Raw genomic sequence first — 57,671 nt, 5'->3', positions numbered from 1 at the left:
GATGGCTGTCTGATGGAAGGTATCTCTCACGAAGCATGTTCTCTAGCAGGTACGCTAGGTCTTGGTAAGCTGGTTGCTTTCTGGGATGACAACGGCATCTCTATCGATGGTGAAGTTGAAGGTTGGTTCTCTGACGATACACCTAAGCGTTTTGAAGCATACGGTTGGCACGTAATCCCAGCAGTAGATGGTCACGACTCTGATGCTATCAACGCAGCGATTGAAGCGGCTAAAGCGGATCCTCGTCCAACGCTTATCTGTACTAAAACTATCATCGGTTTTGGTTCTCCAAACAAAGCGGGTACGCATGACTGTCACGGTGCTCCACTAGGCGCTGATGAAATCACAGCAACTAAAGCAGCATTGGGTTGGGAACATGGTCCTTTCGAAATCCCAGCAGATATCGCAGCTGAGTGGAATGCGAAAGAAGCAGGCGCAGCGAAAGAAGCAGCGTGGAACGCGAAGTTTGACGCATACGCAGCGGCTTACCCAGAGCTAGCAGCTGAATTCAAACGTCGTACTAACGGCGAGCTACCCGCTGAGTGGGAAGAGAAAGCAAACGCAATCATTGCTGATCTTCAAGCTAACCCAGCAAACATCGCTTCACGTAAAGCATCTCAAAACGCACTAGAAGCGTTTGGTCAAATGCTTCCAGAATTCATGGGCGGCTCTGCTGACCTTGCGCCTTCTAACCTGACTATGTGGTCTGGTTCTAAGTCTCTTGAAGCAACTGACTTTTCTGGTAACTACATCCATTACGGTGTACGTGAATTCGGTATGACGGCTATCATGAACGGTATCGCTCTGCACGGTGGTTTCGTGCCATACGGCGCAACGTTCCTAATGTTCATGGAATACGCGCGTAACGCAATGCGTATGGCTGCTCTGATGAAAGTTCAGAACATCCAAGTTTACACGCACGATTCTATCGGCTTAGGCGAAGATGGCCCTACTCACCAACCGGTTGAGCAGATCGCTTCTCTACGTCTGACTCCAAACATGAGCACATGGCGTCCATGTGACCAAGTTGAATCTGCAGTGGCTTGGAAACTGGCTATTGAGCGTAAAGATGGTCCTTCATCTCTAATCTTCTCTCGTCAAAACCTTGCACAACAAGATCGTAATGCTGAGCAAGTTGCTAACATCGCTAAGGGTGGTTACATCCTGAAAGATTGTGAAGGCAAGCCAGAGCTAATCATCATTGCAACTGGTTCTGAAGTTGAGCTTGCAGTTGAAGCTGCTGCACAACTAACCGCTGAAGGTAAAGCTGTACGCGTAGTATCTATGCCTGCAACTGACGCATTCGACAAGCAAGACGCTGAATACCGTGAGTCTGTACTTCCATCTGATGTTACAGCGCGTATCGCAGTAGAAGCTGGCATCGCTGACTTCTGGTACAAATACGTTGGCTTCGGTGGCAAGATCATCGGTATGACAACGTTCGGCGAATCTGCACCAGCAGGTGAGCTATTCAAGATGTTCGGTTTCACTACTGAAAACGTAGTAAACACAGCGAAAGAGCTTCTTGCTTAATCATTGACTGATGGCCTGTGCTAACAGTTAAATGAAGGAAAAACCGAGCGCTGAGCTCGGTTTTTTGTATCTGGGATTTGTTTCTTCTAGGCTTATCTCTACAAGCAACAGATTAACCTGTCCTAACTAAACGGGGTTATTCAAGTAATGCCTTTTGGGTAGGATTCAGTTATCATCTGTTGCACGAAATTTTGGTTAGATGTACGGAAATATGCTAAAAGTCGCGATAAACGGATTTGGAAGAATAGGGCGTAATGTATTACGCGCTGTCTATGAAAGTGGCAAAAGCCAACAAATCAAAGTAGTAGCTGTTAATGAGCTTGCTCAGCCTGACGCTATGGCTCATCTATTGCAGTACGACACTAGTCACGGCCGCTTCGGCAAGAAAATCTCCAACGATCAAGAGCACATCTATGTCCATCACGGCATTGGTGCGGAAGATAAAGGTGAGTTCGATACCATTCGTATCTTACATCTTGCTGATATTGAGCTGTTGCCTTGGCGTGACCTAGAAGTGGATATTGTTCTCGACTGCACCGGTGTTTATGGTTGCCGAGATGACGGCCTAGCGCACATTGCTGCTGGGGCAAAAAAGGTACTGTTTTCTCACCCTGGTGCCAATGACCTCGATAACACCATTATCTATGGTGTGAATCACGATACCATTGAAGCGGGCCACCGAATCGTTTCCAATGGTTCATGCACCACCAACTGTATTGTTCCTATCATTAAGGTTCTTGATGACGCCTTTGGCATTGAGTCCGGTACTATTACAACTATTCACTCTTCAATGAATGATCAACAAGTTATCGATGCGTACCACAGCGATTTGCGTCGTACTCGAGCGGCAAGCCAATCGATCATTCCTGTCGATACCAAGTTGCATAAAGGTATTGAAAGAATCTTCCCGAAATTTTCCAACAAATTTGAAGCTATATCTGTGCGTGTGCCGACGGTAAACGTAACAGCGATGGATTTAAGTGTCACAATTAATGCAAATGTGAAAGTTAATGACGTAAATCAAACCATTGTTAATGCATCCCAGTGTACATTACACAATATAGTTGACTATACTGAAGCGCCGCTCGTTTCCATCGACTTTAATCACGATCCCCATAGCGCAATCGTTGATGGTTCACAAACTCGAGTGAGCAACGGCCACTTAGTTAAAATGCTAGTGTGGTGTGACAATGAATGGGGCTTTGCGAACCGAATGCTGGATACGGTTCTTGCAATGCAAGCTTCTGAAGGCAAGAAGTAAGACCTAGAAGCAAATGTGCGGATTATTTATTTTTTAGCTTGAAATAAATACTAAGAGTCCACATATTATTGGTAGTGAAAGAATTACCAGTTGAATAATTTATAGGCTTAGCAGGGTTGCTGAGTTTCCAAAACTTTATATTTATTTAAATTTGAGAGGACAAATCATGTCTGTGATCAAGATGACTGACCTGGAACTTGCAGGTAAACGCGTATTTATCCGTGCTGACCTAAACGTACCAGTAAAAGACGGTAAAGTAACTTCAGATGCACGTATCCTTGCATCTCTACCAACTATCAAACTTTGCCTAGAAGCTGGCGCAAAGGTAATGGTTACTTCTCACCTTGGTCGTCCTACTGAAGGCGAATACAACGAAGAGTTCTCTCTAGCTCCTGTAGTTAACTACCTAAACGACGCACTAGACTGCGAAGTTAAACTAGCTAAAGATTACGTAAACGGCCTAGAGCTAAACGCTGGTGAACTTGTTGTTCTTGAAAACGTTCGTTTCAACAAAGGCGAGAAGAAGAACGAAGAAGCACTTTCTAAGCAATACGCTGCACTATGTGACATCTTTGTAATGGATGCATTCGGTACAGCTCACCGTGCTCAAGCTTCTACACACGGCGTTGGTACTTACGCTCCTGTAGCATGTGCTGGCCCTCTTCTAGCTGCTGAGCTTGAAGCGCTTGGTAAAGCAATGGACAACCCAGCTCGCCCACTAGTGGCTATTGTTGGTGGTTCTAAAGTTTCTACTAAACTAACCGTTCTAGAATCTCTTTCTAAAATTGCTGACCAGCTTGTTGTTGGTGGTGGTATCGCGAACACATTCATCGCTGCTGAAGGCCACAACGTAGGTAAGTCTCTATACGAAGCTGACCTAGTTGAAACGGCTCAAAAGCTAATGAAAGAGTGTGCTATCCCAGTAGCAACTGACGTTGCATGTGCTAAAGCATTCGACGAAAACGCAGAAGCTGAAATCAAGCACGTTTCTGAAGTTCAAGACGACGACATGATCTTCGACCTTGGTCCAGATTCAACTGCGGCACTAGCTGAAATCATCGGCAACGCGAAAACAATTCTTTGGAACGGCCCTGTAGGCGTATTCGAATTCAAGAACTTCGAAGCGGGTACAGCTGGTATCTCTAAAGCAATCGCTGAGTCTGCAGGTTTCTCTGTAGCAGGTGGTGGTGACACGCTAGCAGCTATCGATAAGTTCGGTATCAAAGCTGACGTTTCTTACATCTCTACTGGCGGTGGCGCTTTCCTTGAATTCGTTGAAGGTAAAGTACTTCCTGCAGTAGCAATGCTTGAAGAGCGTGCTAAAGCATAATTGATTTAGAAAGGCGAGATGTGAATCTCGCCTTTTAACGTTTGCTGCATATCACACTTTTTTGCTAGAATGGCATAAGTTGTGAGCAAACGATTGCAAGTTTTTAAACTTAAGTTTTTTAATCTTAAAACGATAGAATAAATAGGACTATTTCCATGTCTAAGATCTTCGATTTTGTAAAACCTGGTGTGATTTCTGGCGATGACGTACAGAAAGTATTTGAAGTAGCAAAAGAAAACAAATTTGCTCTTCCTGCTGTAAACGTTGTTGGTACTGACTCTGTAAACGCAGTACTAGAAGCAGCTGCTAAAGTTAAAGCTCCAGTAGTTGTTCAGTTCTCTAACGGCGGCGCTGCATTCTTCGCAGGTAAAGGCGTTAAACTTGAAGGTCAAGGCGCACAAGTTCTTGGCGCTGTAGCTGGTGCAAAATACGTACACGCTGTAGCTGAAGCTTACGGTGTTCCAGTTATCCTGCACACTGACCACGCTGCTAAGAAACTTCTTCCATGGATCGACGGTCTACTAGACGCTGGTGAAGAGTTCTTCGCACAAACTGGTAAGCCTCTATTCTCTTCTCACATGCTAGACCTTTCTGAAGAGTCTCTAGAAGAGAACATCGAAACATGTGCTAAGTACCTAGAGCGCATGGCTAAAATGAACATGACAATCGAGATCGAACTTGGTTGTACTGGTGGTGAAGAAGACGGCGTTGATAACTCTGATATGGACGCATCTGAGCTTTACACTTCTCCAGAAGACGTAGCATACGCTTACGAGAAACTAATGGCTGTTAGCCCACGTTTCACTATCGCTGCATCTTTCGGTAACGTACACGGTGTTTACCAAGCTGGTAACGTTGTACTTACTCCAACTATCCTACGTGACTCTCAAGCATACTGTGCAGAGAAGTTCGGTATCGCACCTAACGCTCTAAACTTCGTATTCCACGGTGGTTCTGGTTCTTCTGAAGCAGAAATCCAAGAGTCTATCGGCTACGGTGTTATCAAAATGAACATCGATACTGATACACAGTGGGCAACTTGGGACGGTATCCGTCAGTACTCTGCTGACAACTTCGATTTCCTACAAGGTCAAATCGGCAACCCAACTGGCGAAGCTGCTCCAAACAAGAAGTACTACGATCCACGCGTATGGCTACGTGCTGGTCAAGCTTCAATGGTTGCTCGTCTAGAGAAAGCATTTGCTGACCTTAACGCTGTAGACGTACTATAATTCTTTGAATTAAGTACTCTTTAAGTTTTAAAAACCCGCTCATTGAGCGGGTTTTTTTATATCTGATAAAAACTTGTACTAAATATGTGAAAAACCTAGCGTGCGGTGAATAAATTTCGTAGTCTTTTAGTTATCGGTATTTGTGTTTATCGGTAAGTTTTAATAATTCAAAAGCTTACATAAATATGACTTTGCAATCTGTCAAAGATAGGATATCGTGCCGAAAAACTGAACTTGGTTCAGTTTATAAAAAGGACTTGGCTTTAATTTACTTTTAACACAATGACTTAACGGTAATTACACTGTTTATTATATTGCAGAGTAAATGAGGCTTAAGGCAGTTTAGCCCATAGCATATTATATAGAGGATGCACATTATGGCTGATAGTTCGACAGCGATTGAGACTCCACTTGTGGATGGTTTGTCTCAAGCAGAGCAGTGGTTAACAAATAATTCAGATTTATTTATCCAATATGGCGTAAATATCATTTCAGCACTGATAATTCTATTTATTGGTAACCTTATTGTTAAAGCAGTAGCGAATAGCGTGTCTAAGGTTCTTCAGAAGAAGAAAATGGACCGAGCAGTTGTGGAGTTCGTCCATGGTTTAGTTCGTTACTTGTTGTTTGTGATTGTTTTAATTGCTGCACTTGGTCGTTTAGGTGTTCAAACGGCATCTGTAGTTGCTGTTATTGGTGCGGCTGGTTTAGCCGTTGGTCTTGCACTACAAGGCTCACTATCTAACTTTGCTGCTGGTGTACTTATCGTTGCATTCCGTCCATTTAAGTCTGGTGACTATGTGGAAATTGGTGGTGTGGCAGGTTCAGTTGATTCTATTCAAATCTTCCAAACGGTTCTAACAACGCCAGACAACAAAATGGTTGTAGTACCTAACGGTAGCGTTATCGGCAGCCCAATCACAAACTATTCTCGTCATGCGACGCGCCGTATTGATCTAATGATTGGTGTTTCTTACAACGCTGATCTTCAGAAGACAAAAGCGCTACTGACTAAGATCTGTGAATCTGATGAGCGTGTACTGAAAGAACCTGGCGTTCAAGTTGGTGTTCATACGCTTGCTGATTCTTCAGTTAACTTCGTTGTTCGTCCATGGGTTAGCACTGCTGACTACTGGAATGTTTATTTCGACCTGATGCAAGCAATCAAAGAAGGCTTGGATAACGAGGGTATCGAAATTCCATTCCCGCAAATGGATGTACACATGAATAAAGTAGAAGCTTAATTCCTAGTTAGTTTTTATAACTATAAGCTTTTATAAGGAAAGGCGGATAACTTAGGTTATCCGCCTTTTTTGTTGGTTTCATGAAGCTAAATAGATTTACCAGTATTGCTCAATAAGTCCATCGGTAAGCACCGTTGCTATGGCGAACATCATGGTTGCGACTGCGATATCAATGCCTTTCTTAACCTTAGGTTTAGATAGCGTCGGGCCTAGTTTTGCAGCGCCTAATGACAAAGAATAGAACCAGACGAACGAAGCCAATATAGTCCCCATAGCAAATGCAATTCTGTCGTTGCCTTCAAATTGCCCACCAATGGATCCAAGAATTACCACGGTATCCAAATAGAGATGTGGGTTTAATACTGTTACTGCCAATGCCCCTAAAATAACGGTGCGCTTGCCACGCGCTAATATCTCACCTTTCGACTCATCACTGGTGCGCACTTTGAATGCACTGCGTAGTGAGAGCAAACCATACACAGTCAGAAAAGCGATGCCACCTAGTGTCACTGAGGTAAGCAGTAATTCATTTTGCGACAAGATCGCTCCGCCGCCAAAAATGCCTAATGAGATAAACAGAGTATCGAGCAGGCTACAAATCGTTGCTGTCGTTAAATGATGATTGCGTTTTATCCCTTGATTTAGGACGTACGCATTCTGAGCGCCAATAGGGATAATCATACTTGCCCCTAGACCAAAACCTTGTAATAAAACCCAAAAACTCATTTTAACCTCCACTTATTTAACGATATTTACGTGCTATATGGCGAAGATACTCTGACCCTTTAAATAAGTATAATTAATGATTTTAATCCATTATTAGAGTTGCTAATGTGGTGATGAGTTAGCTTAAAAAGGAAGCAAATTGATGCGCGGATTGGATTATAAATGGATTGAAGCACTGGATGCTGTAGTAAAACAACGTAGCTTCGAAAGGGCTGCTGAGCAGTTATATATCTCCCAGTCGGCGGTATCTCAACGCATCAAACAGCTGGAAAAGTGGTTGGCTCAGCCAGCCTTGGTGAGAGAAAGCCCGCCTAGGCCAACGCCTGCGGGTAAAAAACTACTGGGCTTATATCGCCGTGTTCGTTTGTTAGAGCACGAGCTTGTGCCTGAGTTGATGAATGAAGAGGGTAATCAACCACTATCGATATCCATAGCCACCAACGCTGATAGTTTGGCGACATGGTTGCTACCAGCTTTGTCGGATGTGATTAAGTCTCGCCAAGTCGAGTTGAACCTCGCGATTCATGGTGAGTCGAGAACCATTGAAAAGATTAAAAGTGGCGAGGTGGCCGGTGCAATCAGTTTGGAGTCTCAAGCGATTCCTGGCTGCAGTGCTGACTATCTCGGTAGGATGGATTATGTGTGCGTGGCTAGCCCTGACTTTCATCAGCGTTACTTTGCAGAGGGCGTAAACTACGCCACCTTAAGCAAAGCACCTGCGGTTTCCTATGATCAATACGATGATCTGCATAAGAAGTTTCTGCATGATCATTTTAACGTCCCGAGAGACAGTGTGATCAATCATACAGTCGGCAGTTCAGAAGCATTTGTGCGCTTGGCATTATCGGGTGTAGCCTATTGCTTGATCCCCCGATTACAGATTATCGATGAGCTCGAGTCTGGTGCTCTGATTGATATTACCCCTGGCTTTCTGCTCTCTTATCGCATCTATTGGCACCATTGGCAGCTTGAGAGCGGAGTATTAAAAGAGGTATCCCAAGCAATATTGAGTTTTGCTCACAATCACTTACCTCAGTAAACTGTTGGTTTTTTCAGCGTCAAAGTTCTGTTAGAAGTGTGTGCTCTGGATTGGCTAAACGATAAATTGCTCTATGATGAAAGGACATTTGTTTAGCATAGGTCATACCTAATGAAGCTTGTACCAAAGATGTTAGCAACGTCTCTTACTCTTACTGCGGCGTTGAGTGCTGTGAGTTTTCCATCATTGGCTGACTCTCCATCCTTTCCTCATATTTCAACGACAGGCTATGGTGAAGTGATCGCTACACCTGATATGGCGACATTCTCTGTGAGAGTCGTGGAATCGACGATGACTGCTGAACAGGCTAAAAATACCGTTGATAAAGTCGTGACAGGCTTTCTAAACAAGCTACATCAAGCTGGTGTTGATGAGGCGAGTGTACACAGCTCTAACCTGTATTTATCTCCTCAATATCATTACCCGAAAGATGGCAAACCGGAACTGGTTGGCTACCGCGCCTCACGTAATGTGACCGTTCAAGTGACTGAGCTAGCTAATCTTAATGAGTACATGGATATTGCGATTGGAGAAGGCATTAATCAGATCGACAACATCCAACTGCAAGTTCGCGACCAAGCTAAGTATCAAGAGCAAGCGCGCTTAGAAGCCATTAAAGATGCGACATCAAAAGCTAAATCATTGGCGAGTGGTTTTGAGCGCGAGTTAGGTGATGTATGGCGCGTGGATTACAACGCCCAATCTTCTCAGCCAGTACTCATGCGTTCAATGGCGATGGATGCAAGAACAGAATCGAACTCTTATGAAGACTCAACGATCACCATTCGTGATCGCGTGAATGTGATCTACCAGATCGAAGAGTAATGACAGTGCTATAGAAGGTTTTGGATCATGACGACCTAATTACCTACGATAGGCCAAATGCTAAAAAGGCTCTCATGATGAGAGCCTTTTTTATGCATTTTGAGTGCGATGATTAGTGAAGAAGACGAGCACGGATTGTGCCTTCGATCTCTTTCAGTTTAAGCAGTGCTTCTTCAGAGCGATCGGCTTCTACATCGATAACGACATAACCCATATCAGCCGCAGTCTGTAGGTATTGACCCGCGATGTTGATCCCTTCCTCAGCGAAGATGGTGTTGATCTGAGTTAGGATGCCTGGGCGGTTTTCGTGAATGTGTAATAAACGAGACGTTCCAGTATGCAGTGGTAGTGATACCTCAGGGAAGTTAACACTTGATAGCGTAGAGCCGTTATCAGAGTATTTCGCTAGCTTACCAGCAACTTCAACACCAATGTTCTCTTGTGCTTCTTGAGTTGAACCACCCACGTGAGGCGTTAGGATCACGTTATCGAACTGCATTAATGGAGACTCAAACGGGTCTGCATTGGTTTTTGGTTCTGTTGGGAAAACATCAATAGCCGCACCTGCAAGGTGTCCAGACTCCAGAGCGCCACACAGAGCAGGAATATCGACTACCGTGCCACGAGCTGCGTTGATAAAGATAGAACCAGGCTTCATGCGCTCGAACTCTTCTTTACCCATCATGTCTTTTGTTTCGTTGGTTTCAGGTACATGCAAAGAGATTACGTCACACTTGTTCAGTAATTCCGTCATGGTATGAACTTGCGTTGCGTTACCCAGAGACAGTTTGTTTTCAATGTCGTAGAAGTAAACACGCATGCCAAGGTTTTCAGCAATAATACCCAGTTGAGTACCGATGTGACCGTAGCCAATAATACCTAAACGCTTACCACGGGCTTCGTAAGAGTTGTCGGCACTCTTTTTCCAGATGCCACGGTGTGCAAGCGCGTTCTTTTCTGGAATGCCACGTAGTAGCAATAGAACCTGACCAAGAACGAGCTCAGCAACGCTTCGAGTGTTTGAGAACGGTGCGTTGAACACAGGGATACCGCGTTTTGCTGCTGCTTGAAGGTTGACTTGGTTAGTACCAATACAGAAACAACCGACGGCAACCAGCTTTTCAGCTGCATCAATAACTTCTTGGGAGATATTAGTGCGAGAACGAATACCAATGAAATGAGCATCTTTTACTGCTTCAAGAAGTTCATCTTCCGGTAGCGAGCCTTTGTGGTACTCAATGTTTGTGTAACCAGCGGCTTGCAGTACTTCTACAGAAGAAGGGTGAAGACCTTCTAGAAGTAGAATTTTAATTTTTTCTTTTTCCAGTGAAACTTTGGCCATTGTTCTCGTCCTTAAAATGGAAAGGTTGGGCAAATGCGGCGCACGTGCTACAAAATGGCTGAAAGGGGAACAAATTCACCACTTTGTTAGGAGACAAACGTTTTCTCTGTGCGTCTTCTGAACAATAAAGTAACAAAAAAAAAATGTTTTGGGTAAGAAAATTACGGAATAAGACATAATTTTACAGCAATAAAGCAAAAAAAACGGCGCCCTAGGGCACCGTATGTAATGAAGTAACAGAAAAACTCAATCTTCTATTATTTATTCTTCGATTTTTGCACCTTCAGGCGTGCCGGTGATAACCACATCAGCACCACGGTGAGCGAACAGACCAACCGTCACCACACCAGCTATACCATTGATGATATCTTCTAGTTGTTTCGGGTTTTCGATCGCCATGCCGTACACATCTAGGATCACGTTGCCGTTATCGGTTGTGCAGCCTTCGCGGTAAACTGGGTCACCACCAAGCTTAACCAACTCACGTGCCACGTATGAACGTGCCATTGGGATTACTTCAACAGGCAGTGGGAATTTACCCAACACATCAACTGCTTTAGTACCGTCAACAATACACACAAACTTATCAGAGATAGCCGCTACGATTTTTTCACGAGTCAAAGCAGCGCCGCCGCCTTTGATCATATCGCGAGTTGGGTTGATTTCATCTGCGCCATCAACATAGATGTCTAGCTTAGCGACATCGTTACACTCATACACTTTGATCTCTAGCTCTTCTAGTCGCTGCGTTGAAGCAACAGAGCTTGAAACCGCACCTTTGATTTTGTCTTTCATTGTGCCTAGTGCGTCGATGAAGTGATTTACTGTAGAGCCAGTACCTACACCTACAATGCTGCCTTCTTCAACATATTGAAGTGCTGCCCAGCCAGCTGCTTTTTTCATTTCATCTTGAGTCATGCCATTCTCCTGAATAAGGTCTTGCGCTTTGAATTGATCGTTTGCGTAATGATGAAGTTAACGTTTAGATATTGAGTTAACGTTTCTATATCGAGGTTAACGTTTGCGGCGCGATTATAGCGCTTTAATGGTTGCTTTCCCATTGCCAAGTTTTACTCGGAGTCACGATTTTAGGTAACGGAATGTCCCATTCTTCAATCGGTAGCGTATCAACATGTTGGCAATCATGAGCCAAACCAATAGGAGCTGCACCTTCGCCCGTCTCGAACCACTTTGCCAAGGTGCGATCGTAATATCCGCCGCCCATACCTAAACGATGGCCATGGGAGTCAAAGCCGACAAGGGGCGTAAGAATAAGGTCGAGTTGCTGACAAGGTTTAACCAGCATTTGATTGAGCTGAGGTTCGACAATACCGTACTTATTCAAGACCGTCGGTGTGGTTGGCGAGTAGTGTAAAAACAGCAGGTGCCCGGCAGAGAAGGGGTGCAATACTGGTAAATAAGTTTGCTTACCTTGCGCCCATAACCATTCGATTAAAGGCTGAGTATCGAGTTCGCCATCGATAGAGATATAGAGGGCAATATGCTGAGCAGACTGAATTTCATCAAGCTGCATGCACTGCTTAACTAAGTCGATACCGGATTGAGTTTGTTGGTCGCCAGATAAGGCATTGCGTTTGATACGGATCTGTTTGCGAAATTCGCTGCGTGTGAGCGTCTTCATAAGAAGGGATACCCCAAAGTGCCGTTGAGAATAGATGGCCCTTGAACCAGCGAGTTCAAGGCGGATCAGCAATGATTACCGTAGGCTTCTCGGTCGGGCCGAGCATGCTCAATAGCACTCAAGTACTAACCCTTAGGGATTGCTTATCGGCTCGGGGACGTGAATCCTCTGACAAACACTCCAGGGTAAATTTTGTGTACGCTATTGCTGTCCGTGCTTAACTTTACTGAGGACATCTGAAAGTGATGTCGTGAGCTGTTCCATTCGCTCGGTCAGTGCGTTTTGTTCATCATTTGCTTCAAACTTCTTGGTTTGTAATTCGTAGCAAATATTCAGAGCTGCGATAGTCAGCAGCTTCACTTCATTGGTTACCTTAGTACGTTCAGCCATCTCTTTCAATCGATTATCAAGATCGGCCGCCGCTGCAATCAATGACTCTTCTTGCCCTGGTGGACAATTCACTCGAGTCAGTTTTCCTAATATTTCAACGTCTACCGCTTGATTACTCATGATGGATGAACTCTTTAACGCGCTATTTTAAGGCTGTTGCCCTTCGCCATTTTTTGAGAAAGAAAAAGTGCAAGTACCGATGAGGAAGCAATCTCCTCTGAGGGAGAAACTATAGGTAAACCGCTATTAAGATTCAAGCTTTTCAGAGTGACTGTTTGTAAATGAGAGCTTGAGCACACAGTAATTCAGCAAATTGAACAATTGGTAGTCAGTCATCCTTCAATTGCTGGGGATCGATGCTTACCAGAATTGGGGTGAAGTGGTACGATTATACTATCGAGATAAAGAATAACTGAGCGAGCTATCTGATGAGCGAAACTACTTTACCTGACTACCTAACGGTTGCGACTGAACTTCAATCGGCAAGTCTAGCCGTAACCCCTGCTGAGATGCACGGTTTATTAACGGGTATGTTAAGCGGAGGCTTAAGCCTTGCAGATAAAAGCTGGCAACCACTGATCTTCGATTACACCAATGAAGGCATGGGTTGGCCAGATCGCGCATTAACGCTAGCGGAAGCGACACTGAAAGTAACGACCAGTGAAATCACAGGTTCGGGTATGGAATTGTCTATGTTGCTGCCTGACGAAGACGCAAGCGCAAGCCTATTTGACTTGGCTGATGGTGTGTCTGATTGGATTAACCATTTCATTACTGGTCTAGGCTTGGTTGGCGCTCAATTGAACAAAGCGTCTGACAGTACAAAAGAAGCATTAGCTGATCTAGAAGAGATGGCTAAGCTAGGCATTGACGAAGAAGATGATCTGGAAGAGCAAGCGCAGCTTCTAGAGCACGTTATTGAGCACGTAAAAGCGTGTGCACTAACGATTCATGCTGAATTTGGTGCTCGCCCATCTGAAGATGCGGCGCCTACCATTCATTAATTCGTTGGCCGGTTTGAGGTTATGATGGCTCAGTATGATGTTGTAATTGCTGGTGGCGCAATGGCAGGGGCAACCTTAGCCCTTGCTTTGAATCACCTAAGCCAAGGTTCACTGTCGATTGCGGTAGTGGAGCCTTATCAGGTTGATCATCAAGCTCACCCTGGGTTTGATTCTCGTTCGATTGCTTTGTCCTATGGCACGGTGCAGATCCTGGATTCTTTGCGCTTATGGCAATCTATCGCTCCGGTCGCGACCCCGATTAAAGATATCCATGTTTCGGATCGCGGGCATGCCGGAATGACAGACATCTACAGTGAAGAGCTTGCTGTAGATGCGCTTGGCTACGTGGTCGAGTTAGCAGATGTGGGTCGAATCTATCAGCAGAAACTTGAATCAGAAGCGGCAATTACCATGCTTTGTCCTGAGTCTGTTAGTAAAGTTGAACGTGAAGAAGCGTTGACGACGATTGAACTGACAAGTGGGCAAACAGTAACCACTAAGTTACTGGTTGCTGCTGACGGTGCAATCTCAACCTGTTGCCAACAGCTCAATATCTCATTGAGTGAGCATGACTTTGAGCAAGTCGCTGTGATTGCCAATATTGTGGCGAGTGAACCTCACCAAGGTCGCGCATTTGAGCGTTTTACCCATCATGGGCCAGTTGCTCTATTACCTATGAGTGACAACCGTTTATCGCTGGTTTGGTGTTTAACACCAGAGCAAGCACAAAAAGTGATGACGCTAAACGACAATGAATTTCTTGAGCAATTGCAGAATGACTTTGGCTGGCGACTTGGCCGATTAGAGAAGGTCGGCAAGCGCGCGAGTTACCCTCTGATTCTTCGTCACCGACAGCAAAATATCTCTCATCGATTTGCCATTGTTGGTAATGCTGCTCAAACGCTTCACCCAATTGCGGGGCAAGGCTTTAACCTAGGCATCCGAGATGTGGCTTCCTTGGCAGAAGAGTTGTGTACCCAGTTAGATGATGTAGGTCGTTACCGTGGTCTTGTTAACTTTAGAAAGCGTAGAGAACAAGACCGAGACGCAACGATCACGTTGACTTCAAGCCTAGTTCACCTGTTCTCAAACGATTATATGACCGCTCGCATTGGGCGTAATCTTGGGTTAGCCGTAATAGATAACCTTCCACCACTTAAAGGTCCACTTTTGCGTCATACGCTTGGCCTAGTAGAAAGATAAGGTAATAAATAATGATGCAAAGTGTTGATATCGCGATTGTTGGTGGTGGCATGGTTGGCCTAGCGCTTGCTGCTGCCCTAAAAGACAGTGACCTAAGAATCGCTGTCATTGAAGGCAGAGCGCCTAGTGAAGGGCTGAGTGAGCTGCCTGATGTGCGTGTATCCGCGTTGAGTCGTTCTAGTGAAGTGATTCTTCGTAACCTAGGTGCATGGCAAGGTATCGAACAAAGACGCGCTGCACCGTATCAAGCGATGGAAGTGTGGGAACAAGACAGTTTCGCTCGTATTGAGTTTGACTCGACACGCTTGGCTCAGCCTAATCTTGGTCATATCGTTGAAAACCGTGTGATTCAATTAGCGCTGCTTGATCAGGTTAAGAAACAAGACAACGTCAGCCTGTATATGCCCGCAACGTGTAAAACGATGGCGATTGGTGAAAGTGAAGCTTGGTTAACATTGGACAATGGTCAAGCACTGACAGCTAAGTTAGTTGTTGGAGCAGACGGCGCAAACTCTTGGGTTCGTAAGCAGCAAGATATCCCATTAACACATTGGGATTACGGACACAGTGCGATTGTCGCGAACATCAAAACCACAGAGCCGCACCACAGCGTTGCTCGTCAAATCTTCACGCCTCAAGGCCCATTGGCATTCCTACCAATGCAACCAAGCAACATGAGCTCGATTGTTTGGTCTACGGAACCAAATCGTGCCGAGAACCTCGTATCAATGTCGGATGCTGAATTCAACAAGCAGTTAACAGCTGAGTTCGATGCAAAGCTGGGCTTATGTGAAGTGGTTGGTGACCGTTTTGCCTTCCCACTGCGCATGCGTTATGCGCGTGACTTTGCGGTAGAGCGTGTGGCTTTGGTTGGTGATGCTGCTCATACCATTCACCCATTAGCAGGGCAGGGCGTGAACCTTGGCCTATTAGACGCAGCAAGCCTAGCGCAAGAGCTGTTAAAGCTATGGTCTGCGGGTGAAGACATTGGCACCAAGCGTAATCTTCGCGGCTACGAGCGCTGGAGAAAAGCAGAGGCGGCGAAAATGATTGCTTCAATGCAGGGCTTTAAAGATCTGTTTGAAGGCGATAACCCAGCTAAGAAGCTGATTCGTGGCATTGGTATGAAGCTTGCGGGCCAATTACCGGGTGCGAAAGATGAGATCATGAAGCGCGCACTGGGTTTGTCTGGCAATCTTCCTGACTTAGCTAAGCGTCCAGTGACTCATCGATAATGACATAGTGTTCTGGTGGTATATCGAATCATCATTGATACGAAAATTGGTACGAAAAAAGGGTTGGCATAATGCCAACCCTTTTTTTTTTAATTCTGTAGATAATCAGGTCATGCGTACGCGCAGCGCAGTTTCATGATTTCACTATTTATTTCTTTCACTGTTTGAAAGTGACGTTTTTCTGCTCGGTCTGGTAGCACTAGCTTACCGTTATCAAACTCAAATTTTCCTACGCCGTAAATGTAGATTCGTCCTTTGAAAAGTCGACTTACATGTTTAGCAATCATACTCGGTGTATAGCGCTTAAACAGTCTCATTCTTAATTATCCTTATATTTACCTAGCCTGCATATTATAGAAAAACTCCGAGATAATAATTGTGATAAGCATGGAGTTATATGCAGTAGCGTTGACGTTAATTAGATATTTGTGCTGTTCTAAGCACTTTCTTCAGTAAATATCTATTTTTACGTGAGCTCCTCCCCAAAATAATACTGAGTAGTGAACTGCCGTGAACTTTTCTGTTCAGTATTAAGCAGTGATAATGTTACAAGTATAAGAATAGGCGGGATTTTTTTGTTTGTGTAATCAAATTGTAAATTTCGGACAAAAAAAAGCCCGTCTAAAACGGGCGAATAGTCACAGATGCATTACACAAAAGTGGATACTGATGTTACTCAGTGGATTCACTTGCACTGATTTGCTTAATAGCTAGTCAGTAAATTTACAATAACGCAAATTTAACTTTGTGACTACTTATGCTTTTATTTTGAGTAACTATTTATTGATGGTGTGTTCTTCTTATGACGAGGTTCACACTAAAAATGTACTCAATGAAATATTAAAATGAAGTTTGCGAAGCATGATCTAAACGATCATTGACTGATGTCCGCGACGGTCGGTGCACATAGCGCCATAAGATCATTGAGATCCAGCGCAACGCCAGCCATTCGGTCGCCGGAGCTAATGGTTACGGTCGAGTTGTTTTGAATGGAAGGATCAAAAATGATCGGCATGTGTCTCTTGAGAGCGAGCGGACCAACACAACCCACTTTAAAACCGGTGATCGCTTCAACATCAGCGAGCGACACGCAGGTCATTCGACGGCAATTCAGTACCGAGCGTACTTTCTTGGGGTCGACAGAGCGATCGCCAGCAGTACAGGCTAACGCATACTGGTTGCCCATATCCTTGAGCAGGATGCACTTCACCATTTGAGAGGCGTCGATGCCTCGCTCTTGTGCAGTTTCTTCAATGCTGGTGGTTGGCTTGCTTTGCATCAGCAGGCGATAATTCACCTGCTGTTGATCCAGCCATTGTGTAATCTGCGTTTCCACGTGGTTACTCGTCGTCAAGGCTGTACGGCAGTGGCAGGATATTCCATGTTTGATCAGGCTGCGCGGTCAGTCGCAGCTGAACATCGTCATCAAGGTTGTTTGGTAGTACCATCAAACCAATCGCTCGGTTATCAGCAAATTGATAGACGTTTAATAGTCGGCCTGCGCCACGCCAGTTCTCACCCACGCTACGCTCTAGTTCAATTGGGTTCTCTAGAGACAATACTTCTGCTGTCGTTCCTGAAACAATGCGCATCTCACGCTTGTTCATGCCACGGTACTTAGCACGAGCAACCGTTTCTTGACCTGTGTAACAGCCTTTTGAAAAGCTGATACCGCCAATCGCTTGCAGGTTAAGCGCTTGAGGGATGTGCTCGTTTTGCTCTGCTTTCGATAGGTTAGGCTGAGCATCAAGAATTTCATGATATTGCCAAAGTGTTTCTGATACTTTCTCCGCAGCGCTGTTTGATACCAAGGCTTCAGCGGCTTCTTCTGTCACAAGTAGAGCCCAGCGGTTATCTGCAACTTGAACCGCTGTACCACCAGAGATAGCACGCACATTACCTTGGCTTTCTGAAATAGAATCAATGTATTGATTAGCTGACGAACCCATCACACCGATAACAACGTCAGACGTTTGCTCGATATCGACCTTAGAGAACACCGCGTACTTCTTGATTTCAACGAGCTCGACTTCAATCGCTGATTTAGGTTGCATGAGTGCGTAGCCACCGTTGTGGTGGAACAAACGAAAGATACTCCATACCTTTCCTTTTGCATCACAGTGCGCGCCTAATGTGGATTCATCATTAGGAAGAGTGACGACATCGCACGTTACTTGACCCTGTAGGTACGACTTTTTGTCATCGCCTATCATGGTAATTGCACTCCAGTCTGATACGTGTGTCATCATCAGTTCTGGAAGCGATTCATTTTGCGTATGAGCGAGTGGCTGAAATGTGTTTTTCCAATCCATTTTATCTTTCCTAAGAATTTTATTTGGCTCTATGTTAATCCGGTTCTGTTTCTTTGTCAGCCTAGGTTTTTTTGTGAGCTTAGATAGGGACTGTGACTCACATAGTAGTTGCAGGGCGTATGACTTGTTACACTCCGAGAAAGAAAAATTATAGGTGAGGATAGCCAATGTACACTGCAGAGCAGAAAGCACGAATTAAATGGGGTTGCCGTCGCGGCATGTTAGAACTTGATGTAGTCATCATGCCATTTTTCGAAGAGTGTTTTGATTCATTGCAAGAGCAGGAACAGCGCGAGTTTGTTTCTCTATTAGAGTGTGATGATCCAGATTTGTTTACTTGGGTAATGGGCCACGGACGCAGTGAAAACCTAGGCCATGCATCAATGGTTGATAAAATTGTCGCACACAACCTCAGCAAGGTTCGTTAAGCTTCAGCTTAACCCTTCGTATTCCGCATTATTTGCAAAAGGCACTATTTTTGGGTGCCTTTTGTTTTTCATCGTCCTGTCTTCTATTCCACTTGCCGCCAGCCTTTATTGCTTAGCTTTAATGATCCGCTTGTTCAGAAACAATCATGTGATTCTAAATAGTGTCTATGGGCGTTTTGATTACAGAGAGGATGGTGATATTCGACTCAATGACCGAACTTACCGACTCAAGTCCGTTGATAAGATCTGGGCGCAGTTCTTCGTTAAATTGCAGTTTGAATGTGGGCACTCGGTACTGCTTTGGCGGGACAGCTGTTGCGAGCGAGAATATCGCCATTTTCTGGCGAACTTACAACGAGCGCGCTAGAGAAGCCAAACTATTCGATGAAAGAAAGTATTAGATAAAAGAAAGCGTTAGACAAAAGAAAAGGGAGCTCTCGGCTCCCTTTCGTTTAATCATTTTCCGCTGACGGCTAATTCGCTAAGCACGTTTAACCAATTATTATGATTGGCGTTTCTCTGGCGTCAGAATCGTTGGGCCACTGTCTTCTGCAAGTTCAGGGTAATCCAACGTGTAGTGGAGGCCGCGGCTCTCTTTACGTTGCATTGCACAACGAACCATTAGCTCTGCCACTTGTAGCAAGTTACGCAGTTCTAATAGGTTATTCGAAACCTTGAAGTAGCTGTAGTACTCATGAGTTTCTTGTTGCAGCATCTGAATGCGACGCAATGCTCGCTCTAGTCGTTTATCCGTTCGAACAATGCCCATGTAATCCCACATGAATAGGCGCAGTTCGTGCCAGTTGTGTTGAATGATAACTTCTTCATCACTGTTGGTGACCTGGCTTTCATCCCATGCTGGCAGTTCAGCGCACAGTTGAGATTGGTCGATGTTCTCAACGATATCTTTTGCTGCTGCCCATGCGTAAACCACACACTCAAGCAGTGAGTTAGAAGCCATTCGGTTTGCACCGTGTAAGCCGGTGTAGCTCACTTCGCCAATCGCATACAAGTTCGTTAGGTCGGTTTGACCCTGCTTATTCACCATGACACCACCACACGTGTAGTGAGCGGCTGGTACGATAGGGATCGGCTCTTTGGTCATGTCGATGCCCAAGTCCATCAAGCGAGTATGGATCATCGGGAAGTGCGCTGTGATGAATTCTTCAGGCTTGTGGCTGATATCAACATACATACAGTCGGCACCTAAGCGCTTCATTTCGAAGTCAATTGCACGAGCAACCACATCACGTGGCGCCAGTTCACCGCGCTCATCGAAGTCCTTCATAAAGCGAGAACCATCTGGACGACGCAAGTAAGCACCTTCACCACGCAGTGCTTCCGTTAGTAGGAAGTTACGCGCTTCTGGGTGGAATAAACAAGTTGGGTGGAACTGGTTGAACTCAAGGTTTGCCACACGACAACCCGCACGCCAAGCGATAGCAATACCATCACCTGAAGAAACATCTGGGTTAGAGGTGTATTGGTAAACCTTTGAAGCGCCGCCTGTTGCTAATACAACAAACTTAGCGCGCACGGTTTCAACATGTTCTTGGTTACGGTTCCAAATGTAGGCACCGATCACCTTGTCTTTTGAACCACCAATCTTATCTTCCGTGATCAAATCCAGCGCATTGTGGCGCTCGAAGATCTCGATATTTGGGTGGTTGTTGACGTTATCTTGTAGTGAGGTTTGCATCGCCATGCCAGTTGCATCGGCAGCGTGCAGAATTCTGCGGTGACTGTGGCCACCCTCACGAGTGAGGTGATATTTTGGTTGGCCTTCTGTGCTGTTCTCATCTTTATCAAATGGAACACCACCATCAATCAGCCATTGCACACACTCTTTCGCATTTTCAGCAATGAATTGAACTGTATCTTCTTCGCATAACCCAGCCCCAGCGATTTGAGTATCCTCTACATGAGACTCAATACTGTCCGACTCATCGAACACCGCGGCGATACCACCTTGTGCGTAATACGTCGATCCTTCGCTGCGTGGTCCTTTGCTTAATACAATTACTTTTGCATGTTCTGCTACGCGTAAGGCTAATGACAAGCCTGCCGCACCACTTCCTACCACTAATACATCACACTGATGTTCACGGTTTGCGTTCATAAAACTTATTAAATCCCGGGCTATAGTCGAGTTGTCCACTCTCAATTGACTTTGTCTTGTTTTAGGAGTTTGGCTAAGACTGTTATAATCTCTCCAGAGTCATCCTTAAACGCTATGCAAAATCAATATATAGACAGCTATCTAGAAATATTTAATTGCTCAATACCATTGCTTTTGCTCAAGTTTCCCCAAATTGATAGGGATAGCTATTTTTATTACATCACATTGTGAAACAATAATGGCAAATAATTTTAAGAAAGTTGGAACTTTCGGTATTTGGCTTAGTCACAATAGTGCTCTTGTAGACGGTGGTGTCAATACTACATTTCGCATAATTAGTACCCATATCTGTGAAGGTGAGGGTTATAACAATAGGAGTACCCGCTCGAATGAACGAGCAGCTAACCGATCAAGTGTTGATTGAGCGAGTTCAGAGTGGAGATAAGCAGGCATTTAACTTACTAGTGGTTAAGTATCAAAACAAAGTTTGTAATCTTATCTCTCGATACGTGAATAATTCCGGTGATGTACCTGATGTAGCACAAGAAGCTTTTATTAAAGCTTACCGCGCGATACCTAACTTTCGTGGCGAGAGTGCCTTCTATACATGGTTATACCGAATTGCCGTGAACACTGCTAAAAATCATATCGTTGCCCAAAGCCGTAGGCCGCCAGCAACCGATGTAGATGCAGAAGATGCAGAATATTACGAAACAGGCAGCGCGTTAAAAGAAATATCGAACCCTGAGAACTTAACGCTGTCTAAAGAATTGAAACAAATTGTTTTTGGAGCGATTGAAGCGCTACCAGAAGACTTAAAAACTGCAATGACGTTGCGAGAGCTCGAAGGTTTGAGCTACGAAGAGATTGCAGAAGTAATGGATTGCCCTGTAGGAACCGTACGTTCGCGTATTTTCCGAGCTCGTGAAGCGGTGGAAAAGAAAATCAAACCTCTTTTGCAACGCTAGAACTTGTAATAATTATGGTGAAAATAATGGCTGATAAAGAAAAGCTTTCGGCACTCATGGATGGTGAAACGATCGTTAAAGCTCTCATTGTAGATCTAGAATCTGATCAAGAAAGCATGGATACTTGGCAGAGTTACCATTTAATTGGTGATGTTATGCGTGGGGATTCGCCAGAAACTCCAGAGTGGAACATTGCTAATAGTGTAGCGGCAGCGCTTGAGAACGAGCCTGCACATGGTTCAATGTCGAACCTGCACCAAGTGAATGTTGAACCTACTGTTGCTCCAATTGAAGAGCAACCTAAACCTCAGCAAGCGAAGCGTCAGCTTCCGGCGTGGTTACAACAGTTTGGACAAGTTGCCGTGGCAGCGTGTGTTTCATTAGCCGTTGTATTAGGTGTTCAACAATATGGTGGTAGCGACCCTGCAGCACCAGAGCAGTTGCCTGTACTCCAGACGATTCCATTTGCCGGTTCTGCGGAACCAGTAAGTTTAACGCGTGACTCTGTTGAGAAACCAGCATCTGAAGCTAACTTGCAAGAGCAGCGCAAACGCGTTCATGCATTGTTAGAAGATTATGAGCTGCAGCTAAGATTAAACAGTGATGCATCGCCAATGCAAGATGCACATCTAGAATCGGACATTGAATGAAGAAAATCCTGGTCAGTGCACTGACACTGTTCAGCTTGATGTCTCCAACAGCCTTTGCAGAGGAAACCACTGCAAAGGCCTTGTTGCATCAAATGAACGAGGCCAGTCAGCATCTAAATTACGAACTCTCCTACATTTTGATAAAGAAGAGCAGTATTGAGCCTCTTGTTTATCGCCATGCGGTTAACGACGACCAACAACTTGCACACCTTGTTTATCTAAGCGGCCCTGTTCGTGAAGTCATTCGACGTGGCAACGAAGTTAGCTACATCGAGCCGGGTACAGAGCCATTTACGATTCAGTCAGGCAGCATGGTTGCGCCTGTTATTCCGATGATTAATCGAGATATCGAATCTCTGAATCAGTACTACGACTTTGTGAAAGTTGGTCGCTCTCGTGAAGCAGGTAGCACCACTCAAGTGCTGCGTGTCGTGCCGAAAGATGGCCTTCGCTACTCTTACGTGGTTTGGGTAGACGAAAAAACGAATCTTCCTTTGCGTGCCGACCTTTTGGATCGTGATGGCGAAGTGCTTGAACAGTACCGCACTATCTCTTACGTGGTGAACGATAAGATTGCTGAGGCTATGGGTGGCTTGAGCCAAGCTCAATTGCCGAAAGTTTTATCATTACCGGAAGGCTTAGTGAGTGAAACTAACTGGCAAGCGTCGTGGATTCCTGAAGGGTTTAAATCAAAAGAGCTTAGCCGCTATCAAATGGCTGCGACCGATAAAATGGTTGAAAGTCAGCTTTTCAGTGATGGACTGTTTAACTTTTCGGTTTATATCGCGGAAAAAGATGAGCATTCATTGAAAGGGCAGCTGGTGCGTCAAGGGCGTAGAACCTTGCACAGCTTAGTGATTGGCGATAAAGAGATCTCTGTGGTTGGTGACATTCCGCCGGCAACTGCAAAACGTATTGCTCAGTCAGTTACATTTAATAAATCGGTACAAGCGCAATGATGACCGCGCTGGCGACCGTTAGCTCGGTTGAACAAAAAGGTAAGCAATACTTTGTTCAATTGAGCTGCGAACAACAAACCAGTTGTAGCAGCTGTTCTTCTCAAAAAAACTGCGGTACGGGTATTGTGACCAAGGCTGTTGGCAATAAATCTTTGTTTTGGCAGCTTAAAACCAAAAGCTTAGTCAAAGCTGGACAAATCGTAGAAATTGGCTTTCCAGAAAAAAGCCTACTTCAGTCGGCGGCGATTGTTTATCTCATCCCACTTTTCATGTTGATGATTGGTGCTGGTTTTGGGCAACTCTTGTTACAACCCTTACTCCAGGGGGGCGAGGGCATTGTTATCTTAAGTGCAGCACTGTTTACTGCTGGTGGGATTGCCTTAGCGAAGCGGTTAGCCAAACCCATGGAAGACAAATCCAAGCAAGAAGTCGTCTTGATTCGAATCCTAGGTGAGTCTCTCGTCTAATTTATGATGCTTCTTGCCCTTAAATTGGGTAGAATCTGCCAACTTGATTGAAATGCCGCCACCAATGCTGACTGTAGATTGGACGCGTCGCGGCTTTCTTATTATCCCTATTCAAAGAGTTTAGTCACACCAAGCCTATGAAGCACATTCGTAATTTTTCGATTATCGCCCACATCGACCACGGTAAGTCGACCCTTTCTGACCGCTTAATCCAAGTTTGTGGAGGATTAAGTGAACGTGAGATGGCAGCTCAAGTCCTCGATTCTATGGATATAGAACGCGAGCGTGGTATTACAATTAAAGCGCAGAGTGTGACTTTAGATTACAAAGCTAAAGATGGTGAAACTTACCAACTTAACTTTATCGACACTCCTGGACACGTAGACTTCTCTTACGAAGTATCTCGTTCTCTAGCGGCTTGTGAAGGCGCACTACTTGTAGTGGATGCTGGCCAAGGTGTTGAAGCACAAACTCTAGCAAACTGTTACACAGCAATCGAAATGGAACTGGAAGTAGTGCCAATCTTGAACAAGATTGACCTACCAGCTGCTGAACCAGAACGTGTTGCTGAAGAAATCGAAGAGATCGTTGGCATCGATGCGATGGAAGCGACTCGCTGTTCTGCGAAAACAGGTTTGGGTGTTGATGATGTTCTAGAAAACATCGTGACGGCAATCCCGCCACCGGAAGGTGATCCTGAAGCGCCTCTACAAGCGTTGATCATTGACTCTTGGTTCGATAACTACCTTGGCGTAGTTTCTTTGGTTCGTATCAAAAACGGTAAGCTGAAGAAGAACGATAAGATCAAAGTAATGTCGACAGACCAAGTATGGGGTGTTGACCGTCTAGGTATCTTCACGCCTAAGCAAATCGATACTACAGAGCTAAATACTGGCGAAGTAGGTTGGGTTGTTTGTGGTATTAAAGACATCCTAGGTGCACCGGTTGGTGATACGTTGACGCTTGCAAAAGGCGGCAGCACTGAACGTCTACCTGGTTTCCAAAAAGTGAAGCCTCAGGTATACGCTGGTCTATTCCCTGTATCATCTGATGACTACGAAAACTTCCGTGACGCGTTAGGCAAATTAAGCCTGAACGATGCATCACTGTTCTTTGAACCAGAAAGTTCAGCAGCACTTGGTTTTGGTTTCCGTTGTGGCTTCTTAGGAATGCTTCACATGGAGATCATCCAAGAGCGTCTAGAGCGTGAATACGACCTAGACCTAATCACAACTGCTCCAACAGTAGTGTATGAAGTTGTAAAAACAGATAAAACGGTTCTTTACGTTGATAGCCCGGCTAAACTGCCAGCGGTTAATGACCTAGAAGAAATTCGTGAGCCAATTGCACGCTGTAATATTCTGGTACCTTCGGATTACCTAGGTAACGTAATCACACTGTGTGTTGAGAAGCGTGGCGTACAAGTAGACATGGTCTACCACGGTAACCAAGTTGCTGTGACGTACGATCTTCCTATGGCAGAAGTAGTTCTAGACTTCTTCGACCGTCTGAAGTCAACGTCTCGCGGCTATGCATCATTGGATTACAACTTCCAACGTTACGAGCCATCAAACATGGTACGTGTAGACGTACTGCTGAATGGCGAAACAGTTGATGCACTAGCTATCATTACGCACAAAGATATTGCTCAGTCTCGTGGTCGTCTACTGGTAGAGAAGATGAAAGAATTCATCCCTCGTCAGATGTTCGATATCGCGATTCAAGCAGCGATTGGTAACCACATCATTGCTCGTTCTACAGTGAAACAACTGCGTAAGAACGTAATCGCAAAATGTTATGGTGGTGATATCAGTCGTAAGAAGAAACTTCTTAAGAAACAAAAAGAAGGTAAGAAGCGTATGAAGCAGATCGGTAACGTTGAACTGCCTCAAGAAGCTTTCCTTGCAATCCTTCATGTTGGAAAAGACTAACTTTATCCAGCATTAAACGAATAATTTAGAGTGAAAGAGTAGCTCGCTACTCTTTCACTTTCGTTATTTTTAAAGAAATGAAATTTAAGGGATATCAATGGCTAACACATTTTCGCTTATCTTAGTGATCGTAACTCTAGTAACCGGCATTGTATGGGCGTTGGAAAAGTTTGTGTGGGCGAAGAAGCGCCAGCAAAAGCTTGCTGACGTTGAAGCACAATCGAATGGCCTAGACGCTGAAATCAGCGCAAAAGTTACGGCTCAGCCTTGGTGGGTTGAGAACAGTGTGTCCATTTTCCCGGTAATTGCATTTGTTTTGATCTTGCGTTCATTCATCTATGAACCGTTTCAAATCCCTTCTGGCTCGATGATGCCAACCCTTTTGGTTGGTGATTTCATCTTGGTAGAGAAGTACGCGTACGGTCTGAAAGACCCAGTATGGCGAACTCAATTGGTAGAAACAGGCAAACCAGAACGCGGTGACTCAATCGTATTTAAGTATCCACCTCAGCCGAACATTGACTACATTAAGCGTGTTGTCGGTATGCCAGGTGATACGATTCGCTACAGCAGTCGTAAAGAGATCTGTATTCAGGCGAAGGGTACAAGTAGCTGTGAACCAGTGAAACTAAGTAACGTTGAAGAAAGTCAATTTATTCAAGATGGTGTGCCTCTGATTCAGCTGAACGAACAGCTTGGAGACGTAGAGCACCAGATTTTAGTTAACCCATTACGTCGTGATCGTGTGCAAGCATATCAGCCTCGCAATGGAGTTAATGAATGGGTCGTTCCAGAAGGCCAGTACTTTGTGATGGGTGATAACCGTGACAACAGTGCCGATAGCCGTTACTGGGGCTTTGTCCCTGAAGCAAACCTTGTTGGTAAGGCTGTTGCTATTTGGATCAGCTTCGAATTCGAACGCGGTTCAGACGGTATACTTCCAACATGGATTCCTACTGGTGTGCGTTTTAATCGCATCGGTGGGATTCATTAATCGATCACATAACACATCGAGAGAGCATGAATTCTCCAATTGATAAACTAGAGAGAAAGATTGGCTATCAGTTTAATGATGCCGATCTTATCCACTTGGCGCTGACTCACCGCAGCGCCGCAGGTAAACATAACGAACGTCTTGAGTTTCTGGGCGATTCAATTTTAAGTTTTGTTATCGCTGATGATCTTTACCACCGTTTTCCTAAGGTAAACGAAGGTGATATGAGCCGCATGCGCGCAACATTAGTACGTGGTCATACATTGGCAGAACTAGGTCGTGAATTCGAACTAGGAGATTACTTAAAATTAGGTCCAGGTGAGTTGAAGAGTGGCGGTTTCCGTCGTGATTCTATTCTAGCGGATGCGGTTGAAGCGGTCATCGGCGCTGTCTATTTAGATAGTGATACCGAGACGGTTCGCGGCATTATTTTAAGCTGGTACCAATCTCGCCTAGATGCTATTCAGCCTGGAGTATCTCAAAAAGATCCGAAAACTCGCCTACAAGAGTTTTTGCAAGGTCGAAGAAATCCTCTACCTGTCTACACAGTGACTAATATTAAAGGTGAAGCACACAACCAAGAGTTTACGGTTGAGTGTGAAGTGGCAGGTGTGGATAAACCTGTTATCGGTAAAGGCACTAGCCGCCGCAAGGCAGAACAAGCGGCTGCTGAAACAGCATTAGAGCAACTAAGCAATGTCTGATAACAACCAAGATTTCGATATCGATGCATTCTTTTCATCTGATAGCAAAAAAACAGGCCTACCGGAAAACCAACACTGTGGCTTCATCGCTATTGTCGGTCGCCCAAATGTAGGTAAGTCGACGCTTCTGAACCATATTCTGGGTCAGAAGATTTCTATTACATCACGTAAACCACAGACGACACGTCACCGTATTATGGGCGTTGAAACTGAGGGTGATTACCAAGCGATCTTTGTTGATACTCCTGGACTTCATATTGAAGAAAAGCGTGCCATCAACCGCTTGATGAACCGTGCGGCGAACAGCTCATTGAGTGATGTAAACCTAGTATTCTTCCTTGTCGATGGTACTCACTGGACTGACGACGATGAGATGGTTCTGAACAAACTGAAGAAGACTGACTTCCCAGTTGTACTTTGCATCAACAAAGTAGATAACGTTCAAGACCGTACTAACGTGATGCAGCACATGATGGAAGTCTCTAAGAAGATGGACTTCATTGATGTAGTGCCAATCTCAGCGAAGCAAGGTAAAAATATTGATGTACTGCGTAAGCACGTACGTGAACATTTACCTAAAGCGACACACCACTTCCCTGAAGAATACGTGACTGATCGCTCGCAACGTTTTATGGCCTCTGAAATTATCCGTGAAAAGCTGATGCGCTTTACGGGTGACGAGCTACCTTACTCGGTAACGGTTGAAATCGAACGTTTCGATTACAACCCAGATAACGATGGCTTCCACATCAATGCACTGATTCTTGTTGAGCGTACAGGCCAGAAGAAAATGGTGATTGGTAAAGCGGGCGAGAAGATCAAAACGATTGGTCGTGAAGCGCGTATCGATATGGAAGAGCTATTCGGCCGTAAGGTTTACCTAGAGACTTGGGTCAAGGTTAAATCTGGCTGGGCTGATGATGAGCGTGCACTTCGCTCGTTAGGCTACATCGACGATCTATAATATATTGAACGTCACTTTCTGAGATTAAGAAAGTTGAACTGAAGATAAACCCAAGAGAGAGTGCGAACTCTCTCTTTTTGTATCTGTAATAAGGGTAAGTGATTGAGCGAAGGGTTACAGCGATGCTTTGTGTTGCACCGTCGACCATACAGTGAGTCGAGCCTGATCTTGGACGTCTTCAGCGAAGAGTTCGGTCGGGTGACGTTGATGTCTAAAGGCGCTCGCAGCAAGCGTTCCAATTTGAAAGGTGCATTACAACCTTTTACGCCGCTATTGCTTAAGTGGTCTGGTAATGGTTCGATGAAAACCTTACGCCAAGCTGAACCCATCAGCTTGGGGCTCCCTCTCGCCGGTATTAATCTGTATTCAGGCATGTACGTGAACGAGCTTATCGGTCGGGTATTGATGGCGGAAGTACCGATGCCTGCACTTTTTCACGACTATCTTCATGCTTTAACAGAGCTGGCGCATAATGATAATCCTGAGCCAGCACTGCGTCGCTTTGAGCTGGCTCTATTATCTGCTATGGGTTACGGCGTCGACTTTTTACACTGCGCGGGCACTGGCGAAGCGATTGATCCGAGCATGACTTATCGCTATCGAGAGCAGAAAGGTTTCATCGCTTCAGTACGTCGAGATAACCTGACTTTTATGGGCGATGAACTTATTGCAATCAGCGAACGTAGGTTTATCACTAAAGAGCAGTTAAAAGCGGCAAAACGCTTTACACGCATAGCCTTAAAGCCGTATCTTGGCGGCAAACCATTAAAAAGTAGAGAGCTATTTATGCCAACAATAGCCCTCTCCAGAGCACGGAGTATTGGAAAATGAGCTCAATCCTTTTAGGCGTTAATATCGACCATATTGCAACACTACGTAATGCACGTGGTACTAAATACCCAGATCCAGTACACGCAGCTGAAATCGCTGAACGTGCTGGTGCAGATGGCATTACTATTCACCTGCGTGAAGACCGTCGTCACATCGTTGATCGCGATGTGCGTATTCTGGCTGAAACACTTCAAACTCGCATGAACTTGGAGATGGCCGTAACGGACGAGATGGTTCAAATTGCACTCGATACTAATCCTGAGTTTGTTTGTCTGGTTCCTGAAAAACGTGAAGAGCTAACCACTGAAGGTGGCTTGGACGTAGTTGGTCAACTAGAGAAGATCAAAGCGGCGACACAAAAACTGTCTGCAGCAGGTATCAAGGTATCTCTGTTTATCGATGCTGACCGTGAGCAAATCGATGCTGCAAAAGCGTGTGGCGCACCGTTCATTGAACTGCACACGGGTCACTATGCTGATGCTAAGACAGAAGAAGATCAACAAGACGAGCTTAAGAAGATCGCAGCAGGCGCAAGCTATGCAGATGACTTAGGTATCACAGTCAATGCGGGTCATGGTCTGACTTACCACAACGTAGCACCGATTGCGGCACTTCCAGAGATCTACGAGCTGAACATCGGTCACTCGATCATGGGACGTGCAGTGTTTGATGGCTTAAACAAAGCCGTTGCAGACATGAAAGCAATCATGGAAACAGCACGTAACAACGCTTAGTTCGGCAAGTCGTCGGCACTAAGCGATGTACAGTTAATCATTAGACAGAAGTTAAGTAGTAGAGGAAACATGGCAGTTGTTGGATTAGGTACAGATATCGCAGAAATCGAACGTGTCGAGAAGGCGCTGTCGCGAAGTGGCGACGCTTTTGCTCAGCGTATTTTGACGGATTCTGAGTTTGAAGTATTCCAACAGTTGAAGCAAAAAGGCCGTTACCTTGCAAAACGTTTTGCTGCTAAAGAAGCTGCATCTAAGGCGTTAGGTACGGGGATTGCGCTGGGTGTTACCTTCCACGACTTTGAGATTTCAAACGATGAGCATGGTAAGCCAGTATTGAGCTTACACAAGAAAGCGCGTGAAATCGCAGAGGCGAATGGCACAACATCGATTCATCTGACTATCTCGGATGAGCGTCACTACGCTGTGGCAACGGTGTTACTCGAATCGTAAACAGATTATCGCGACTTTATATCTAGTGCTCTTGGCTCTAGACAGAAAAAAGCAGAGCTCATGAGCTCTGCTTTTTTATTGGCGGGTAAACCCTCTAAAGAATACTAGTGAGTAACAAGTACCCGCTAGGCCTTCGCCTGTTTCAAGTAGTGAATCGCGGTTGCTTGAACCTTATCTAATTCATCCTGAAGCTCGAAAAGCTCAGGTTCAATGTCTTCAACAGAAGTACCTGAACGCAGCTCTTTCTCTATTGTCGCACATACCGATTTTAGCCTTGGTACGCCGCTGTACGAGCTGCTGCCATGCATCTTGTGAATGATGTGTATCAGCTCTTCAACTGGATAGTCACTGTCTTCTATCGCTTTGTCTGCTGCCTCATACACCTCTGGAATAAAGTCGACGAGCATTTGCAGCATATCGCGTGCGAGGTCTTCTTTATTGGCGGCTTGTTTCATCGCAGCTTGCCAATCAATGATGATGTTTGTGTGCACGCTGGCTTCAGTTTCTGACACCGGACCGTTGTCGACTTCAGCGGAGACCGCTGGGTGGTCTGGATCTATTTTTTCGATGTGCTCAACCTCAGAGGTCGGGCTCCAATGAATCAGAACCTGCTGTAAAACATGCTCTTCAATCGGTTTGGTTAGGTAGTCATCCATGCCCGCTTCAAGCAGTCGATCACGCTCGCCAATCATTGCATGTGCGGTCACGGCAATCACTGGAGTGTTCGCATTGTTCGCCAGTTTTTTGATGTTCTGACAAGCGGTTACACCGTCCATCTGTGGCATTTGAATATCCATGAAGATGATATCAAATGGCGTCTCTGTCGCTTTGTCTATCGCCTGCTGACCACTGGTACAACTGATGACGGTTTCTACACGCTCTTTAAGCAGCGCGGTAATCAACTTAAGGTTGGCTGGGTTGTCGTCTACTGCCATCACAGTAAGCGGTAACTTCTCTTCAGAATGCGTTTCAATCGCTGGTGCAATCAAGGTAGGTGCCTGATTCGATACCAGAGTTTGCAGCAACTTCTTACGAGAAAGAGGCTTGGTGATGCACTGAACATCGACCTCTTTCATTAGTTGCTCACCCAACGCTAGCTCGGTACTTGGTGTACCAATAATCACGTTTTGAGCAATCTTCTTCGCACCGATCGCCCAACCACTCACAGTATCAAATTGATACTCTTGGTTGGCGGCTAGGTTAAGCAGAACGTAGTCATACGAGGTCGTCTCATCTGGCATCACCGAACGATACGTTACCACTAAGCCTTCTTGGGTTAGGATTTGCTGAGTAATCGATGCCGCTTGCATGTTTGGCTCGATAAGCAGCAGTTGTTTGTCTTGCAGACACTGCGTCTCAATCAGCTCTGTCATCGGCATATCAGTCGTTGATAGTCTCAAGGTGAACCAGAAGGTAGAGCCTTGGTGAAGACGACTGGTTAGGCTGATCTCTCCGCCCATTTGGCTGACCAGTTTTTGGGTGATAACCAGACCTAAGCCTGTACCACCATAGCGACGAGAGATACTTGCATCGGCTTGGCTGAAGGCTTGGAACAGCTGAGCTTGTTGACGCTCCGAGATACCAATACCCGTATCGCGAACCATGAACTGCAGCTCGATGTTGTCTTCGCTTTGTGAACGCAGCTCAACGCTGATATCAATATTGCCGCGCTCGGTAAACTTGATTGAGTTACCCACTAGGTTGGTTAGGATCTGCTGAATACGCAGTGGATCGCCCACCACACCTGGCGGTACTTTAGGGTCGATCTTCAGTGTCAGTTCTAGGCCTTTCTCATGAGCGTTGGTTGCTTGAAGGTTTACTACCTCTTCAAGGCTGGCTTGGAATTCAAATGGGATGTTCTCTAGGGCTAATTTACCGGCTTCAAGTTTCGAGAAGTCCAAGATATCGTTGATGATGCTAAGCAGGTTGTTTGCCGAGCGTTCAATGGTTTGCAGGTAATCGGTTTGACTGTTCGATAGGTGAGTCTTGAGCATTTGACGAGTAAAGCCAATCACACCGTTCAGCGGCGTTCTCAATTCGTGAGACATATTCGCTAAGAACTCAGACTTAACACGAGCCGCTTCTTGAGCGCGTTTCTTCGCGATGTCTAACTCAACGTTTTGAATCTCAAGCTGTTCAAGAGTTTCACGCAAATCTGATGTGGCCTGGTCGATACTGTGCTGCATCTCGACGTGATACTCTGATAGCGATACCGCCATCGCATTGATACCGTTTTTCAGCGAGTCTAGCTCACCATGCATCTTACCTTCGATACGCACATCTAGGTGACCTCGACGAATTCGGTCGACCATGTTTTTCATGTGTGTGATCGGTTGAGTGACATCGTGCATTAAGCGGAACGCAAACACACCCGATAAACCAAGCCCGAGAATCAACACTAAGAATGCAGAGAACACTTCTTGATATTGCTGCAATCGAAGTGATGAAAGATCTAATTCAATCGCAATGTAGCCGATCGCTTGATTAGCTTGAGACTGACCGTTGGCTGAATTGATGTACTGGCCTTCGGCGATGATAGGTGTCCGCAGGATCAGCGTATTATCGAGAAGGTTCGATGAGCTTAAATGCGGGATCGGTTTATCTTTGGGGTAGGTCAGGCTTTCAAAATCGGGGTGGAAGTTTGAGGTTACAAACAACTCATGACGCTCATCAAACACCGCGATACTGCGCACTAGCTTAGAATTCTTTCGATGCGCATAGCTAATAAGCTGACGAACAGACTCTCGACTTTCGAGCTTCATGCCTGATTCACTCGCAATCGCAAGTGGCTCAATGATGCTAGTACCAGTGTTAACCACTTGACCTTCAAGGTCTTGATAGCGGTTAAATGAGAAAAATGCACTCAATAGCAACCCAATAATCAGGGTTGGAGCTAGAGTTAAGGTAATTACACGGGCTCTTAAGCCATATCTGGTCATGTTCTTTAATTACATCGAGGTCTGGATATGGGAAAATAACGCACACAATGGCGGTTAAGTGAACGGTAAGCTTAATCAAAGCCGTGACGTTCGACAATGATTCCAAGACATAATAGTGAGTCCTGGATACCAATTACTTATTAAAAGATACATTAGGCACAAGCAATGGCACGTTTTTTCCAACCAAAAAAGAAAACTCAACTCGAGACCAAGCATCAATCGGTTTTGGTTGAACGAATGGATCACAATGGCGCTGGCATCGCTTATCAAAAGAATAAACCGGTTTTCATTGATGGCGCATTGCCCGGTGAGCAGGTGGTTATTCAACTTACTGAGAGCAAAAGTAAGTTTTCGCGAGCTAAACTCATCAAGTTATTGAAGCCGAGCGAGCAGCGTTTAAAGCCGTTTTGTAAGCACTTTAATCAGTGTGGTGGCTGTCACCTTCAACACCTAGGTTACTCTTCTCAGGTTGAGCATAAATCGCAATCTCTGACGCACCTGATGAGCCAATACCAAACGGCGAACACTGAAGTTGCACAACCTATTGTCGGTGATGAAACCGGTTATCGACGTCGCGCACGTATCAGCCTATTTGTTGATAAGAAGACACAACAGCTTCAATTCGGTTTCCGTAAGAAGCAGAGTAAGCAGATTGAAAACATCACCGACTGTGCCGTGCTTGATCCTCGCCTTAATGTGTTGCTGCCAAAACTGAAAAATTTACTGAACACTTTCAACAGCCTTACGTCTTTAGGACACGTTGAATTGGTGTTGGGCGATACTGGCCCTGTTATGGTGCTACGTCACCTTAAGCCTCTGGTTGAAAAAGATGAGCAAGCGCTGATTGCGTTAGCAAAAGAAGAAGGCGCTACGCTGTATTCGATGCCTGAAACCGATAAGTTGGTTCGCTTAGTCGGCGATACACCTTCTTACAGCGAAACTGGCGTGACGTTACCGTTTGAGCCAAACCACTTTATCCAAGTAAACCAGAAAGTGAATCAGCAGATGGTGGCTCAAGCGATTGAGTGGCTAGAGCCTCAAGCGGATGAGCGAGTGCTAGACCTGTTTTGTGGTCTCGGTAACTTTAGTCTGCCTATCGCGCAACAATCGGCGTTTGTGGTTGGTGTAGAAGGCGTTGATGAAATGGTTCAGCAAGCCGCATCTAATGCAGCGTTAAACCAGTTAAGCAATACAGAATTTTACCAAGCTAACCTTGAAGAAGACTTATCTTCACAGCCTTGGGCAAAAGAGAAATTCGATAAAGTATTGCTTGACCCGGCACGTGCGGGAGCGAGTGGGATCGTTGATCAAATTTCAGCGTTAGGAGCGAAGCGTGTGGTTTATGTTTCGTGTAATCCTGCTACTCTAGCTAGAGATTCTGAGAGCTTAGAAAAACAAGGCTATCAATTAGCCAAACTGGGTATGTTGGACATGTTCCCACACACTAGCCATTTAGAATCGATGGCTCTCTTTATCAAGGCTTAAAGGCCCGTAAATAAGGCTTAAAAATGAATGACAAAGGCGCAGGGACACCTGCGCTGATATCAATATGGTCGAACTAACTTGGAACCAGTTAGTCATATTGAATTGGGTATAAAACAGAATAACTAGGAAGGCACGATGGTTGCGGTACGAAGCGCACATTTAAACCCAAGCGAACAGTTTGAGCTAGAAAGTTGGATTGCGTCATTAAAGCAAGACGCAAAAACCTCGAATAAACTGAACAAAGTTTATCGTCACTGTGAAGAGCTATTAAAAGATCACGAGCAAGCATCACTCTTGCTATGGCGTGGACGCGAGATGATTGAAATCTTGGTCACGCTGTCGATGGATCGTGCAACATTAGTCGCAGCACAACTCTTCCCAGTGGTATCAAGTGGCGTTTTTGAACGCGAAGCCTTCGAAGAAAGCTACGGCAAAGAAATCGTTAAGCTGATTGACGGCGTTGAAGAAATGGCGGCCTTGGGCCAGCTAAACGTGACCCTTGAAGGCAGTGCTGCCTCGGGTCAAGTTGATAACGTTCGCCGTATGCTACTGGCGATGGTCGATGATTTCCGCTGCGTAGTCATCAAACTCGCTGAACGAATCTGTAACCTTATTGAGGTGAAAAAGGCACCTGATGCTGTGCGTCGTGCGGCAGCAAAAGAATGTTCTAACATCTATGCACCACTGGCTAACCGTTTAGGTATCGGCCAACTTAAGTGGGAAATCGAAGATTACGCATTCCGCTACCAACAACCAGATACCTACAAGCAGATTGCAAAACAGCTGTCTGAGCGTCGTATCGTTCGTGAACAATACATCACAGATTTCGTTGATGATTTAACCGCAGAAATGCAGCGTTCAAACATCAATGCTGAAGTGAGTGGCCGACCAAAACACATCTACAGTATCTGGCGCAAAATGCAGAAGAAAGGCTTAGCCTTCGATGAGCTTTTTGACGTACGAGCAGTACGTATTATCGCTGACCAGCTGCAAGACTGTTACGCCGGCCTTGGTGTGGTACACACTAAATACAAGCACCTCCCGAGCGAATTTGATGACTATGTGGCGAACCCTAAGCCAAATGGTTACCAGTCGATTCATACCGTAGTACTTGGCCCTGAAGGCAAGACCATTGAGATTCAGATCCGTACTAAGCAAATGCACGAAGACTCTGAGCTTGGTGTGGCGGCGCACTGGAAGTACAAAGAAGGAGCTTCAAGCGGCCGTAGTGGCTACGATGAGAAAATCACTTGGTTGCGTAAACTTATCGACTGGCAAGAAGAGATGTCGGACTCTGGCGAGATGCTGGATGAGGTACGTAGCCAAGTCTTCGATGACCGTGTATACGCATTTACTCCACGTGGTGACGTGGTCGACTTACCAATGGGCGCAACCCCGTTGGATTTCGCCTACCACATCCACTCGATGGTCGGACACCGCTGTATCGGTGCCAAAGTAGCGGGGCGTATCGTACCGTTCACTCATAAACTATCGATGGGCGATCAAGTTGAGATCATCACGCAGAAAGAGCCGAACCCATCTCGTGACTGGTTAAATCCAACCACAGGTTTTGTTCATTCTGGTCGAGCTCGAGCGAAAATCAACGCTTGGTTCCGCGCACAAAGCCGTGAGAAAAACCTAGAAGCGGGTCGTGATATCCTGGAAGTTGAGCTAGCGAAAGTAGGCGCAACCCTAAAAGATGCTGATCAATACGCACTAAAACGCTTTAACGTGAATACGCCAGACGAACTCTATGCAGGTATTGGTAGTGGCGACTTGCGTATTAACCAAGTGGTTAATCACATCAATGCGCTAGTGAATAAGCCAACGGCGGAAGAAGAAGACAAGAAAGCGCTAGAGAAACTGCTTGAGTCGGAAAACAAGCCGGCACAACAGAGTCGTCCGAAGAAAGATGCGGTAGTGGTTGAGGGCGTTGATAACCTAATGACGCACCTAGCGCGTTGCTGTCAGCCAATCCCAGGTGATGTGATTAAAGGTTACATCACTCAAGGTCGTGGTATCTCAGTGCACCGCGCTGACTGTGAACAGCTAGGCGAGCTAAGCGTGCATGCGCCAGAACGTATCATTGATACCGTTTGGGGTAATGGCTTTGTCGGTTCATACATCCTAACGCTGCGTGTTGAAGCGCTAGAACGTAATGGCTTGTTGAAAGACATCACCTCACTGTTCTCGAATGAAAAGATCAGCGTGACCACAATGAAGAGCCGCATCGACTACAAGCGTCAGCTATCGGTAATGGATTTCGATTTGGAAGTGACCAATATTGAAATTCTGAGTCGCGTTACCAGCCGAGTAGAACAAATCAAAGATGTTATGTCAGTCAAAAGGTTGGGGTAGGCCAAAATACTATCCACGTCATTCCCTACAGTGAGGGACGAACGTGATAGGGAATCTCGTAAAGCGATTTGAGATCCCCAACTCGCTCATTCTTCGCTCTTGGGGATGACGGAAAGAATAGAAAGGTGAGTGGTTTTGGCTGCTCGCCTTTTTTAGTTTTAGAAGACGTTATAAATTTAAAAATCAAAGACAGTGAATAGGAAGAAAACGATGAATCACCCGATTGAACAACTTGAACAGATTATGACTAAGCTGCGCGATCCAGAAGGTGGCTGTCCTTGGGATTTGAAACAAAATTTTGAAACAATTGTGCCGCATACTATCGAAGAAACCTACGAGGTGGTGGACGCGATTCACAACAAAGATTGGCCGAACCTACAAGAAGAGTTGGGTGACTTGTTGTTTCAGGTGATCTTCTATAGCCAGTTAGCGAAAGAACAGGGGTTGTTTGAGTTCTCTGATGTGGTTGATGGCATTAACGAAAAGCTAACACGCCGCCATCCGCATGTGTTTTCTGATACCGAGTTTGCGAGCGATGAAGAAATTAATGCCAACTGGGAAGCTGAAAAAGCCAAAGAAAAAGCTCAGGCAGGCAAAACTCAAGAAAGTATTCTAGACTCAATACCAAACTCTCTACCTGCGCTTTCACGTGCTACAAAGATTCAAAAACAGGTAGCGAAATATGGCTTTGATTGGGACTCTATTGGCCCAGTGGCTAATAAGGTTTTAGAGGAAGTCGATGAGGTGCTGGAAGAGGCACTTCAAGTGACGCCAAATGAAGATTTGGTTGAAGAAGAGTTGGGAGACTTGCTGTTTGCGACGGTCAATTTGGTACGACATTTAGGTAAAAACCCAGAATCGGCACTCAATAAAGCCAATCTCAAGTTTTCGCGTCGCTTTAAAGGGGTGGAACAAAAAGTTCGTCAGCAAGATAAAAATTTGACTGACTTTTCACTACAACAGCTTGATTCCATGTGGGATGAAGTCAAAGTGGCGGAGAAAAGATAACCAAAGCTTTTATCATGAATTGATTTGAAGCAAAAAATAAAAAATAGCAGTGTGATAGATTTCACGTTGTGGCGATAAGGGGCTTCTGGTATATTTTCATCCCGTCCAGAAGTAGTCCATTTCCCTCATTCAACCAATTTCAGGTTAAACATGACGACAAATTACATTTTTGTTACTGGCGGGGTTGTATCCTCTCTAGGTAAAGGTATTGCTGCAGCATCTCTTGCAGCTATTTTAGAAGCTCGTGGTCTTAAAGTGACCATGATGAAGCTTGACCCTTACATCAACGTTGATCCAGGCACTATGAGCCCGACTCAGCACGGTGAAGTGTTCGTTACGGAAGATGGCGCTGAAACAGACCTTGACCTTGGTCACTATGAGCGATTCATTCGCACCAAGATGACTAAGCGTAACAACTTCACTGCAGGTCGTGTTTACTCAGACGTACTAGCAAAAGAGCGTCGCGGTGATTACCTAGGTGCAACTATTCAGGTTATCCCACACATCACTAACTCTATCAAAGAGCGTGTAATTTCTGGCGCAGCTGGCCACGATATCGCGATCGTTGAAGTTGGTGGTACGGTTGGTGATATCGAATCTCTACCATTCATGGAAGCGATTCGTCAGCTAGCAGTAGAACTAGGCCGTGAACGCGCAATGTTCATGCACCTTACTCTAGTGCCATACCTAGCAGCTGCGGGCGAAGTGAAAACTAAGCCAACGCAACACTCTGTAAAAGAGCTACTGTCTATTGGTATTCAGCCAGACATCCTAGTTTGTCGTTCAGACCGCAACATTCCTTCGAACGAGCGTAAGAAAATTGCTCTGTTCTGTAATGTGCAAGAAAATGCAGTTATTTCTATGCGCGATGTTGACTCTATCTACAAGATCCCTCAGCTTATTAAAGCTCAAGGTACTGATGAACTTGTATGTAAGCGTTTCGGCATCACAGCTCCAGAAGCAGACCTGTCTGAATGGGAACAAGTAATTTACGAAGAAGCTAACCCAACGGGTGAAGTGACGATTGGTATGGTTGGTAAGTACATTGAACTACCAGACGCATACAAATCAGTAAATGAAGCGCTAAAACACGCGGGCTTGAAAAATCGCCTAAGCGTTAATATTAAATACGTAGATTCACAAGACGTTGAGTCTCGTGGCGTAGAAGTTTTAGAAGGCCTAGATGCAATCCTAGTTCCTGGTGGCTTTGGTGACCGTGGTGTTGAAGGTAAGATTCTTGCTGCTCAATACGCTCGTGAAAACAAAGTACCGTACTTAGGTATCTGTCTAGGTATGCAAGTAGCACTTATCGAGTACGCTCGTAACGTTGCGAAAATGGAAGGGGCACACTCTTCTGAATTCTGTACTGAAACTAAGTACCCAGTTGTTGGTCTTATCACTGAGTGGACTGATGGCGAAGGTAAAGTTGAAGAGCGTACAGAAACATCTGACCTTGGCGGCACAATGCGTCTTGGTTCACAGCTTTGTCACCTAGCGAAAGGGACGAAAGCTTACGAATTATACGGTAGCGCGACGATCCATGAACGTCACCGTCACCGTTACGAAGTGAACAACAATCTTCGTCCACAAATCGAAAAAGCGGGCCTAAAAGTATCGGGTCTATCTGCGGACAAGAAACTGGTTGAAGTTATTGAGAACCCGAACCACCCATGGTTCGTTGCTGCTCAATTCCACCCAGAGTTCACTTCAACACCTCGCGATGGTCACCCATTGTTTGCAGGTTTCGTTAAAGCGGCTGGTGAGTTCCAGCGCGGCGAGTTAGAGAAGTAAAAAGGAATACAGGTAGCTGCGTAAGTTGTGCTGCTACCTTTAAATTTGACATTTATATATTCAACGAGAAGGAAACATTCAATGTCTAAGATCGTTAAAGTTCTAGGTCGTGAAATCATCGATTCACGTGGTAACCCAACTGTAGAAGCTGAAGTACACCTAGAAGGCGGTTTCGTAGGTATGGCTGCTGCTCCATCTGGCGCATCTACTGGTTCTCGCGAAGCTCTTGAGCTACGTGACGGCGACAAATCACGTTTCCTAGGTAAAGGTGTTCTTAAAGCTATTGAAGCTGTAAACGGCCCAATCGCTGAAGCTCTAGTTGGTACTGACGCTAAAGCACAAGCTGACGTTGACCAAATCATGCTTGACCTAGACGGTACTGATAACAAGTCTAAGTTCGGCGCGAACGCTATCCTAGCTGTATCTCTAGCTAACGCAAAAGCTGCTGCTGCTGCGAAAGGCATGCCTCTATACGAGCACATCGCTGAGCTAAACGGTACTGCTGGTCAGTTCTCTATGCCTCTACCAATGATGAACATCATCAACGGTGGTGAGCACGCAGATAACAACGTTGACATCCAAGAGTTCATGATCCAACCAGTTGGCGCTAAAACTCTTAAAGAAGGTCTACGTATCGGCGCTGAAGTATTCCACAACCTAGCTAAAGTTCTTAAGTCTAAAGGCTACAGCACTGCAGTTGGTGATGAAGGTGGTTTCGCTCCTAACCTTAAGTCTAACGCTGAAGCTCTAGAAGTTATCGCAGAAGCTGTTGCAGCTGCTGGTTACGAACTAGGTAAAGACGTTACTCTTGCTATGGACTGTGCAGCATCTGAGTTCTTCGACAAAGAAGCTGGTATCTACAACATGAAGGGCGAAGGTAAAACTTTCACTTCTGAAGAGTTCAACCACTACCTAGCTGAGCTAGCGAACAACTTCCCAATCGTTTCTATTGAAGACGGTCTTGACGAGTCAGATTGGGATGGCTTCAAGCACCAAACTGAACTTCTAGGCAACAAACTTCAAATCGTTGGTGACGATCTGTTCGTTACAAACACTAAGATTCTTGCTGAAGGTATCGAGAAAGGCGTAGCTAACTCTATCCTTATCAAGTTCAACCAAATCGGTTCTCTAACAGAGACTCTAGCTGCTATCAAGATGGCTAAAGACGCTGGCTACACTGCAGTAATCTCTCACCGTTCTGGCGAAACTGAAGATGCAACTATCGCTGATCTAGCGGTAGGTACAGCTGCAGGTCAAATCAAAACTGGTTCTATGAGCCGTTCTGACCGTGTTGCTAAGTACAACCAACTTATCCGTATCGAAGAAGCTCTAGGTTCTAAAGCTCCTTACAACGGTCTTAAAGAAGTTAAAGGTCAATAATTCGTCCTATTTGGCACTGTAGCTGCGTTAACTGCAGAAGATTCACTAAGTCACATAGGAAACTATGCTCCATAGCTGAATCTTCTTTGTTGCCTTGCTACAGCACCAACTAGTTAGAATTATGCACTAATACTTTTGAATGCCTCGCTTATGCGGGGCATTTTTTTGTCTGTAGAAAACTGAATGAAAGAAGCTCTAGGCTCTAAAGCTCCTCCTTGTCACATATAAAGTTCGTCATTCCCTAGACTGACGAAGGAAGGAGTAGGGAATCTCATTGTTTTCCTGACAATGACTCCCCGACTTATTGATTCCCTGACACCACATATCTCGCACCAATAAGCTCATTATGGTATATATGTGCCTTATTCTAGTTCCTTCTTTTTCAACCGGCGAAAGGTGTTATGCGAATTTTTGCTTTAGTACTGCTCATAGTGTTTGGCTGGCTACAACACACACTGTGGCTCGGTAAAAATGGTATCTCTGATTACTACGGTGTGAACAACGAAATCCAAGTTCAACAGCAAGTAAATGAAAAGCTGCATATTCGAAATGCAGAAATGTTTGCTGAAATTGACGATCTACGCCAAGGCTTAGACGCGATAGAAGAACGCGCACGTCATGAACTTGGAATGGTCAAAGAAGGTGAAACGTTTTATCGCATCATTGGTGAGGAATCCCATTAATGTCGACTCAACTTCAAAGCGTGATTGCCGTTGTACCTGCGGCGGGCGTCGGTAGCCGAATGAAGGCAGACCGCCCTAAGCAATATCTCAAGATTCACGGCAAAACAATTTTAGAGCACACCATTGAGAAATTACTGTCTCACCCACAAGTCGCTCAAATTGTCGTTGCGATCAGCGATGATGACCCATACTACCCAGAGCTTGCTCTAAATCAGAACCCACAAGTGATCAGAGTGTCGGGTGGAAGCGAAAGAGCGGACTCCGTACTCTCTGCTTTAGATTACATTGCAGAGCAACAGCTCGGTGAGTGGGTAATGGTTCACGATGCGGCAAGGCCGTGTGTTCAGCTAAGTGATATCGACAAGCTAATTTCCGGCGCGATGAGCCATGATGTGGGCGCTATTTTAGCGGCTCCAGTTCGTGACACGATGAAGCGCGGTGCCCAAGGGCAGATCGAGCATACCGTTGAGCGTGCCGATTTATGGCATGCACTTACGCCGCAAATGTTCAGAGCAAAGCCTCTGTGGAAGGCATTAAGTGAGGCGTTGCAACAAGGCGCTTCAATTACTGATGAAGCCTCAGCCTTTGAATGGAAAGGTTTATCGCCCGCTTTAGTGGCGGGGCGTTCAGATAATTTTAAGATTACTCAGCCTGAAGATTTAGCGCTTGCTGAGTTCTATTTAAGTCAGAATAAGGAATAATGATGATTCGTATTGGCCATGGCTTTGATGTACATAAGTTTGGTGGTGAAGGCCCGGTAATTATTGGTGGCGTGAGCGTCCCTTATGAACAAGGTCTTATTGCACACTCAGACGGTGATGTTGCCCTACATGCGTTATGTGACGCTCTATTGGGTGCGATTGCTGCGGGTGATATTGGTCGTCATTTCCCTGATACCGATGACGAATGGAAAGGTGCGGATAGCCGTGAGCTACTGAAAGATGTTTATCGTCGAGTAAAAGAGCAAGGCTACGTGATTGGTAATGCCGATATTACTATCATGGTGCAAGCACCAAAAATGGCGCCTCATATAGACTCTATGTGCCAAGCTATTGCACAAGACTTAGAAACCAGCATCAGTAATGTGAATGTAAAAGCGACGACCACAGAGCGTTTAGGTTTTACAGGTCGCAAAGAGGGCATCGCATGTGAAGCGGTGGTCCTAATTACCAAAAGTGCGTAAGCACCAACACGAAAAGAACAGCATGTCAGATATTTTATCTTCATTGGCTTATCTAAACGGTAAACCAACTGCGAAAGCAAAACTAAAAGCAAAAGCCGAACACTTTGTCGTTAATGAAGACTTGGGTTTTGAATTTACCGGCGAAGGCGAGCATCTCATGGTTCGCATCCGTAAAACGGGTGAGAACACGAGCTTCGTGGCCAATGAGCTGGCTAAAGCTTGCGGTGTTAAGTCGAAAGACGTGAGCTGGGCGGGTTTGAAAGACCGCCACGCTGTGACAGAGCAGTGGTTGAGTGTACACCTACCAAAAGGTGAGCCTGACTTTTCAGGGTTCTTAGCACAGTACCCAAGCATTGAGATCTTGGCGACAGCAAGACACAACAAAAAGTTACGTCCGGGTGATTTAGTTGGCAACCAATTCGAGCTGACTTTGTCTGAAGTAACAGACTGTGATGATGTCGTAAAACGTTTGGAAAAAGTCGCTCAAGTCGGTGTGCCAAATTACTTCGGTGCTCAGCGTTTTGGTAATGAAGGTAACAACTTATCTGAAGCTCGTCGTTGGGGCCGTGATAACGTTCGTACTCGTAACCAGAATAAGCGCAGCTTGTACCTTTCTGCGGCTCGCTCGTGGATTTACAACCTGATCCTTTCAGACCGTATTGAGCAAGATGCGTTTGCATCAGCATTGGTTGGCGATATCGTGGTGAAAGACGGTGCTCAACTGGCAGTAACAGCAGACAGCATTGAAGCTGTAAACCAAGACATTGCGAACGGTTCTGCTTTGATAACTGTTGCTTTGGCTGGCGATAATGCCTTACCAACGATTGATGAGTCTCAAGCGTTAGAGCAAAAACATCTTGATTCTGAACCTGACCTAATGGCGCTGATTCGCGGTAACCGCATGCGCCATGACCGTCGTGAAGCATCGTTAAAACCAACCGATTTAACTTGGGAAGTGAACGAAGATAATGTCACTCTTAAGTTCTCTCTAGACGCAGGTTGTTTCGCAACCGCTATCGTTCGAGAGTTGGTTGAAGAAGTACACGTAGAGAGAACCTACGAGCAATAACGATTCTGCTTGGAGCTGAGTCACTTGATATTGGAATTTAAGTGACTTGGCTTAGCATGGGAACAAAAGAAAGGATACAAGATGAAGATTTTACTCAGCAATGATGATGGTGTGCACGCTCAAGGTATTCATGAGCTAGCAAATGAATTACGTGATCTTGCTGAAGTTATCATTGTGGCACCTGACCGAAATCGCTCAGGTGCTTCAAATTCATTAACTTTAGAACAACCTTTGCGCGTTCAAGAAATTGCAGAAAATACCTACTCGGTACAAGGCACGCCGACCGACTGTGTGCATTTTGCGTTAAATGAACTGCTCAAGAACGATATGCCCGATCTGGTTTTAACGGGTATTAATCACGGTGCTAACCTTGGTGACGATGTGCTTTATTCAGGCACAGTCGCAGCCGCAATGGAAGGGCATTTCTTAGGCGTTCAATCGGTGGCATTTTCATTGGTGGGTAAAAAACATTTTAAGACAGCGGCAGCGATTGCTCGTCGTATCGTCGAACAACATTTAGTCAACCCAATCCCAACTAATCGCCTGTTAAACGTCAATGTGCCTGATTTGGCTTTAGAACAACTCTCTGGTACTCAAGTTACGCGCCTCGGTGCTCGTCACCATGCCGAAGATATGATTAAGCAAAAAGACCCTCGTGGTCATGATATCTATTGGCTTGGTCCTCCGGGTAAAGAGCAAGATGCTGGCGAAGGTACCGATTTTTACGCAATCGAACATGGCTTTGTATCGGTAACACCGTTACAAGTTGATCTGACGGCGCACGAGTCGTTAGGTGCGATGACAACATGGTTAGGGGAGAAGTAAGTGAGCAATCCACAAGCCGAGCGCTTAGTTACTTTTCTGATTGAAAATGGTATCCGAGACCAAAAGGTTCTTGATGCGATTTACCAACTGCCGAGAGAGAGCTTTTTATCACAGGCGATGTACCATCAAGCTTATGATAATAATGCGCTGCCGATCGGACAGGGGCAAACCATCTCGCAACCATATATTGTTGCTAAAATGACAGAGTTACTTGAGTTACAACAAGATAGCCGCGTTTTGGAGATTGGAACGGGTTCTGGTTACCAAACCGCAGTATTGGCTCAGCTTGTTGATCATGTCTATTCGGTTGAAAGAATAAAGTCGCTACAATGGGATGCTAAGCGTAGGTTGAAGCAACTCGATTTCTACAATATTTCAACTAAGCATGGTGATGGTTGGCAAGGGTGGTCTTCAAAGGCGCCTTTTGATGCGATTATTGTTACCGCTGCTGCAGAGTCGATTCCTCAAGCGCTTCTGCAACAGCTGAAAGATGGTGGTCGTTTACTGATTCCTGTTGGGGATGATGAACAACAACTGTTGAAGATCGTTCGTCACGGCGATGAGTTTTTATCGAGTGTTATCGAGATGGTGAGATTTGTACCTCTTGTTCCTGGTGAGCTAGCTTAATAAAAGACTAATGGTGTAGGTGGATAGAGAGTCGATGCGTTCGAAGTTGTTAAAAGGAAGTACTTTACTGCTTAGCTGTGCCCTTGTTGGGTGTGCAGCGAATTCGCCTGCGCCCGTTTCAAACCTAAACAAGAATTACTCATCGATTGATCGTGGTAGTTATCGTGGCAGTTACTATGAAGTTAAAAAAGGCGACACCCTTTACTTCATTGCTTATGTCACCAATAAAGACGTTAAAGACCTCATCGGTTATAACAAGTTGTCTGCTCCTTACACTATCCACCCAGGGCAGAAGCTTAAGTTATGGCGTCCTAGCTACAACGCGCCAGCGTATGGTAAGTCAACGGTAGCGGCAGCAGCAGTTGCTGCGCCTGTCGCCGCATCCACAACGTCATCTGCGGCAAGTAAACCGAAAACCACACCACAAAAGAGCAAAAACTCTAAACCGGCTCCAGCTCAAACTACCACCAAAGTGGTGAAAAAAGATCCACCAAAGAAGGTTGAACAATCCAAATCAAAGGAGTATGTTGGTTCTAAAGGTAAACAGAATGTTACACCGCCCACCAAACCAACAAGTGATAAAGTATCCAAATGGTTATGGCCAACTAAAGGGAGAGTAATCAAGAGTTTCTCTGTAGGCGAACAAGGAAATAAAGGCATAGACATAGCAGGACAGCGAGGTCAGCCAATAGTATCTACTGCAGGGGGAACGGTTGTTTATTCGGGTAATGCACTACGAGGCTACGGCAATCTAGTGATTGTGAAGCACAATGATAATTACTTAAGTGCATACGCGCACAACGACCGACTATTAGTATCTGAAGGGCAAAGTGTGAAACCAGGGCAGAAGATTGCAACAATGGGAAGCTCTGGAGCCAGCAGTGTTAGGCTGCACTTTGAGATTCGTTACCAAGGTAAGTCCGTTAATCCAAAACGATATTTACCTTAAATACAATATGCAAAAATTACGTATTGTATGGAGTGACATAGTCATTTAGCGACATATGAAGTTGTAATGTCATGCTAATTTCGCCAGGGGGAGGCGTTATGAGTATAAGCAATGCAGTAACCAAAGAAGAGTTCGATCTTGACCAAGCAACCACGGAACCGGAAGCTCTTGGAAAAGCAAAACGAACAGTCACTAAGAAAACCGAAGCGAAAGAAGAAGTTGAAGTTACGTCTAAAAGTTTAGATGCCACTCAACTCTACTTAGGCGAAATTGGTTTCTCACCACTACTAACCGCTGAAGAAGAAGTGCTATATGCACGTCGAGCTCTACGCGGTGATGAAGCAGCACGTAAACGCATGATCGAAAGTAACCTGCGTTTAGTGGTAAAAATTTCACGTCGTTATAGCAACCGCGGCCTTGCACTTCTCGATCTAATCGAAGAAGGCAACCTAGGTTTGATTCGCGCCGTAGAGAAGTTTGATCCAGAGCGTGGCTTCCGCTTCTCAACTTACGCGACATGGTGGATTCGTCAAACCATTGAACGTGCGTTAATGAATCAGACTCGCACTATCCGTTTGCCAATCCATGTTGTGAAAGAGCTGAACATCTACCTACGTACTGCAAGAGAGCTATCACAAAAGCTTGACCATGAACCAACGGCAGAAGAAATTGCTTCTAAGCTAGATAAGCCAGTTGGTGATGTGAGCAAGATGCTTCGTCTAAACGAAAGAGTGAGCTCTGTTGATACGCCAATTGGTGGTGACGGTGAGAAAGCGCTGTTGGATATTATTCCAGACATCAATAATTCAGATCCTGAGGTTTCAACTCAAGATAGCGATATCAAGAACTCGTTGATTTTCTGGCTTGATGAGCTGAATCCTAAGCAGAAAGAGGTGCTTGCGCGTCGCTTTGGACTACTGGGTTATGAACCGTCAACATTAGAAGAAGTGGGCCGCGAAATCAGCCTGACTCGTGAACGTGTTCGTCAAATCCAAGTTGAAGGTCTTCGCCGTCTACGTGAGATTCTTATCAAGCAAGGTCTGAATATGGAAAACCTGTTCAACGTAGAAAACGACTAATTGAACGGATGATGCTTCTCTAAATAGAAGACAAATAAAAACGCTGACTTTAAGTCAGCGTTTTTTTGTTTGTGGCTTTGGTATTTCATGCCGTCTAATCAAAATAGCAGTACGGCCATAACAAGCTACTTGGTAAGAAACTAAAGCAGCTTCTTCAAGCGGTAAAGTTCTTCTAATGCTTGGCGAGGAGTTAGATCATCAGGATCAACATTCGCTAGCGCTTGCTCTACTTCACTCGGTTCTGGGATCAGGCTCAGTTGGTTTGCGATATCGACACCGCTTGGCTTCGATGTTGGCGACTCCATACTTAACGCTTCTAACTGAGTCAGCTTCGCACGAGCATTCTTGATCACTGCTTTCGGTACGCCAGCTAAACCTGCAACCGCTAGACCATAAGATTTACTTGCAGCACCTTCTTGAACTGCGTGCATAAAGGCAATGCTATCACCATGCTCAACCGCATCTAAGTGTACGTTTGCTAAAGTTGGAAGTTGGTTAGGTAGTTCAGTTAGCTCAAAGTAGTGCGTTGCAAACAGTGTCATCGCATTGATTTGATTGGCTAGCCACTCTGCACTTGCCCAAGCCAGAGACAGGCCATCGTAAGTACTGGTACCACGACCGATTTCATCCATTAGCACAAGGCTGTTTGGTGTTGCATTGTGCAGGATATTTGCGGTTTCTGTCATCTCAACCATGAAGGTTGAACGGCCAGAAGCCAAATCATCGGATGCGCCAATACGCGTAAAGATACGGTCGATAGAGCCGATGGTTGCGCTTTCTGCAGGAACATAACAACCGATATGAGCCATCAATGCGATGAGTGCCGTTTGGCGCATGTAGGTCGATTTACCACCCATGTTGGGACCCGTGATGATCAGCATCTTACGTTGATCATTCAGGTCGATAGGGTTAGCAATGAAAGGTTCGTCCATCACTTGTTCAACAACAGGGTGACGACCGGCCTGAATTTGTACGCCAGCAGACTCTGTCATGGTTGGACGACAGTAATCAAGGGTATCTGCACGCTCAGCCAAGTTCTGTAGAACATCAAGCTGAGATACTGAAGAGGCGATATTTTGTAGGCGCTCTAGATACGGCAGTAGTAAGTCAAACAACTCTTCCCACAGCTGTTTCTCGATAGCGAGTGCTTTCGACTTAGAGTTAAGTACTTTGTCTTCGTGCTCTTTTAGCTCAGGAATGATGTAACGCTCAGCATTTTTCAGCGTTTGACGACGAACATAGTGTGGCGGCACAAGATGGCTTTGCCCACGGCTTACTTGAATGAAGAAACCATGTACGTTGTTGTAGCCAACTTTTAGCGTGTCGATGCCATGACGTTCACGCTCTTCTTGCTCAAGCTTATCAAGAAATTCAGTTGCGCCTGCTGCAAGGTCGCGCCATTCGTCTAACTCGGCATTGTAGCCTTCTGCAATCACACCACCGTCACGGATAACCACCGGTGGGTTCTCTTTGATTGCACGTTCAAGCAGCTCAGAAACCTCATCCACAGGAGAAGCATATTGAGCAAGTTGAGTTAGGTATGGGTGCTTCAGTTGCGTCAGTGTTTCAGCAAGCTCTGGCAAATATTCCATTGCTTGGCGAAGACGCGCCATATCGCGAGGGCGAGCAGAGCGAAGTGCTAATCGAGCGAGAATACGTTCGATATCACCAATCTGTTTTAAGGTTGGCTGTAGTTCTGTGAATAGAGCCAAATCTTTCATTTCACCAATTGCATCTAAGCGCTGATCGAGTGCAGATATATTGCGCATTGGTTGATGTAACCAACGCTTAAGCATACGGCTACCCATTGCTGTCGCAGTGTGATCAAGTACTTCGGCAAGGGTGTTATCAGTACCACCCCCAAGATTTTGCGTGATCTCCAAATTACGACGAGTTGCAGCATCAAGGATCACCGAGTGATCTTGTTTATCCATCGTGAGTGAACGGATATGAGGGAGGGCAGTACGTTGGGTATCTTTCACGTATTGGATCAAACAACCAGCCGCACATAGACCCAGTTTCGCGCTTTCTACGCCAAAGCCAACCAGATCGCGAGTACCAAACTGCTTATTCAATTGCTGCTTAGCGGTGTCTAATTCAAATTCCCATACAGGGCGGCGGCGGTTGCCATTACGGCTTGCCATTAAATCGACGGGTTCGAAATCTTCAGGGAACAGCAGCTCACGCGGAGAGGTTCTTTGTAGCTCAGCGGCCATCGCTTCTTCTGTTTCTGGCTCGCAAAGTTGGAATCGGCCAGAGGTAATATCAAGTGTCGCATAACCGAATTTACCGTTGTGGTGATAAATGGCTGCAATTAGGTTATCAACGCGTTCAGAAAGCAAGGCTTCGTCGGTTACGGTACCCGGTGTCACGATACGCACTACTGCGCGCTCAACAGGGCCTTTTGAAAGTGCTGGATTACCAATCTGTTCACAAATTGCTACGGACTCACCAAGTTGCACTAACTTTGCAAGGTATCCTTCAACCGCATGGTATGGAACACCTGCCATCGGAATCGGTTCACCATTTGATGAGCCACGCTTAGTCAGTGAAATATCGAGGAGTTGAGAGGCTTTTTTAGCGTCATCGTAGAAAAGCTCGTAGAAATCGCCCATGCGGTAGAACAGCAGAATTTCTGGGTTTTCTGCTTTCAGTTTTAGATACTGCTGCATCATGGGAGTATGTTTTTGATCGGCTTTCACAGTTAACTTCTTTCGTTTATTTCTATTGCGGCTTAGGATACGTGAAAGCGTTTCGTGCGAAAAGCGGCTGATGCGAAAAGATGCGAATCCAAATGATATGACAGTAAATAAAGGGAAGCAGATGATGCAGATGACTCAAGACCTTAGTGAGCAGCTTGGACATTTACTCGCTAAACACAAACACGTGTTAGTGACGGCTGAATCTTGCACTGGCGGAGGTGTCGCGAGTGCAGTCACCGATATTGCGGGCAGCTCTGGATGGTTTGATCGCGCTTTTGTTACGTACAGCAATGAAGCCAAACAAGAGATGATAGGTGTACAACTTAAAACCTTAATGGAGTTCGGCGCCGTGAGTGAGCCTGTCGTAATAGAAATGGCGAGCGGGGCATTGCAATATTCAAACGGGACGATCTCTGTATCAATCAGTGGCATCGCTGGCCCAGGTGGCGCGACCGAAGATAAGCCTGTTGGTACAGTATGCTTCGCGTGGAAAGCGCTAAATGGCTGGGATAAAGTAGAAACGCATGTATTTACAGGCGACAGATCACAAGTACGCCAACAAGCCACGCACCATGCCCTGCAAGTTATTTATGATTACCTATCAATGGAAGGTAAGTAACATTTGTACAAATTATTTTCATACAGGTATAGACACTGTATGAATCAACAGTATAATAAAAGCCAATTAGTCACCCCTATGTGGGTTAGAAATAGATTCTAGATCGCTTGTTGAGACAACCGATTATGTGGAGATAGAAATGGACGAGAATAAACAAAAAGCGTTAGCCGCAGCCCTTGGTCAGATTGAAAAGCAATTTGGTAAAGGTTCTATCATGCGTCTTGGTGATAACCGCACAATGGACGTAGAAACTATTTCTACAGGTTCTCTATCTCTAGATATCGCACTAGGTGCTGGTGGCCTACCGATGGGACGTATCGTAGAAGTTTACGGTCCAGAATCATCAGGTAAAACAACGCTAACGCTTGAGCTTATTGCTGCAGCACAGAAAGTGGGAAAGACGTGTGCATTCGTTGATGCGGAGCACGCACTAGACCCTATCTACGCTCAAAAGCTTGGTGTTGATATCGATGCACTTCTTGTTTCTCAACCAGATACTGGTGAGCAAGCGCTGGAAATCTGTGATGCACTGGCTCGTTCAGGTGCAATCGACGTTCTTGTTATTGACTCAGTAGCAGCCCTAACACCAAAAGCAGAAATCGAAGGCGAAATGGGCGACAGCCACATGGGTCTTCAGGCTCGTATGCTTTCTCAAGCAATGCGTAAGCTGACGGGTAACCTTAAGCAGTCTAACTGTATGGCTATCTTCATTAACCAAATTCGTATGAAAATTGGTGTGATGTTCGGTAACCCAGAAACAACAACAGGTGGTAACGCACTTAAGTTCTACGCATCTGTTCGTCTTGATATTCGCCGTACTGGTGCGATTAAAGATGGTGATGAAGTTGTTGGTAACGAAACTCGTATCAAGGTCGTTAAGAACAAGATTGCTGCACCATTCAAACAAGCTGAGACTCAAATCCTTTACGGTAAAGGCTTCAACCGCGAAGGTGAGCTTATCGACTTAGGTGTTAAGAATAAGCTAGTAGAAAAAGCAGGCGCTTGGTACAGCTACAAAGGCGATAAGATCGGCCAAGGTAAAGCTAACGCTGGTAAATACCTACGTGAAAACCCAGAAGTTGCTCTAGAGATCGATACTAAACTTCGTGAGTTACTACTGACTCCTGCTGTTCTTGAAGAGAAAGACGTAGAGAAAGAAGAAGAAAACGAAGAGCTATAAGCTCACGTTTTATAGAGTGGATGTTTGAAAGAAGCATCCGCTTTGAAAGAATTTAAAGCCTCGCATATTTTATGCGGGGCTTTTTTATTGGATCTGCTCCGTCGAGCATGTCTTTGGTCAAATCTCTCTCGTTGACTGAGTTTCTTCGGTACTAGGTCGTCAATTTAGTTCTGCTTTTCCACGGCAAGATATAGTGGAATATTCTTCATTTTATCGAATTCCCACTAAAATCCTGCCCAAGGGTGTCTTTTCTACAAGAAAACTAGTCGAAGCCTTAACCATGATCTACAATACGGCAAAATTCTAACTCGACTATTTTCAGGAAGAGCTGCATGTACATGAGCACTGATGAGGTTCGCAACGCGTTCCTTAAGTTCTTTGAGAGCAAAGAACACCAAATCGTAGACAGTTCATCGTTAGTTCCACATAACGATCCAACCCTGCTATTCACTAACGCAGGTATGAACCAATTCAAAGATTGCTTCTTAGGCGCCGAAAAGCGTGCCTACACTCGAGCAACTACGGCTCAGCGTTGTGTACGTGCGGGTGGTAAACACAATGACCTTGAAAACGTAGGTTTCACGGCTCGTCACCACACGTTCTTCGAAATGCTAGGCAACTTCAGCTTTGGCGACTACTTCAAAGAAGAAGCGATTGGATTTGCTTGGGAATTCCTGACTGAAACTCTTCAACTGCCAAAAGATCGTCTACTGGTAACGGTATACGAGACAGATGATGAAGCATTCGATATCTGGAACAAGAAAGTAGGTGTTCCTGCTGACCGTATCGTTCGCATTGGCGACAAAGAAGGCGGTAAACAGTTCGAGTCTGATAACTTCTGGACGATGGGTGACACAGGTCCTTGTGGTCCATGTACTGAAATCTTCTACGATCACGGTGAGCACATCTGGGGCGGCCGTCCTGGTACACCTGAAGAAGATGGTGACCGTTTCATCGAGATCTGGAACAACGTATTCATGCAGTTCAACCGTCACGCTGACGGCACAATGGAACCGCTACCTAAGCCTGCTGTAGATACAGGTATGGGTATTGAGCGTATTTCTGCAATCATGCAGGGCGTTCACTCTAACTACGAAATTGATGTATTCCAAAAGCTAATCAAAGCGACTGCGGAAGTTGTTGGTCATGACGATCTATCTAACCAATCGCTACGCGTTATTGCTGACCACATCCGTTCTTGTTCATTCCTAATTGCTGACGGTGTTATGCCTTCAAACGAAGGTCGTGGCTACGTTCTACGTCGTATCATCCGTCGTGCAGTTCGTCACGGTAACAAGCTTGGCGCACAAGGCGTGTTCTTCCACAAACTTGTGGGCGTACTGGCTGAAGTGATGGGCTCTGCGGCAGATGAACTTAAGAAACAGCAAGAGCTGGTTGAAAAAGTACTTCGCATTGAGGAAGAGAACTTTGGTCGTACGCTAGAGCGCGGCATGGTTATTCTTAATGACGCACTAGATGCACTTGAAGGCAAAGAGCTTGACGGCGAAACAGTTTTCAAACTTTACGATACATACGGCTTCCCAGCTGACCTTACTAACGATGTAGCTCGCGAACGCGATTTTACTATCGATGAAGAAGGCTTTGAGAAGGCGATGGAAGCACAGCGTAAGCGTGCACGTGAAGCAGGCCAATTCGGCACGGATTACAACGCGACAATCAAAGTAGACACCAACACTGAGTTCTGTGGTTACACAGCAACTGAAGGTGCTGGTGAAATCTCTGCGCTATTCGTTGACGGCGAAGAGGTTGCTTCACTATCGGCTGGCGACAAAGCAATCATCATCCTTGAAGAGACACCATTCTACGCTGAGTCAGGCGGTCAATGTGGTGATGCTGGTACACTAAAAACAGCGTCGGGTCTTTTCAAAGTACAAGACACTCAGAAGCTAGGTAACGCATTTGCGCACCACGGTGAGCTAGTTGAAGGTGTATTTGCTAAGGGCGATAAAGTAGAAGCAACGGTTGACGCTGAGCGTCGAGCTGCTATCTCACTAAACCACTCTGCCACTCACTTACTTCACTCTGCATTGCGCGAAGTGCTAGGTGAGCACGTTGCTCAGAAAGGTTCTTTAGTTAAGCCAGACAACCTACGTTTTGACTTCTCTAACCTTGAAGCGGTAACACCAGCACAGATTAAAGAAGTAGAGCGTCTAGTTAACGCACAAGTTCGTAAGAACCATGTGATTGAAACGAACATCATGGACATCGAGTCAGCGAAAGAAAAAGGTGCAATGGCACTGTTTGGCGAGAAGTACGATGATGAAGTTCGCGTTCTATCTATGGGCGACTTCTCTACTGAACTTTGTGGTGGTATCCACGCTTCAAACACAGGTGATATCGGCCTATTCAAGATCACTTCTGAAGGTGGTATTGCTGCGGGTATTCGTCGTATTGAAGCGGTAACAGGTGAAGCTGCACTAGATGCAGTAGAAGCTCAAGCTAACGCTTACGAAGAGAAACTGGCTGAATCAGCTAAGAAAGCGAAATCGCTAGAGAAAGAAATCCAACTGCTTAAAGAAAAGATGGCTGCTGCAGAAAGCGCAAATATCATGGGCAAAGTAGAAGACATCTCTGGTACTAAAGTTTTGGTTGCTGCAATTGAAGGCGCAGACAACAAGAACCTACGTACTATGGTTGATAACGCTAAAAACCAAGTAGGTAGCGGCATCATCCTGATTGCGAATATCGCAGACGGTAAAGTTGGCTTGATTGCTGGCGTAACCAAAGACCTTATCGGCAAAGTAAAAGCGGGTGACCTCGTTAAGATGGTTGCTGAGCAAGTTGGCGGTAAAGGCGGCGGTCGTCCAGATATGGCTCAAGCGGGCGGTACAGACGTTGAAGCACTGCCAGAAGCGCTTAAATCTGTGCGTACTTGGCTAGAAGAGCGTCTTTAAGCTTAAGTAATTGATACAAAGATGCCCAATCAGTTGATTGGGCATCTTTTATTTTGCCTATTGGAAGTGTGTTTAAACAAGGTTTGATTGAGATTAACCAAGAAGTCTAATGGTGGCGTTAGACTCCTTGGTTAATTTTTTATTGCTTCGCCCTGACGCGGAGTATGTGTTTTTTTGTCATATATAGACATTGGTCTTGGGAAGGTGAGGACGGGTGAAAATGCCTCTTATCGTGCAGAAATTTGGTGGAACGTCGGTGGGTTCAATTGAACGAATCCATCATGTAGCAGAAAAAATCATTGAAGCGAAAAATGAAGGGAACCAGATCGTGGTTGTCGTTTCTGCTATGTCTGGTGAAACAAATCGGTTAGTTAATTTAGCCACGCAAGTTGATAGCGTACCAAACGCTAGAGAACTGGATGTGTTGTTAACGGCTGGCGAGCAAGTTTCCATGGCCTTGTTAGCAATGACGTTACACAAGTTAGGTTATGAAGCGACATCGATGACTGGCTATCAAGCCAAGATACACACGGATTCTAATCATAATAATGCAGCGATTGAGCGTATTGATACTGCTCCGATTCAAGCTCTGCTAGATGACAACCAGATTGTTATTGTTGCAGGCTTTCAAGGATTCAATGCGAAAGGTGATATCACGACATTAGGCCGCGGTGGTTCAGATACTACAGCGGTCGCGCTTGCAGGTGCCTTGCAGGCGAAAGAATGCCAGATCTATACTGATGTAGATGGTGTTTACTCTTGTGACCCTAGAGTCGTAAAACAATCTCAGAAATTAGATACTTTAGACTTTCCTTCTATGGAAGAGATGGCTCGCCGAGGCGCTAAGGTATTGCACCTTCCTTGTGTTCAGTATGCATGGCAGCACAACGTGTCATTGCGAGTGCTTTCAAGCTTTGAACAAGGCGAAGGCACATTGATCGCGGGTAATCAGTGTTTGAATGATATTGCTGGCATCGCCATCCAAAGAGATATGGTGCGTATCGAGTGTTTGAATGAAGATTTACCGTCTTTCATTTCACATTGCCAACTGTTGGGGATCGAAGTCTGTAGTGTGATCGAGGAAACAGAACGGGCAGCACTCATTATTAAACAAGACATAAGTGCCAAATTAAAACTAGTTTTTGCTGAGAAAATCCGTAATAGTGAACAGGTTAGTTTGTTAACTGTGGTAGGAAGCCGAACACAAGAAATTGTGGTCAGTTCACATGGATTGTTGTCTGAAGGCGAAATTGATGTACAGCATCACTTATTGCAGCAGCAGTCTTTAACTTTGGTGATATCACCAACGCAAGTCGATATGGCTGCTAACATATTACACAATGCATACATCGTAGCGCGTGAAACACAGGGTTATCCTAAAAAAGAAGTGCATTTTGGTTAAATAAACTCAATCGATAGTTTACGAAAATATAACTTTTGTTGGATAATGCTCTCGTAGCTAGATAAATTTAGAGATTACTCAAGGAGCAAAGAATGCTAATTTTGACTCGCCGCGTTGGCGAAACACTGATGATTGGTGATGAAGTAACAGTTACTGTACTAGGCGTTAAAGGTAACCAAGTACGTATCGGTGTTAACGCACCTAAAGAAGTATCTGTTCACCGTGAAGAGATCTACATGCGCATTCAAGCTGAAAAAGGTAATGGTAACGTTGCATCTGGCAACTACTAATACTTTTGCGTAGAGAAGAGGCTAGCATTGTTGCTAGCCTTTTTTGATCTTGGGGAACCGAAACACTGATTGGGACATAGATGGGTTGGATAACGGATCGGTCTCAAAGTGGTGAAGTGAATGCTTTGTGATGCTGCGAGATACAGACAAGGTTGAACAGAACTGTTGCTCTGTATTTTGTTTGGCAAAACTCAAGATTTATTCGCTTCCCCTATGGCGAAAATACGCATCCCGTAGTATTGTGCCATCAGCGGTAGCACTTGCTTCTGGAGAAATTAGATAATTGTTTTCGGCTGTTTATTATTGCCAATCTTTCACCTTAATTTTTAAGGGAAAAAGCGCGATTTGAATCTTATAAGTTCAATTTGCAAGCGCTTTGATTAAATAGCAAACGGTTGAGTGTTTTTGTCCAATTTTTTTCAATAAAGTGTTTGACATATTTTCGGTAAAACGTAATATGTGCCTCCGCAAGACGGTGAGGTGGCCGAGAGGCCGAAGGCGCTCCCCTGCTAAGGGAGTATGTGGTTTGTAGCTGCATCGAGGGTTCGAATCCCTCCCTCACCGCCATTTCTTGCGAGTCTAAAATTAGCAATTTAGACAATGTAAATGTGCGTCCTTAGCTCAGCTGGATAGAGTACCTGGCTACGAACCAGGCGGTCGGAGGTTCGAA

General features: G+C 45.3%; 52 protein-coding genes, 1 tRNA gene and 1 other RNA gene (1 of these 54 running past the window's edge). 42 read left to right on the top strand and 12 right to left on the bottom strand.

Features of this window, described 5'->3' with window-relative positions; all coding sequences use genetic code 11:
- From tkt to mscS, 5 genes are all read left to right on the top strand, one after another.
- Positions 1-1,533, top strand: partial view of a transketolase gene (gene tkt, locus AB6E51_RS17375; protein ID WP_048605833.1) — the 3' portion only. It extends 462 nt beyond the left edge of the window; only the last 1,533 of its 1,995 coding nucleotides appear in the window; the start codon falls outside the window, past its left edge; the stop codon is at positions 1,531-1,533.
- Between the two features lie 211 nt (positions 1,534-1,744).
- Positions 1,745-2,794 (top strand): erythrose-4-phosphate dehydrogenase, encoded by a 1,050-nt coding sequence (gene epd / locus AB6E51_RS17370; protein WP_017066020.1) that lies wholly within the window; start codon positions 1,745-1,747, stop codon positions 2,792-2,794.
- 166 nt (positions 2,795-2,960) lie between these two features.
- A complete protein-coding gene (locus AB6E51_RS17365) occupies positions 2,961-4,124 on the top strand; it encodes a phosphoglycerate kinase (RefSeq protein ID WP_017059064.1) in 1,164 nt (387 codons plus the stop codon).
- A gap of 155 nt (positions 4,125-4,279) precedes the next feature.
- Positions 4,280-5,356 (top strand): class II fructose-bisphosphate aldolase, encoded by a 1,077-nt coding sequence (fbaA, locus tag AB6E51_RS17360; RefSeq protein ID WP_010435694.1) that lies wholly within the window; start codon positions 4,280-4,282, stop codon positions 5,354-5,356.
- A gap of 377 nt (positions 5,357-5,733) precedes the next feature.
- The gene (gene mscS / locus AB6E51_RS17355; RefSeq protein ID WP_017063201.1) at positions 5,734-6,600 is read left to right on the top strand and encodes a small-conductance mechanosensitive channel MscS; all 867 of its coding nucleotides are present in this window, start codon (positions 5,734-5,736) and stop codon (positions 6,598-6,600) included.
- A gap of 96 nt (positions 6,601-6,696) precedes the next feature.
- Here mscS and AB6E51_RS17350 read toward each other — a convergent pair whose 3' ends face one another.
- A complete protein-coding gene (locus tag AB6E51_RS17350; RefSeq protein ID WP_017059061.1) occupies positions 6,697-7,326 on the bottom strand; it encodes a LysE/ArgO family amino acid transporter in 630 nt (209 codons plus the stop codon).
- Positions 7,327-7,468: 142 nt separating this feature from the next.
- On the opposite strand from AB6E51_RS17350, the gene AB6E51_RS17345 reads away from it, so the two are divergent.
- Both AB6E51_RS17345 and AB6E51_RS17340 read left to right on the top strand, forming a co-directional pair.
- Positions 7,469-8,365, top strand: a complete 897-nt coding sequence (locus AB6E51_RS17345; RefSeq protein ID WP_017068706.1) for a LysR family transcriptional regulator ArgP — start codon at positions 7,469-7,471, stop codon at positions 8,363-8,365.
- Between the two features lie 111 nt (positions 8,366-8,476).
- Positions 8,477-9,190, top strand: coding sequence for an oxidative stress defense protein (locus tag AB6E51_RS17340; protein ID WP_017059059.1), 714 nt, complete (start codon positions 8,477-8,479; stop codon positions 9,188-9,190).
- A gap of 112 nt (positions 9,191-9,302) precedes the next feature.
- Here AB6E51_RS17340 and serA read toward each other — a convergent pair whose 3' ends face one another.
- From serA to zapA, 5 genes are all read right to left on the bottom strand, one after another.
- Positions 9,303-10,532, bottom strand: a complete 1,230-nt coding sequence (gene serA / locus AB6E51_RS17335; protein ID WP_017059058.1) for a phosphoglycerate dehydrogenase — start codon at positions 10,530-10,532, stop codon at positions 9,303-9,305.
- A gap of 261 nt (positions 10,533-10,793) precedes the next feature.
- Positions 10,794-11,450: a ribose-5-phosphate isomerase RpiA gene (rpiA, locus tag AB6E51_RS17330; protein WP_017059057.1), complete on the bottom strand. Its 657-nt coding sequence runs from the start codon at positions 11,448-11,450 to the stop codon at positions 10,794-10,796.
- Between the two features lie 124 nt (positions 11,451-11,574).
- On the bottom strand, positions 11,575-12,174 hold the full coding sequence (locus AB6E51_RS17325; protein WP_065584112.1) for a 5-formyltetrahydrofolate cyclo-ligase: 600 nt from the start codon (positions 12,172-12,174) through the stop codon (positions 11,575-11,577).
- Positions 12,175-12,180: 6 nt separating this feature from the next.
- A non-coding RNA gene (gene ssrS, locus AB6E51_RS17320) (6S RNA) lies at positions 12,181-12,364 on the bottom strand.
- A gap of 11 nt (positions 12,365-12,375) precedes the next feature.
- On the bottom strand, positions 12,376-12,684 hold the full coding sequence (zapA, locus tag AB6E51_RS17315; RefSeq protein WP_004735366.1) for a cell division protein ZapA: 309 nt from the start codon (positions 12,682-12,684) through the stop codon (positions 12,376-12,378).
- A gap of 308 nt (positions 12,685-12,992) precedes the next feature.
- Between zapA and AB6E51_RS17310 the strand changes: the two genes are divergently transcribed.
- The 3 genes from AB6E51_RS17310 to AB6E51_RS17300 are packed head-to-tail and all read left to right on the top strand — an operon-like array spanning position 12,993 to position 16,006.
- The gene (locus AB6E51_RS17310; RefSeq protein WP_017059055.1) at positions 12,993-13,568 is read left to right on the top strand and encodes a YecA family protein; all 576 of its coding nucleotides are present in this window, start codon (positions 12,993-12,995) and stop codon (positions 13,566-13,568) included.
- Between the two features lie 24 nt (positions 13,569-13,592).
- The gene (gene ubiH / locus AB6E51_RS17305; RefSeq protein ID WP_017059054.1) at positions 13,593-14,771 is read left to right on the top strand and encodes a 2-octaprenyl-6-methoxyphenyl hydroxylase; all 1,179 of its coding nucleotides are present in this window, start codon (positions 13,593-13,595) and stop codon (positions 14,769-14,771) included.
- 11 nt (positions 14,772-14,782) lie between these two features.
- Positions 14,783-16,006, top strand: a complete 1,224-nt coding sequence (locus tag AB6E51_RS17300) for an FAD-dependent 2-octaprenylphenol hydroxylase (protein ID WP_017063203.1) — start codon at positions 14,783-14,785, stop codon at positions 16,004-16,006.
- A gap of 110 nt (positions 16,007-16,116) precedes the next feature.
- On the opposite strand, the gene AB6E51_RS17295 is transcribed toward AB6E51_RS17300, so the two are convergent.
- The 3 genes from AB6E51_RS17295 to ygfZ form a co-directional block, all read right to left on the bottom strand.
- Complete coding sequence (locus AB6E51_RS17295) at positions 16,117-16,323, bottom strand: DUF1107 domain-containing protein (protein ID WP_009847660.1); 207 nt, start codon at positions 16,321-16,323, stop codon at positions 16,117-16,119.
- Between the two features lie 557 nt (positions 16,324-16,880).
- Positions 16,881-17,342, bottom strand: a complete 462-nt coding sequence (locus tag AB6E51_RS17290) for an aminoacyl-tRNA deacylase (protein ID WP_372057953.1) — start codon at positions 17,340-17,342, stop codon at positions 16,881-16,883.
- A gap of 4 nt (positions 17,343-17,346) precedes the next feature.
- Complete coding sequence (gene ygfZ / locus AB6E51_RS17285; protein WP_372057952.1) at positions 17,347-18,318, bottom strand: tRNA-modifying protein YgfZ; 972 nt, start codon at positions 18,316-18,318, stop codon at positions 17,347-17,349.
- Between the two features lie 167 nt (positions 18,319-18,485).
- Between ygfZ and AB6E51_RS17280 the strand changes: the two genes are divergently transcribed.
- A complete protein-coding gene (locus tag AB6E51_RS17280; RefSeq protein ID WP_004735374.1) occupies positions 18,486-18,746 on the top strand; it encodes a succinate dehydrogenase assembly factor 2 in 261 nt (86 codons plus the stop codon).
- The gene (locus AB6E51_RS17275; RefSeq protein WP_324295273.1) at positions 18,694-19,113 is read left to right on the top strand and encodes a protein YgfX; all 420 of its coding nucleotides are present in this window, start codon (positions 18,694-18,696) and stop codon (positions 19,111-19,113) included. Before AB6E51_RS17280 ends, AB6E51_RS17275 begins: the two co-directional genes overlap by 53 nt.
- Positions 19,114-19,248: 135 nt before the next feature.
- Here AB6E51_RS17275 and nadB read toward each other — a convergent pair whose 3' ends face one another.
- Entirely contained in the window at positions 19,249-20,865 is a 1,617-nt protein-coding gene (nadB, locus tag AB6E51_RS17270; RefSeq protein ID WP_017059049.1) for an L-aspartate oxidase, read from the bottom strand.
- 389 nt (positions 20,866-21,254) lie between these two features.
- Between nadB and rpoE the strand changes: the two genes are divergently transcribed.
- The 11 genes from rpoE (at position 21,255) to acpS (ending at position 30,517) form a co-directional block, all read left to right on the top strand.
- The gene (gene rpoE, locus AB6E51_RS17265; protein WP_372057951.1) at positions 21,255-21,833 is read left to right on the top strand and encodes an RNA polymerase sigma factor RpoE; all 579 of its coding nucleotides are present in this window, start codon (positions 21,255-21,257) and stop codon (positions 21,831-21,833) included.
- A gap of 26 nt (positions 21,834-21,859) precedes the next feature.
- A complete protein-coding gene (locus AB6E51_RS17260) occupies positions 21,860-22,483 on the top strand; it encodes an RseA family anti-sigma factor (RefSeq protein WP_372057950.1) in 624 nt (207 codons plus the stop codon).
- Positions 22,480-23,442: a sigma-E factor regulatory protein RseB gene (gene rseB, locus AB6E51_RS17255; RefSeq protein ID WP_017059047.1), complete on the top strand. Its 963-nt coding sequence runs from the start codon at positions 22,480-22,482 to the stop codon at positions 23,440-23,442. The genes AB6E51_RS17260 and rseB overlap by 4 nt, the downstream gene beginning before the upstream one ends.
- On the top strand, positions 23,439-23,909 hold the full coding sequence (locus tag AB6E51_RS17250) for a SoxR reducing system RseC family protein (protein WP_017059046.1): 471 nt from the start codon (positions 23,439-23,441) through the stop codon (positions 23,907-23,909). Before rseB ends, AB6E51_RS17250 begins: the two co-directional genes overlap by 4 nt.
- Positions 23,910-24,046: 137 nt before the next feature.
- Positions 24,047-25,840 carry a translation elongation factor 4 gene (lepA, locus tag AB6E51_RS17245; protein WP_017059045.1) on the top strand — a complete coding sequence of 598 codons (1,794 nt, stop codon included), beginning with the start codon at positions 24,047-24,049 and terminating at the stop codon, positions 25,838-25,840.
- A 97-nt stretch (positions 25,841-25,937) separates the two neighbouring features.
- Entirely contained in the window at positions 25,938-26,834 is an 897-nt protein-coding gene (gene lepB / locus AB6E51_RS17240; protein WP_372057949.1) for a signal peptidase I, read from the top strand.
- 26 nt (positions 26,835-26,860) lie between these two features.
- On the top strand, positions 26,861-27,538 hold the full coding sequence (gene rnc, locus AB6E51_RS17235) for a ribonuclease III (protein ID WP_017066012.1): 678 nt from the start codon (positions 26,861-26,863) through the stop codon (positions 27,536-27,538).
- Positions 27,531-28,502, top strand: coding sequence for a GTPase Era (gene era / locus AB6E51_RS17230; protein WP_017059042.1), 972 nt, complete (start codon positions 27,531-27,533; stop codon positions 28,500-28,502). The genes rnc and era overlap by 8 nt, the downstream gene beginning before the upstream one ends.
- Positions 28,503-28,604: 102 nt before the next feature.
- Positions 28,605-29,333, top strand: a complete 729-nt coding sequence (recO, locus tag AB6E51_RS17225; protein WP_019826299.1) for a DNA repair protein RecO — start codon at positions 28,605-28,607, stop codon at positions 29,331-29,333.
- Positions 29,330-30,067 carry a pyridoxine 5'-phosphate synthase gene (pdxJ, locus tag AB6E51_RS17220; protein WP_017059040.1) on the top strand — a complete coding sequence of 246 codons (738 nt, stop codon included), beginning with the start codon at positions 29,330-29,332 and terminating at the stop codon, positions 30,065-30,067. Before recO ends, pdxJ begins: the two co-directional genes overlap by 4 nt.
- Before the next feature lie 69 nt (positions 30,068-30,136).
- A complete protein-coding gene (gene acpS / locus AB6E51_RS17215; protein ID WP_017059039.1) occupies positions 30,137-30,517 on the top strand; it encodes a holo-ACP synthase in 381 nt (126 codons plus the stop codon).
- Positions 30,518-30,642: 125 nt separating this feature from the next.
- Here acpS and barA read toward each other — a convergent pair whose 3' ends face one another.
- The gene (gene barA / locus AB6E51_RS17210) at positions 30,643-33,456 is read right to left on the bottom strand and encodes a two-component sensor histidine kinase BarA (RefSeq protein WP_229648158.1); all 2,814 of its coding nucleotides are present in this window, start codon (positions 33,454-33,456) and stop codon (positions 30,643-30,645) included.
- A 165-nt stretch (positions 33,457-33,621) separates the two neighbouring features.
- On the opposite strand from barA, the gene rlmD reads away from it, so the two are divergent.
- From rlmD to rpoS, 13 genes are all read left to right on the top strand, one after another.
- Positions 33,622-34,941, top strand: coding sequence for a 23S rRNA (uracil(1939)-C(5))-methyltransferase RlmD (gene rlmD / locus AB6E51_RS17205; RefSeq protein WP_017068695.1), 1,320 nt, complete (start codon positions 33,622-33,624; stop codon positions 34,939-34,941).
- A gap of 135 nt (positions 34,942-35,076) precedes the next feature.
- Positions 35,077-37,299: a GTP diphosphokinase gene (relA, locus tag AB6E51_RS17200; RefSeq protein WP_017063212.1), complete on the top strand. Its 2,223-nt coding sequence runs from the start codon at positions 35,077-35,079 to the stop codon at positions 37,297-37,299.
- A gap of 210 nt (positions 37,300-37,509) precedes the next feature.
- On the top strand, positions 37,510-38,307 hold the full coding sequence (gene mazG, locus AB6E51_RS17195; RefSeq protein WP_136973764.1) for a nucleoside triphosphate pyrophosphohydrolase: 798 nt from the start codon (positions 37,510-37,512) through the stop codon (positions 38,305-38,307).
- 150 nt (positions 38,308-38,457) lie between these two features.
- A complete protein-coding gene (locus tag AB6E51_RS17190) occupies positions 38,458-40,098 on the top strand; it encodes a CTP synthase (protein WP_017063214.1) in 1,641 nt (546 codons plus the stop codon).
- A gap of 81 nt (positions 40,099-40,179) precedes the next feature.
- The gene (gene eno / locus AB6E51_RS17185) at positions 40,180-41,478 is read left to right on the top strand and encodes a phosphopyruvate hydratase (protein WP_017063215.1); all 1,299 of its coding nucleotides are present in this window, start codon (positions 40,180-40,182) and stop codon (positions 41,476-41,478) included.
- Between the two features lie 401 nt (positions 41,479-41,879).
- A complete protein-coding gene (gene ftsB / locus AB6E51_RS17180; protein WP_010435786.1) occupies positions 41,880-42,161 on the top strand; it encodes a cell division protein FtsB in 282 nt (93 codons plus the stop codon).
- Complete coding sequence (gene ispD, locus AB6E51_RS17175; RefSeq protein ID WP_372057948.1) at positions 42,161-42,862, top strand: 2-C-methyl-D-erythritol 4-phosphate cytidylyltransferase; 702 nt, start codon at positions 42,161-42,163, stop codon at positions 42,860-42,862. The genes ftsB and ispD overlap by 1 nt, the downstream gene beginning before the upstream one ends.
- Before the next feature lie 2 nt (positions 42,863-42,864).
- Positions 42,865-43,344, top strand: a complete 480-nt coding sequence (gene ispF / locus AB6E51_RS17170; protein WP_372057960.1) for a 2-C-methyl-D-erythritol 2,4-cyclodiphosphate synthase — start codon at positions 42,865-42,867, stop codon at positions 43,342-43,344.
- A gap of 22 nt (positions 43,345-43,366) precedes the next feature.
- Positions 43,367-44,413 carry a tRNA pseudouridine(13) synthase TruD gene (truD, locus tag AB6E51_RS17165; RefSeq protein WP_372057947.1) on the top strand — a complete coding sequence of 349 codons (1,047 nt, stop codon included), beginning with the start codon at positions 43,367-43,369 and terminating at the stop codon, positions 44,411-44,413.
- Positions 44,414-44,494: 81 nt separating this feature from the next.
- A complete protein-coding gene (gene surE / locus AB6E51_RS17160; RefSeq protein WP_017633214.1) occupies positions 44,495-45,238 on the top strand; it encodes a 5'/3'-nucleotidase SurE in 744 nt (247 codons plus the stop codon).
- Positions 45,239-45,865 carry a protein-L-isoaspartate(D-aspartate) O-methyltransferase gene (locus tag AB6E51_RS17155; RefSeq protein ID WP_017633213.1) on the top strand — a complete coding sequence of 209 codons (627 nt, stop codon included), beginning with the start codon at positions 45,239-45,241 and terminating at the stop codon, positions 45,863-45,865.
- Positions 45,866-45,899: 34 nt separating this feature from the next.
- On the top strand, positions 45,900-46,814 hold the full coding sequence (gene nlpD, locus AB6E51_RS17150) for a murein hydrolase activator NlpD (protein ID WP_017059028.1): 915 nt from the start codon (positions 45,900-45,902) through the stop codon (positions 46,812-46,814).
- Positions 46,815-46,912: 98 nt separating this feature from the next.
- Positions 46,913-47,893 (top strand): RNA polymerase sigma factor RpoS, encoded by a 981-nt coding sequence (rpoS, locus tag AB6E51_RS17145; RefSeq protein ID WP_017059027.1) that lies wholly within the window; start codon positions 46,913-46,915, stop codon positions 47,891-47,893.
- Between the two features lie 140 nt (positions 47,894-48,033).
- Here the strand turns inward: rpoS and mutS are convergent, their stop codons facing one another.
- The gene (gene mutS, locus AB6E51_RS17140; RefSeq protein WP_017059026.1) at positions 48,034-50,595 is read right to left on the bottom strand and encodes a DNA mismatch repair protein MutS; all 2,562 of its coding nucleotides are present in this window, start codon (positions 50,593-50,595) and stop codon (positions 48,034-48,036) included.
- A 124-nt stretch (positions 50,596-50,719) separates the two neighbouring features.
- On the opposite strand from mutS, the gene pncC reads away from it, so the two are divergent.
- The 6 genes from pncC (at position 50,720) to AB6E51_RS17110 (ending at position 57,568) form a co-directional block, all read left to right on the top strand.
- Positions 50,720-51,214, top strand: a complete 495-nt coding sequence (gene pncC / locus AB6E51_RS17135; RefSeq protein ID WP_065585102.1) for a nicotinamide-nucleotide amidase — start codon at positions 50,720-50,722, stop codon at positions 51,212-51,214.
- A 139-nt stretch (positions 51,215-51,353) separates the two neighbouring features.
- Entirely contained in the window at positions 51,354-52,394 is a 1,041-nt protein-coding gene (gene recA, locus AB6E51_RS17130; protein ID WP_017056586.1) for a recombinase RecA, read from the top strand.
- 332 nt (positions 52,395-52,726) lie between these two features.
- Positions 52,727-55,309 (top strand): alanine--tRNA ligase, encoded by a 2,583-nt coding sequence (alaS, locus tag AB6E51_RS17125; protein ID WP_372057946.1) that lies wholly within the window; start codon positions 52,727-52,729, stop codon positions 55,307-55,309.
- Between the two features lie 220 nt (positions 55,310-55,529).
- Positions 55,530-56,711, top strand: coding sequence for an aspartate kinase (locus tag AB6E51_RS17120; RefSeq protein ID WP_017063224.1), 1,182 nt, complete (start codon positions 55,530-55,532; stop codon positions 56,709-56,711).
- 92 nt (positions 56,712-56,803) lie between these two features.
- Positions 56,804-57,001 carry a carbon storage regulator CsrA gene (gene csrA, locus AB6E51_RS17115; RefSeq protein ID WP_004415691.1) on the top strand — a complete coding sequence of 66 codons (198 nt, stop codon included), beginning with the start codon at positions 56,804-56,806 and terminating at the stop codon, positions 56,999-57,001.
- A 474-nt stretch (positions 57,002-57,475) separates the two neighbouring features.
- A tRNA-Ser gene (locus AB6E51_RS17110) sits at positions 57,476-57,568 on the top strand.
- Positions 57,569-57,671: the final 103 nt, after the last annotated feature.

It is taken from the genome of Vibrio sp. 10N.247.311.47 (assembly GCF_041467535.1).
GTDB classification, from domain to species: Bacteria; Pseudomonadota; Gammaproteobacteria; order Enterobacterales; family Vibrionaceae; genus Vibrio; species Vibrio crassostreae_C.
The sequence above is the reverse complement of the archived record's forward strand: the minus strand, read 5'-3'. Positions and strand labels throughout refer to the sequence as shown.

What these genes read in the sequence shown, in the direction of transcription:
- epd (WP_017066020.1), top strand. Translation starts at nt 1,745, where the DNA reads ATGCTAAAAGTCGCGATAAACGGATTTGGAAGAATAGGGCGTAATGTA.
- AB6E51_RS17365 (WP_017059064.1), top strand. Translation starts at nt 2,961, where the DNA reads ATGTCTGTGATCAAGATGACTGACCTGGAACTTGCAGGTAAACGCGTA.
- fbaA (WP_010435694.1), top strand. Translation starts at nt 4,280, where the DNA reads ATGTCTAAGATCTTCGATTTTGTAAAACCTGGTGTGATTTCTGGCGAT.
- mscS (WP_017063201.1), top strand. Translation starts at nt 5,734, where the DNA reads ATGGCTGATAGTTCGACAGCGATTGAGACTCCACTTGTGGATGGTTTG.
- AB6E51_RS17350 (WP_017059061.1), bottom strand. Translation starts at nt 7,326, where the DNA reads ATGAGTTTTTGGGTTTTATTACAAGGTTTTGGTCTAGGGGCAAGTATG.
- AB6E51_RS17345 (WP_017068706.1), top strand. Translation starts at nt 7,469, where the DNA reads ATGCGCGGATTGGATTATAAATGGATTGAAGCACTGGATGCTGTAGTA.
- AB6E51_RS17340 (WP_017059059.1), top strand. Translation starts at nt 8,477, where the DNA reads ATGAAGCTTGTACCAAAGATGTTAGCAACGTCTCTTACTCTTACTGCG.
- serA (WP_017059058.1), bottom strand. Translation starts at nt 10,532, where the DNA reads ATGGCCAAAGTTTCACTGGAAAAAGAAAAAATTAAAATTCTACTTCTA.
- rpiA (WP_017059057.1), bottom strand. Translation starts at nt 11,450, where the DNA reads ATGACTCAAGATGAAATGAAAAAAGCAGCTGGCTGGGCAGCACTTCAA.
- AB6E51_RS17325 (WP_065584112.1), bottom strand. Translation starts at nt 12,174, where the DNA reads ATGAAGACGCTCACACGCAGCGAATTTCGCAAACAGATCCGTATCAAA.
- zapA (WP_004735366.1), bottom strand. Translation starts at nt 12,684, where the DNA reads ATGAGTAATCAAGCGGTAGACGTTGAAATATTAGGAAAACTGACTCGA.
- AB6E51_RS17310 (WP_017059055.1), top strand. Translation starts at nt 12,993, where the DNA reads ATGAGCGAAACTACTTTACCTGACTACCTAACGGTTGCGACTGAACTT.
- ubiH (WP_017059054.1), top strand. Translation starts at nt 13,593, where the DNA reads ATGGCTCAGTATGATGTTGTAATTGCTGGTGGCGCAATGGCAGGGGCA.
- AB6E51_RS17300 (WP_017063203.1), top strand. Translation starts at nt 14,783, where the DNA reads ATGATGCAAAGTGTTGATATCGCGATTGTTGGTGGTGGCATGGTTGGC.
- AB6E51_RS17295 (WP_009847660.1), bottom strand. Translation starts at nt 16,323, where the DNA reads ATGAGACTGTTTAAGCGCTATACACCGAGTATGATTGCTAAACATGTA.
- ygfZ (WP_372057952.1), bottom strand. Translation starts at nt 18,318, where the DNA reads ATGGATTGGAAAAACACATTTCAGCCACTCGCTCATACGCAAAATGAA.
- AB6E51_RS17280 (WP_004735374.1), top strand. Translation starts at nt 18,486, where the DNA reads ATGTACACTGCAGAGCAGAAAGCACGAATTAAATGGGGTTGCCGTCGC.
- AB6E51_RS17275 (WP_324295273.1), top strand. Translation starts at nt 18,694, where the DNA reads ATGCATCAATGGTTGATAAAATTGTCGCACACAACCTCAGCAAGGTTC.
- nadB (WP_017059049.1), bottom strand. Translation starts at nt 20,865, where the DNA reads ATGAACGCAAACCGTGAACATCAGTGTGATGTATTAGTGGTAGGAAGT.
- rpoE (WP_372057951.1), top strand. Translation starts at nt 21,255, where the DNA reads ATGAACGAGCAGCTAACCGATCAAGTGTTGATTGAGCGAGTTCAGAGT.
- AB6E51_RS17260 (WP_372057950.1), top strand. Translation starts at nt 21,860, where the DNA reads ATGGCTGATAAAGAAAAGCTTTCGGCACTCATGGATGGTGAAACGATC.
- rseB (WP_017059047.1), top strand. Translation starts at nt 22,480, where the DNA reads ATGAAGAAAATCCTGGTCAGTGCACTGACACTGTTCAGCTTGATGTCT.
- AB6E51_RS17250 (WP_017059046.1), top strand. Translation starts at nt 23,439, where the DNA reads ATGATGACCGCGCTGGCGACCGTTAGCTCGGTTGAACAAAAAGGTAAG.
- lepA (WP_017059045.1), top strand. Translation starts at nt 24,047, where the DNA reads ATGAAGCACATTCGTAATTTTTCGATTATCGCCCACATCGACCACGGT.
- lepB (WP_372057949.1), top strand. Translation starts at nt 25,938, where the DNA reads ATGGCTAACACATTTTCGCTTATCTTAGTGATCGTAACTCTAGTAACC.
- rnc (WP_017066012.1), top strand. Translation starts at nt 26,861, where the DNA reads ATGAATTCTCCAATTGATAAACTAGAGAGAAAGATTGGCTATCAGTTT.
- era (WP_017059042.1), top strand. Translation starts at nt 27,531, where the DNA reads ATGTCTGATAACAACCAAGATTTCGATATCGATGCATTCTTTTCATCT.
- pdxJ (WP_017059040.1), top strand. Translation starts at nt 29,330, where the DNA reads ATGAGCTCAATCCTTTTAGGCGTTAATATCGACCATATTGCAACACTA.
- acpS (WP_017059039.1), top strand. Translation starts at nt 30,137, where the DNA reads ATGGCAGTTGTTGGATTAGGTACAGATATCGCAGAAATCGAACGTGTC.
- barA (WP_229648158.1), bottom strand. Translation starts at nt 33,456, where the DNA reads ATGACCAGATATGGCTTAAGAGCCCGTGTAATTACCTTAACTCTAGCT.
- rlmD (WP_017068695.1), top strand. Translation starts at nt 33,622, where the DNA reads ATGGCACGTTTTTTCCAACCAAAAAAGAAAACTCAACTCGAGACCAAG.
- relA (WP_017063212.1), top strand. Translation starts at nt 35,077, where the DNA reads ATGGTTGCGGTACGAAGCGCACATTTAAACCCAAGCGAACAGTTTGAG.
- mazG (WP_136973764.1), top strand. Translation starts at nt 37,510, where the DNA reads ATGAATCACCCGATTGAACAACTTGAACAGATTATGACTAAGCTGCGC.
- AB6E51_RS17190 (WP_017063214.1), top strand. Translation starts at nt 38,458, where the DNA reads ATGACGACAAATTACATTTTTGTTACTGGCGGGGTTGTATCCTCTCTA.
- eno (WP_017063215.1), top strand. Translation starts at nt 40,180, where the DNA reads ATGTCTAAGATCGTTAAAGTTCTAGGTCGTGAAATCATCGATTCACGT.
- ftsB (WP_010435786.1), top strand. Translation starts at nt 41,880, where the DNA reads ATGCGAATTTTTGCTTTAGTACTGCTCATAGTGTTTGGCTGGCTACAA.
- ispD (WP_372057948.1), top strand. Translation starts at nt 42,161, where the DNA reads ATGTCGACTCAACTTCAAAGCGTGATTGCCGTTGTACCTGCGGCGGGC.
- ispF (WP_372057960.1), top strand. Translation starts at nt 42,865, where the DNA reads ATGATTCGTATTGGCCATGGCTTTGATGTACATAAGTTTGGTGGTGAA.
- truD (WP_372057947.1), top strand. Translation starts at nt 43,367, where the DNA reads ATGTCAGATATTTTATCTTCATTGGCTTATCTAAACGGTAAACCAACT.
- surE (WP_017633214.1), top strand. Translation starts at nt 44,495, where the DNA reads ATGAAGATTTTACTCAGCAATGATGATGGTGTGCACGCTCAAGGTATT.
- nlpD (WP_017059028.1), top strand. Translation starts at nt 45,900, where the DNA reads ATGCGTTCGAAGTTGTTAAAAGGAAGTACTTTACTGCTTAGCTGTGCC.
- rpoS (WP_017059027.1), top strand. Translation starts at nt 46,913, where the DNA reads ATGAGTATAAGCAATGCAGTAACCAAAGAAGAGTTCGATCTTGACCAA.
- pncC (WP_065585102.1), top strand. Translation starts at nt 50,720, where the DNA reads ATGCAGATGACTCAAGACCTTAGTGAGCAGCTTGGACATTTACTCGCT.
- recA (WP_017056586.1), top strand. Translation starts at nt 51,354, where the DNA reads ATGGACGAGAATAAACAAAAAGCGTTAGCCGCAGCCCTTGGTCAGATT.
- alaS (WP_372057946.1), top strand. Translation starts at nt 52,727, where the DNA reads ATGTACATGAGCACTGATGAGGTTCGCAACGCGTTCCTTAAGTTCTTT.
- AB6E51_RS17120 (WP_017063224.1), top strand. Translation starts at nt 55,530, where the DNA reads ATGCCTCTTATCGTGCAGAAATTTGGTGGAACGTCGGTGGGTTCAATT.
- csrA (WP_004415691.1), top strand. Translation starts at nt 56,804, where the DNA reads ATGCTAATTTTGACTCGCCGCGTTGGCGAAACACTGATGATTGGTGAT.